Source organism: Bradyrhizobium sp. (genome assembly GCF_030646015.1).
Lineage (GTDB): Bacteria > Pseudomonadota > Alphaproteobacteria > Rhizobiales > Xanthobacteraceae > Bradyrhizobium.
Map to the genome: position 1 here is coordinate 1 of NZ_JAUSLT010000005.1, position 43,724 is coordinate 43,724.

Sequence of the window (43,724 nt, forward strand, 5' to 3'; positions counted from 1 at the left end):
CATCCGGCACTCCGCGCGCTCTTCCGGCGTCGATCCGATCAGCGCCGGCGCGGGATTCTTCTCTTCGAGGTATTCGCAGATCGCGGTGATCTCCGACAGATAGCTGCCGTCGTCGAGCTCGAGCGTCGGCATCTGGCCGTGGGGGTTGCGCTTCAGATGCTCGGCTTCGCGGTTTTCGCCCTTGCGCAGGTCGACGGTCTGCCGGGGTATGTCGATGCCCTTTTCCGCCATGAACATGCGGACGATGTGCGGGTTCGGTCCGATCGAGTCGTAAAGTTTCACGATATGTTTCCCCAGGGGTTCATTGCAGCATTATGGTTGCTGCTTTTGAACAGGCCGCCGGGCCATTTGTCAAACCGGCACGTCAAGCCGGGAGCTCAGCCGTCGTCGAGCTTGTTGAGGTCGCGCACCGATTGCATGATCGGTTCGAAATTCGAGCGCGCGTCGAGCGCGTCGAACAGTTGCGCGGTGTCGGACAACAGGGTGTGGGAGCGTTGAATCGCGACGCGGACGTCGTCCTGCGGCGTATCCGACAGCCGGCCATGTCCGGACAGCAGTATTCTCGAGTTCAAACCCTTCAGCCGCTCCAGCGACTGGATGTAGTCGGCGATGCTGCCGGATCCGAACACGCCGCCCATCACGCCGCCGGGCATCAGCGTGTCGGCGGCGAACAGCAATCCCTGGTCCTGCTCGAACAGGCTGATGCAGGCCGAGGTGTGGCCGGGCGTATACATCACGTTGAGGCGGAAATTGCCGAGGTCGATCAGATTGCCTTCCTCCAGCCAGAGATCGACATTGATCGGCTCCGGCGGCTCGTTGAACATCTTGCGCAGCATCGAGAAATCGTCGCGCAGCATGATCTTGTTGGCGGCCAGCCGGTGCGCGGCGATCAGGGTGCGGCCGCCGAAATGCCAGGCGGCGCCGATGTGATCGAGATGCTCGTGGCTGAGGATCACCATGTCGATCGACTCGGGCGGGCAACCGACATGGCAGAGGCATTCCAGCAGCGCCGGATAATTGGAGGAGAGCCCGACATCGATCAGGATGGTCCGGCTCCTGCCGCGCACCAGATAGGCGTTGGCGGCGCGGTTCTTGAAACGGATCTGGTAGACATTCTCGGCGGCCTCGATCAGCGAGCAGACGTCGTTGTTCAGTAGAATCGGGAACGGGCTCGGCTTGCGCTCGCTCATGGAGCGGCCGCCCTGAAATTGACGGCGTTGGAAGCCCGCAGGCGTTTACTGAGCGCATCCATCACCATCAGCGCGAAGGCCGGCTGCTGGCTGACCAGATAGACGAAGCGGGCGTGATTGATCCGCATCACCCTGGTGTTCGGCGCGGCCGCAATCGCGGTGGCGGAGCGGGACGAGCCGTCAATCACCGCCATCTCTCCGAAGAATTCGCCCTTGCCGAGCGTCACGATGACGGTCTTGCCGGCACTGCCGACCTTGGCGATCTCGACCTTGCCGTCGAGCACGACGAACAACTCGCGCCCGGTCGAGCCCTCCTCGAAAATGACCTGATCCACATCGAATTCGTTGATGCATTTCTCGATGGTCATGGAGCCCCCGCCTTCTGGCTGGTCGCTGTCGATATGTTAGTCCTGAAACCGGACGGCGCAAACGAGACATCGGGACGCTCCGGGGCGATGCCGCAGAGCAACATGAACGGGTGGCGTCAAACCCGGGCGGAGCGAGTTCCTAAAATTTTGGTAAGGGCTCAGCCGGGTAACGATTTCGCAACGAATGAAAGTTACCAAATGGTGAACCTTTACTGGAGAATTCGAACGTGAGCGAACAGCAGGCCGAGCCGACCAGCAGCGAATCCGGATCCGTCAGCGCCGGGCCGGCCGTTTCCAACTCATCCGACGCGGCAAGCCAGCCGGTGTCGGCACAGGAAGCCCCGAAAGCCGTGGCCGAGGTCGAATCTCCCGATCTGGTCCCTGCACAGGGCGATGCTCCCAAGGACGCCATCAAGGCGGCCGCAGCCAAGGTTGACGCTCCCAAGGTTGACGCCGCCGATACCGCCAAGGCCGACGCGCCGCGCGCGCCGGGCAAGATCCTGATCATGTCGTCCGGCGACCGCGCCTGGGATCACCAGGGCGTCGGGCCCGACGTGGAGTCCGAGCAGGCGCAGGGCATGTTCGGCAAGCGGCGGCTGTCTGCGCTGGCGGCCGTTGTGGCGCTGGCGGCGATAGCGGGCGCGCTCGGCGGCGCTCTGGCGACCGCGGGCGTGATGCATTTTGCCGGCGGAGGTTCGGCAACATCGAACAATCTCGTTCTCGAAGCTTCCGTGGCCCGGATCGACGCCGACATCCTGGCGCTGAAGGCCAGTGTCGAGCAGACCTCCAAGGTCGGTATCGTCAGGGACAACAAGGCCAGCGACCGTCTCGACAAGATCGAGAAGGCGCAGGCCGAGCCCGCCGCCAAACTCGCCAGGCTCACCGAAGCCGTCGAGAAGCTCAAGGCCGCACAGGCGGCTCCGGTGCCGGTCGCGGCGGCTCCTGCGGCGGCAAAGGATGTCACCGGCTCGATCTCGCCTCCGGCAACGGCGGCGGTCGCCGCACCGGTTCCGCTGCCTGTAGCAAAACCCGAAGTGGCGCGGTTGCCGACGGTCGAGGGCTGGGTGTTGCGCGAGGTCGCCCATGGCGGTGCGCTGATCGAGGGACGCCAGGGAATCTATGAAGTGTATGCCGGCGACCCAGTCCCCGGCCTCGGCCGCGTCGACGCCATCCGCAAGCAGGACGGCCGCTGGGTGGTCGTGACCAGCAAGGGCCTCGTCGTCGCGCGGTAGGATCAGGCGCAGACGGTCTGTTACCTCGCCCCGCTTGCGGGGTGAGGTGGACAAACTCTGCGAGACACACGCTCCTCTGTTCGGCTATTTTCCTGACCACAAAACCTTGCCCGCAGAATGCCTGGAATGAGGGCGCTGATGCGGGGTTTGTCAGGATATGGACCGCGCGTTGCAATTTGTTTTCATCATCCTTGTTTTGTTATGCGGCACCGGACCCGCGCGCGCCGCCGAAGGCCCGGCGCTGGAGCGTGGTGCGGCGATCACCGATCCGCTGGCGTTGCGCGAACTGGATCGCGGCCGGTTTGCCGTGGCGCGGGTCATGGTGCCGGAGAGATCCGTCGATATTCCCTTGACCTGCGGCCAGCTGTTCACCCTGCCGTCGATGGCGATGGTCCGCACGGCGCTCGATGCCGAGTTCGAACGGTACATCGTCAGGCACAAGGCTGGTCTGCCGAACGAGAGCATCGGCGTCGGAACCGGACATGACTTTCAATTGTTCGATCGCGCCGTGTTGTATTCAGACGACGCGCGCTTCGTGCTGGCCGGCATCGTCAACCGGATGGACCGCGCCTTTGCCTCGCCGGAGAGCTGCGGCGAAGTCAGATTGATCTACCGCCTGGCGCGGACGGGGCCAGCCGGCGAGGACGGCGCGCCGCGGCGCCTGCCGATGACGCTGAACATCGTGCTGAAGGCGAGGGGCGGCGGCATGACCGACGCCAAGGGCGCCGGGATCACCTGCGCCGGGATCGCCCGGCGTTGGCTGGATGCCGGCGAATCGACGCTCACCGGCGCCGATCTCGTAGCCCGGCTGCTTGCGCGCGACGGCCCGCTCGATCTGATCCGGCCTGAAAACATCGATCGCATCGAAACCAATCTGCAGATCGCGCATGCGCCGAAATCGGCGGTACGCGAATTTCGCACCGATTATCTCTTGAAGGTGTTTCGCTTCGATTCCACGGCGCGCGCCTTCGACGAAGCGCCGATGGAAAACCAGATCGATCGCGAGCGAATTCTGGCGAACGCTGATCTTGGGCGCGACTTCAAGGCCTGGCTGCTCGATCCCAGGCATCTCAATGAATTCGATCGCGGCACGGTCCTGATACCCGAGCGGTTCCTGGCCAGGGCGGCGATCGCCTCGACGCCGGTCGGCTTCGATCCCTCCGAACTGCAGCCGGAATACGGCCTGGTGCAGGGCGAGGGTGCGAACCCCGTGTTCAGCGAGAGCGAGATCGTTGCCGCGCTCAGGAAGGCCGCTGACGTCGGCGTGACGCCCGCCAACATCCGCTCGGTCGCCGGCTTCAGGCGCCGGCTGAACGATGTCACCTGTTCGGGCTGTCATCAGACGCGCGGCATCGGCGGTTTTCATTTCCCGGGTGTGGACTGGATGGCGGCCAAGCCTTCCAATTCGACCGTCGTTCCGGCGTCGCCGCATTTCTTCGGCGACCAGATCCGGCGCCGCGATATTCTCAACTCGATGAAATGGGGCAGCAGCCCGGATTATTCGCGCGGATTTTCCGAGCGCCCGCAATTGCGCACCAGGTCGGAATTTTTGGCGGAGCTCAAGGGCACCGGCCATTACGACGGCTGGGGCGCGCATTGTTACCAGCCAAGCGCGAAGGCCGCCGACGACGATCCGAGTTTTCGTAACTGGACCTGCGCCGCGGGGCTCGCCTGCGAGGCCGCCGGCAAGACCTCGCGGATCGGCATGTGTTTCGTCAAGAGCCGCTAGCACAACGCGATTTATCGACGCCCGTTGAAAGTGATCTGGCCGGTCCGTTGCTCGACGTGATCTAGGCCGACTGTCCGGGCGCGACATGATCGCTCTCGGTGCCTACCAATGGAAGGCCGCACCGTGGCCCTGAGGGCGATAACGCTGCCATCGTCGCAACCTGTAACGATGACAGGTGACGGAAAGCAGTACGCTCCATCAACGCCGAAGCTCCTGGATGACAATGGAATGACCGTTTCATGACGTGAAGCCTGCGCTGGCTGGCTTTCTGATCGAGTCCATTGAGATTGATCAAAGCGTCAATGGCGCCATTGGTACAATTTTGATCAACACTCTTAACTGGACCGAGAGCATGACAATGTCGTTGAGCGAGGCTCCCGAAATCGGGAAAATTCCCACCGCCGAACCCTCGGGGAAATCTGCTGGGGTATTCGATCAGCTAGCCAAAGTCATCCGGTCAAAGCCAGACCAGGAACTGGTCGAAGAGAAAATCAGCGTTCGACATCTCAATTTCTACTATCAGGATGGCAATCGCGCACTCAAAGACGTGTCGGTGCCGATCTATGCCAACCGCGTGACCGCATTCATTGGCCCCTCCGGCTGCGGCAAGTCGACCCTGCTGCGCGTCTTCAATCGCATCTACAGCCTCTATCCCGGTCAGCACGCCGACGGCGAAGTATTGTTCGATGGCGAGGACATTCTGTCCGGGAAGCAGGACGTTGCGATTCTGAGAACCCGAATTGGTATGGTCTTTCAGAAACCAACGCCGTTTCCGATGTCCATCTACGACAACATCGCCTTTGGCATTGGGCTCAATCGAAGTCTCGCCAAGGTGCAAATGGATACAGAGGTTGAGATTGCATTGCGGCGCGTGGCGCTTTGGGATGAGGTGAAGGATAGCCTCCTGAAAAGTGGACTGGAACTCTCAGGCGGTCAGCAGCAACGCCTCAGCATTGCCCGCGCCATCGGAATTCGGCCAGAAGTCCTTCTTCTCGACGAGCCTTGCGCCTCCATCGATCCGATTTCTTCGGCAAAAATCGAGCAGACAATCGATGAACTCAAGAACGACCATACGATTATCATCGTAACTCATAACCTTCAGCAAGCCGCGCGGGTTTCAGATTATGCGGGCTTCATGTATCTGGGCGAAATGGGTGAATTTGGCACCGTGCGCCAGATATTCGTGACACCGGGCGATCCGCGCACGCAGCGGTTTATCACCGGCCGGTTTGGCTGAAGGATGTCGCTTTATGCGGCATGCGGTGAAGAACATTGACACGGAACTGCAACATATTTCATGTAACAATGAGCGCAGGCACCGCTCATTGACTATGGCATGCCGGGTGGGATAGCGGCGCGAAACGTGACCATAGAAGAACAAATAAGATACCTCACGAGCAGGCTGGTCGCTCGCAGTGACGCCGAACTGGTGCCGGAGGTGTGCGGGCTGTTGAACATCTTTGATGATGGCAACTATCGCGAGAGAATGAGTGACGCCGTAAGGTGGGTCGAAATCTATGTCGATCCGAAAAAGGCGGAAACCTACGGCGGACAAGACGTCGTGTTGGAGTTCCTGGTTCAAGAACTCGGTACGGCGGCTGATTTGGCCGGAATGTTGCAGGGCAATCCGCCATAGGCGTTCCCGCACGCCCGGATTTGAAGAACTGCGGCCGATACGGCCCCGCCGCGCCAATAAGCCAAGTATCGCCTTGTTTTCGGCGGGCGTGGATTGCCATTCATTCGTCCCGCGACGTTGGGCTGAGCGATCGGGTTGATTTGGCTCAATGCGCCGCCCCCTAAGTTGAGCAGAATGTTGCTATGAGAATATCGAACCTGATCTGCATATCCTGCAAGGCATCATATGAAGTGGCCGAGGCCACGACCGTGAGAGGAACGCCAGGCAGCGTCCAATGTATTGGCTGCGGCGCGACCTTGGCATCTTGGCGAGAACCGAAGGCAGTCGTCTTTCGACTCGTATTGCCACCGGAACAGAAATATTTTCACGTTCCAGTCCCGCCGTCTCCGGCTGTTCCTCCTCTCGCCTGACCCCGGCAGAATCCGACGGACCGCGCCGTTGATGGCTCGTCGGTAATCACGCGATGCGCCGTCGCGTATTCCGCGGGCTGCCATCGCACGATGGCCGGCGCTAGTTCTCCTCGGCCAAGTCGCGATCGAGATCGGCACCTGGTGAGCCGGTTGCCGTATCCTCTTGAGGCTGATCGATGTGCATTCCGATCATCCCTGTCAGATGAGGCTTGACCGCTTCAAGGCCGTCGTCCTGCTCCCGCGCCGCATCTTGATCAGCCGGCACGTCGGCATCGCTGTGTGCCGGTTTCTTTCCGTTCTGGTTGTTGGACATTCCGTCTTCCCTTGCTCTCGAACATTGTTCAGGCAAACGCGAACCGCGAAGTAACAGGGCTCGCCAGAAAAACCTTAGTCCGGTTTGCGCCTGCCGGATTTGACCGGAATCAAATGCACGGCACTAGGCCGACTGGCAGACGGTCGGCGATATCAAGGTCAGCGCATGGGCGATCGCGGTCGCGGTCATCATCGGTCTCGCCGCGATCGGCTGGGGGCTGCTGCAGAACAGGTAGCTCACGCGTAATGCTGCAGTCGCTTGCCGGGCAACAGATCATACGCCGACCGCCAGCCCGGCAGGTCTGCGATTCGATCGAGCCAGGCTTTTATGGCGGGGTGGCTCGCCGCGAAATCATATCCGGTTTCGTCGGCGGGATAGTGCAGATAGGCCATCATCGAAAAATCGGCCACGGTGACGCGCTTGCCGATGGCGAAGTCATTGTGCTGCAAATGGGTCTCGGGAATGCCGAGGAAATCGTCGAGCCGCTTGCGGAAATATTTCAGAACCTGCGGATCGGCTGACGGCGTGAAGGTCCGCATGAACCGGTAGCTCGCCATGTAGCCGGTGAGTTTGTGATTGTCCCAGAACAGCCAGCGCAGCAGTTCGAATTTCTCCTGCTCCGTCCCGGCGCCAAACTTGCCATATTGTTCGGCGAGTTGCAGCAGCAGCGGCGCGGTCTGGGTCAGCCGCTCGCCGTCAACTTCCAGCACCGGGATCTCGCCCATCGGGTTGACGTCGCGCCGCCACTGCGGCGTGCGCGTGACGCCGCCGCCGAAATCGGTCCAGACCGGCACAAAACTCTGGCCGCACAGCGTGAGCATCAGCGCCAGCTTGCTGCTGTTTCCCGATTCCGGAAAATAATGCAGCCGATAGACGGGCATCGGCGTTCAGGCCACCGCGCCGGACGCCCGCAGCTTCTGGATCGCTGCCTCGTCGTAGCCTGCGTTGCGCAAGATCTCGTCGCTGTGCTCGCCGATCCCGGGCGGCTTGCGCGGCCGGACTTTCTTGGCGCCGTCGACCCAGATCGGGCTGTTGATGGTCAGCATGGTGTCGTTCTCGAACGGCACCAGCACCTCGTTCTCCAGCATCTGCTTGTCATTGGGAATGTCGTCGAGGATGCCGACCACGCCGAACACCAGGCCGTTGCCGTCGAGGATCTGCCGCCATTCGGCGAGGGGTTTGGTCGCAAAGGTCTCATCGAAAATCCTGATCAGTTCGATCGACCGCGCATGGCGTCCGGCCTTGGTGGCGAAGCGCTCATCGGTGACGAGATCTTCGCGGCCGATGCAGCGCGCCAGCGCCGGCCACTGCTTCTCCTCGTTGAGCAAAGAGAGAATGATCCAGCGGCCGTCCTTGCACTGGTAATGGTTGGTGACTGCGTTCAGCGCATGCTCGCGCGTCCGCCGCTCCAGAAATTTGGCGCCGCACAGCTTGGCCTGCGCCAGCACCGAGGCGGCCCAGATACCGTTGGCCATCAGGTTGGAGGAGACATGTGAGCCCTTGCCGGTGCGCTCGCGCTTGTACAGCGCGGTGACGATCGCGCCGTAAAACGCCATCGCGCAGGGGTGGTCGCCCATGCCGGCGATCGAGCGGGCCGGCGTGGTGTTCTCATCGGCGCGCACCAGGTCCATCAGGCCGGAGCGGGCCCAATAGGCGTTGCTGTCAAAGCCGGGCTTGTTGGCCTCCTCGCCCTTTTCGCCGTAGCCGGTGAACGAGGCATAGATCAGCCGCTCGTTGAGCGGAGCCAACTGAGCGAAGGTCAATGCGAGGCGCTCGCGCACCGCCGGTGGGAAATTGGTGATGAAGACGTCGGCCTCAGTCACCAGCCGATGCAGCACCGCCTGACCCTCCGGCCTGGAGAGGTCGAGCGCCAGGCTCTTCTTGTTGCGGGCCTCCAGCATCCACGAGTAATTGTGCTGGCTGGCGGGGTATCCCGGCAGGTTCGGCAGGTTCCGATAGGGATCACCGAGGCCCGGCGGCTCGATCTTGATCACGTCGGCGCCGAAATCCGACAGCACGGTAGCAGCCGCAGGCGCCGCGATGAAACTCGCGCAGTCCAGAACCTTGAGGCCGTCAAAAATGCCTTTTTCCATAGTGCCGCCGCTCCCGTGATTCTTGTTGGTTTTGTCCGTGTGCTGGAATTATGCGTGAGAACCGGAGGTCATTTGACCCATGTTGGGCAGACGATGCAACGGGACATTCTTACCCTCCCCTGGAGGGGAAGGGTCGTCTCGCATCGTGCGAAGCACGATACGAGGCGGGGTGGGGTGATCTCTTAACGCGGGGAATTTTCGAGGTGAGAGACTGTCACCCCACCCCGCCGCTCCTTTCATTCGCGTCGACCCTCCCCCTCCAGGGGAGGGTAAGCAAGCGCGAACGTCTTTGATTCGCTATCCGACAGCAGCGCCGCATTGCCGCCGGCCGCCGCGGTATTCACGGTCACGGTCTGTTCGGTCGCGAATCGGGCCAGATAATGCGGCCCGCCAGCCTTGGGGCCGGTGCCGGACAGGCCATGGCCGCCGAACGGCTGCACCCCGACCACGGCGCCGATCATGTTGCGGTTGACGTAGATGTTGCCGACGGAGAGCTGCTCGATCACGGCCTCGACCGTATCGTCGATGCGCGAGTGGATGCCGAGCGTCAGCCCGTAGCCGGAGCGTTCGATCGACTGCAGCACGCGATCGATTCCGTCCGCGGGATAGCGCACCACGTGGAGGACCGGCCCGAATATCTCCTCGGTCAATTGATCCGCGTTCGCGAGTTCAAAAATATGCGGCGCAACGTAATTGCCGCCGGGAGCGACACCCGCGAAATGCACGCGTGCCTCTTTTTCCATGCGTGCGACATGCGTGTCCAGCCGCTGCTTCGCTTCGGCGTCGATCACCGGCCCGACATGGGTGGAAAGGTCGCAGGGATCGCCGATCCGGAGTTCGCGGGCGGCGCCGGCGATCATCTCGATCATGCGGTCGGCGACATCGTCCTGTATGAACAGCAGGCGCAGCGCCGAGCAGCGCTGGCCGGCCGAGCGGAACGCCGAGGTCACGACGTCGTCGGCAACCTGTTCGGGCAGCGCGGTGGCGTCCACGATCATCGCGTTGATGCCGCCGGTCTCCGCGATCAGCGGCACGATCGGGCCGTCCTTGGCGGCCAGCGTCCGGTTGATCGACCGCGCCACCTCGGTCGAGCCGGTGAAGACCACGCCGGCGACATCAGCATGCGCGACCAGCGCAGCGCCGATGCTGCCGTCGCCGGGCGCCAGCTGCAGCGCCGACGTGGGGACGCCGGCTTGATGCAGCAAGCGCACGGCCTCCGCCGCGATCAGCGGCGTCTGTTCGGCGGGTTTTGCCACCACCGCATTGCCGGCCATCAGCGCCGCCGCAACCTGTCCCAAAAAGATCGCCAGCGGAAAATTCCACGGCGAGATCGCGATGAAGACGCCGCGGCCACGCAGCCGCAGCACATTGCTCTCGCCGGTCGGCCCGGGCAGCGGCTCGCTTTCACCAAACAGTTTGCGGCCTTCCGCGGCATAGTAGCGGCAGAAATCGACGGCCTCGCGGACTTCGGACAGCGCATCGTCGAGGGTCTTGCCGCCCTCGCGTTGCAGCAGCGCGATGAAATGCGCGCGCCGCTGCTCCAGCACGTTGGCGGCCTGTTCGAGCATTGTCGCGCGCCGCTGCGCCGGCGTCCGGCTCCAGGCCTTGAACCCCTCGCGCGCCGCTGATATCGCCGCATTGGCATCTTCAGGCGTCGCATCGGCGATGCTTCCTGCTGCCGGAGTAGTTTCCGCGGCGATCGCCGAAACCAGCTCACCCAGCGCCGCTCGATCGCCGAATTCGATGCCATGAGAATTCTGGCGTTGCGGCTGATAGAGGTCGGCTGGCAGGCGAATATTCGGATGCCGCGCGTTGGCGGCAGCGCCGACGATATCCGCCGGGCGCCGCAGCAGTGTGGCCACCGGCACGGTATCGTCGGCGGCAACCGCCACGAACGAGGAATTGGCGCCGTTCTCCAGCAGGCGCCGCACCAGATACGCCAGCAGATCGCGGTGGCTGCCGACCGGCGCGTAGGTACGGCAGCCAATGTCGGGACGATCCTCGCTCAACTGCGCGTACAGCGCCTCGCCCATGCCATGCAGGCGCTGAAACTCGAACCCGCGTGTCCCGTCCGCAAGCTCGAGCACGGTTGCGACCGTCAGCGCATTGTGGGTGGCGAACTGCGGAAAAATGCGCCGCCGCAGCGCCAGCAATTGGTGCGCGCAGGCGACGTAGTTCAGGTCGGTCATCGCCTTGCGGGTAAACACCGGATAGTCATCGAGGCCGCGTTCCTGCGCGCGCTTGATCTCGGTGTCCCAGTAGGCGCCCTTCACCAGACGCAGCATCATCCGCCGGTTCAGCGCGCCTGCCAGTTCGTCGCTGTAGCCGATCACGGCTTCCGCGCGCTTCTGATAGGCCTGGATCGCCAGGCCGAATCCGTCCCAGCCCTTGAACGATGCGTCGCTGAATACTGCCGCGATCACCTCCAGCGACAATTCGAGCCGGTCGGCTTCCTCGGCATCGACAGTGAAATTCAGGTCATGGTTGCTGGCGCGGCGCGCCAGGTCGATCAGCCGCGGCACCAGTTCGCCCATCACCCGCTGCCGGCTCACCGCTTCGAAGCGCGGATGCAGCGCCGAGAGTTTGACGGAGATGCCGGGCCGCCCGGGCAGGGGCCGGTCATCCGCGGCGCGGCCGATCGCCTCGATCGCACTGGCGTAGGAATTGAAATAGCGCTCGGCGTCGGCAGCGGTGCGCGCGCCTTCGCCGAGCATGTCGAAGGAATAGCGGGTGGCGTCAGCCGAATTCGCCCGCTCGAGGGCTGCTTCGATGGTCTCGCCCAGAACAAAATGGCTGCCCATCAGCCGCATCGCCTGCCGCGTGGCGGCGCGCACCGCGGGCACGCCGAGCCGTTTTGCCAGCCGGCCGATGGTACCTTGCGGGGTTTCGCCGGGCTGGATCACGCGCGCCGACATCCCGAGTGCCCAGGCGGAGGCGTTGACGAGGAAGGCGCTGGATTTGGTCTCGTGATGGAGGAAATCGCCCTGGCCGAGCTTGTCCTCGATGAACTGGTCGGCGGTGCGGGCATCCGGCACGCGCAGCAGGGCTTCCGCCAGCACCATCAGCGCCAGGCCCTCCTTGGTGGAGAGCGCGAATTCGCGCAGCATGTCCTCGACGCCGCCGAGCCGGTCATCATTGGTTCTGATGGCGCCGATCAGGCGCGTTGCGGTGCGGTCGATCCGAGCGTCCTGCTCCGCGCGCAGTCCCGCGGCGGCGAGAAGCCGGGCCGCGATGGCGCCGTCGTCGGCGGCATAAGGCGCTTCGAAGGGCGGGAAAAGTGGTGATTCGGATGCCATGACGTACCCTGGGGAACCAGCATCTTCTATCATGCCGCCGAGCTTGGCACCGCGAAACCGCTGCGATAGGTTCCACGCGATTTCTCGGTTTGAGTTGTGGCGGCCGATGGCACTGACGGGCAGGCGGCAACGATCTGGGAGGCGGAGCAGAACCCTGTGGTTTTGCGGCTTTGCTGCGCTTCTGGCAGGTTCGTCGATTGCCGTTCCGCTGTCTGCGCTCGCGGCCCAACTCAGCGCACCGATCGCCGAACTCTACAGCACGGTGTCGATCTTTCCCCCGACCGCGAAATCCATGACGGTCTGCTACGGCTTCGTGTGTCGCCGCCGGGCGATTCTCGATTTCACGCCGGGCGACCGCAACGCGCTGACGCAGATCATGGCGGCGGGCCGCACCTCGGCTGCGGCGGAACGGGCGGCAGTGCAGAAAGCGGTGGTCTGGTTCGATCGCCGCATGGGGCCGATCATCGGCACCAGCAGGCGCGTCGCCAAGGCGGATTTCCGCCACCGCGACGACGGGCATAATTACGACTGCTGGGATACCACCCGCAACACCACCAGCCTGCTGCTGGTGCTGCAGCAATGGGGCCTGCTGAAATATCACGGGGTGGGCGACCCGCATTACCGGGGCAATGCGCTTGTGCTGCAGACGCCGCACAACACCGCTGTGCTGGTCGAGCGCGCCACCAGGGTCGAATGGGTCGTGGACATGTGGACACGCGGCTACGCGCAGCCACCGGATGTCATGACGGTTCAAAAATGGGTGAAGGAAGATTGAGGATCAAACCAGCGCGTTCTGCGCCGGTTCATTGCGCGCAAGAGCGATGCCCGCTCCTGCCCATTGCACTCTGTTTTTTTGAGATGTTCTTGGAAGTCCCACTCCCGGATCAGATCCGAGAGTGCGCTGTTGCGGACCGCGCGCCCAGCCTTAAACCTTGAGGTTCTCGGCCGAGGTCTTGCCGCGATTGGCAACCTCTTCGTATTCGACCGTCTGTCCTTCGTTGAGCGAGGAAAGGCCAGCTTTCTCGACCGCCGAAATATGAACGAAAACGTCTTTGCCGCCACTCGAAGGCTGGATGAAACCAAAACCCTTGGTCGCGTTGAACCACTTCACAGTACCTTTAGCCATCACGTCGTCTCCGCGGGATCAAAACAATTAACGAGCTGCCGGTCCCCGCACACCGGCCTGCCCGAAAACACAGGATACGCCGGATAACGCAAGCTTGATAGCGCAAACGACAGCTCGATTTCGGCGGAAAACGATCGATATCGTGGCGCATTGGCGTTTTTTGCCCATTTTGGCGATCATTTGATCCGGAGAAATGCCGAGCGTTTCAAATTTTGCCGGCCTGACGGCGTTGCGCTGAAACCCGCCAAAGCAGAAACCCCGGCCGCTGGAGGCGACCGGGGTTCCGGATCGAAACCGAAGTTCCGATTACCACGCGCAGACGTTCACGACGCGGAAGCGAAAGCCGTACGGGGTCCAGACGCGTCGGGCCTGGTAGCAGCTGTCGCCGCCGTAGCCGCCGCCGACCACGAAGCCAAGGCCAAGGTGGTGATGACCGTGGAGATGGTGGTGGTGGTGGGGAAGCCAGAGCGGGCTGGCGGAGGCCGCGGTAGAAGCCAGCGCCGCAGCGCCGAGGGAAGCCGCGGCAACAAGTGCGAGAGTCAGTTTGCGAAACATAGTCGTTCTCCTTGATGTGCGCCGTAGCGCGTGTTGATCGTTTCAGTCTCAGGCATCGCACATCAGTCGCGCCCCTCAGGAGCGGGGTTCGAGAAAACAGCATGTGGTTCGGCGACAATTTCCTGAATGATTATTCAGGTGTGAAAAACATCACACAGCGACGTCGTGCGGCAATTGCACGGCGACGGCATTCAAATCATTAACCAACGCGGACAATGCGCTCGCGTGCTCGACGGAGCGAACGATCATCGCCTCGGCGCGCCCGCGGATCGTGACTTCCTGTTGCGGCAAACTGTCTTCCGCAAGGCCGGCGGTGATGCGAACTTCTTCCGACACCACGACCTCGCAGGCGAGGCTCTTGGTCATGTCCTGCAGACGTGCTGCGACATTGACGGCGTCGCCGAGCGCGGTGAACACCATGTGATCGCGATAACCGATGTCGCCGATGATTACCTCGCCGCCATGAATGCCGACGCCGAAACGGATCGGCTCGCGCAAATCATGGCTGAGGAATTGATTCAATTCGTCGATATTGGCCGATATCATGCCGGCTGCCTGCAGCGCCTGGCGGCAGGCGGTTTGCGGATCCGAGGCGAGCCCGAACAGCGCCAGCTGTCCGTCGCCGACGAACTGGTTTGGTTGACCGCCGCATTCGAGCACGGCCTGCGACACCGCGCCGAGGAAACGGTTGACGATGAAGACGGTGTCGAACGGCAGCCGCTTCTCCGCGAGCTTGGTCGAACCGCGCATGTCGACGAACAGGCTGACGAGATAGCGTTCCTCGCCGATGCGGGAAGGACTCGAAGTCCGCAAGGTCGCCGCCGTAGTCTGCGGCAGGAAGATCTGGAAGAACGACAGGTCGGCCTCCGGCCGGAGCTGGCAGGCGAGGCGGATCGCCGGATCGGCGCCGGCCCCGACGCGGTTGAGCACGAACGCCTCGCGCATCGAGGGCTCCGGCAGCGCCGCGCAGTCGCCGATGACGCGAATACGGCAGGTCGAGCAGCGGGCGCGGCCGCCGCACACGCTGGCATGCGGGACATTGTTGCGCAGGCTCGCCTCCAGCACGCTGAGGCCCTTCGGCACCCGAACCGTCTTGCCATTGCCGTAGGACAGGTTGACCATCCCGGCCCGGCGCTCGTGGAGGGCGCGCACGCCTCTGGCCAGCAGCACAAATCCGAGCAGGCCGAGATAGCCGATCAGGAAGTAATTCTCGATGCGCTGCAGGACGGCTTGTTCGGCTGCTGTGCCGACCTGCTGTCGCGAGAGATTTTCCGCCCGCCACTCCTTGCTGTCGCTATCGACGACGCTTCGTCCGCCCTGATAGAGCCCGAGCATCGCCAGCGCCGGAATCAGCACCGCCGCCGCGAGCAGGAACGGCGCCGCGTTCTTGTAGAACGCCTTCATGCGCAGCCAGAAGTAAAGACCGATGCAGCCATGGACCCAGGCAATGGTCATGACCGCGAGCATCAGCCAGATCTTGTACGGCCATACCACCCAGTACGCGAAAAACACCTGCGGATAGAGCTTCTCGTGTCCGAACAACGCCTGGCCGAGCCGGACGCCGGCGATGTGGGTGATGATCAGCGCCGGAATGCTGAGGCCGAGTACGAGCTGCAGCGGCTCGATCGCCTTCCAGCGAAATTGCCGGCGGTCGTAAAGCGCCCAGAGACCGAGGCCGGCATGAATCAGCGCGGCGGCGTAAAACACGATCGCGACCGGGAGAAATTGCCAGAACAGGGTGTGGTAGTAGACCCCGCCGGCCAGCGCCTCCATCGAGACATTACCGAGCGCGTGGTTGAGAAAATGGCTGACCAGATAGGCGAACAGCACCAGTCCGCAGCCGAGCCGGACCTGCCGGATGCTGATGCCGCGGAGGAATTTCGGGAGCTGTTGCTGCGATATTGAGGCCATGCGGTCCGATCTGAATGCCCTGAGGTTCTGCCGATGTTAGTTTGGGAACGGCTCGGACGCCATGGGGGGTTAAGGCCAAGGGCGTCAAGGCCCAAATGGGAGTTAAGGCCGGGCCCGCCGCAAGTTGACACCCCCATCGGAGTCGGGGAGAAAGCGCCGTGACGAACCCCCAGCCCATGCAAGGCAGTGCAACGCCTGCCAGGATTGCCTCGCGGCAATGGCTCGTGGTTGCCGCCCTGATCGCGGCGCTGACGGCCATGCGGTTGATCTATGCGGGCGTGATCGATCTGCGCACCGACGAGGCCTATTACTGGACCTGGTCGAAGGAGAGCGCGCTGTCCTTCCTCGATCATCCGCCGATGATCGCCTGGTTCATCCGGTTCGGTACCGCAATCTTCGGCGACACCAATCTGGGCGTCCGGTTCGCCGGCATCGTGGCGATGCTGGTCACGCAGCTGTTGCTCGCCGATATCGTGCGGCGCGTGACGCATGACGCGCGGGCGGTCGTGATCGCCGTGCTGATGCCGGAGGCCGCGCTGTACTACGGGCTGCTGATGGCAAAGGTCTCGCCCGACGTGGCGCTGATCCCGTTTGCGGTCGCGATGGTGTGGGCGCTGGTGCGGCTTCACGAGAGCAACGACGCGCGCTGGTGGCTGGCCGCCGGCGCCTTCGCCGGACTGGCGCTGCTGTCGAAATTCACCGCGATCATGCTGCTTCCCGCGGTCGCGGCCTTCATGCTGGTGCCGAAGTGGCGCGGCCGCTGGCTGGCCAGTCCGTATCCCTGGGCAGCCGCGCTGATTGCGATCGTCGTGTTCCTGCCGGTTCTGATCTGGAATTCGCAGCACGACTGGGCGTCGTTCCGGTTCCAGCTGGTGCGCGCCACCGCGACCCACGAATTGTCGTTTCGTACCGTCGGAGACTATATCGGGCTGCAGTTCGGGCTGGTCGGTTTCATCCTGCTGCCGGTGGTGTTGTCGGGCGTGGCTCTGACGGCGTGGCGAGGCTACCGCCGCGGTGACGCGGTGGCCATTCTGCTGTCGACCGCCGTGATCGTCCCCTTCGGCTATTTCTTCTTGAAATCGCTGTCCTTGAGGGTCGGCGATACCTGGCCGATGTTCATCTGGCCGGCCGGATTTGCCGCCACGGCCATCAACATCTCGATGCTGTCGCGCGAAGGGTGGCCGGCATGGATCGTGCAATCCACGATCCGCTGGGCCAGGATAGCGATCGCTTCCGGGATCGTCTTCGTCGTTGCGGTCTTTCTCTATTACGTCGTCGCTCCCTGGAATTTTATCGGCCGGGCCGATCCGATCGGCGGCGAGGCCGGCTATCAGCAGGTGGTGGCGCGGGCGGAGGCCCAGCTGCAACAGACCGGCGCCACCTGGATCGCCACCACGGACTATCGCACCTACGCCATGCTGCGCTGGTTCTTCGGCGATCGCGTGCCGGTCATCCAGATCAACGAGCGCGGCAGGTTCGAAGGTTTTCGCGATCCCGGCATGGATGCGATCCGGGGCCGCACCGGCCTCTATGTCGGGCGCGAGCCCGACCATATCAGCCCGGTATGGAGGTCGACGACCGCGATCAGGCAGCCGCTCGAACGGGTCGAGCGCAGCTGGCGCGGAATTGTGATGGATACCTATGCGCTGGAAAAACTGACCGGCTGGACACCGGAGCTTTCGCCGGAGAAGGATTCGCCGCTCTATCGCCCGCGCACGCTGGCGCTTATCCCTCCCCCCGCGCAGCGGTGGGGAGGGTGGCACATCGTGAGCGCAGCGAACGATGTGACGGGTGGGGGGTGCTTCAGCGCGTTCAACTCGCAGATGGTTTGCTGAGGCAGCCCCCCACCCGACCGGCCTTCGGCCGGCCACCCTCCCCACCGCAAGCGCGGGGGGAGGGATAAGAGCTGGCCGACATCCATTGTCAAAACGCAGTTACTCCTCGCCGTCGCGCTTGCGCAGCAGGTCCTTGGCGAGGTCAGCGAGTGCTGGGCGCGGCAGGGCGTTGAACGGCAATGGGCGGGTGAGGTCGATTGCGGCAAGCCCGAGCCGCGCGGTGAGCAGCCCGTTCAGGACGCCTTCGCCGAGCCGCTGCGACAGCTTTGCTGCGATGCCATGGCCGAGCACCTGCTGGATCAGGCTGTCGCCCACCGCCATGCCGCCTGTGATGGCGAGATGGGCGATGACTTGGCGCATCAGCCTGAACATGCCGAGCGCGCCCGGCCGCGCGCCGTAGAGCCGCGCCAGCTGCCGGATCAGCCGCAGCGCCGCCACGAACACGAACAACACGTCGATCACGGCGCGCGGGCTGACGGCGGTAACGACGGAGACGCGCTGCGCCGCCTGCGAGACCAGCCGGCGCGCCTCCTGATCGAGCGGCGTCATCAATTCGCGCTCGGCGAGGCGAACCATGTCGGCGCCGTCGATGATGTCGTCGGCATGGCCCTGCAATGCGGCGCGCGCCCGCGCCAGATGCGGGTTCTGGTGCGCGAGGCCGAGCAGATCCTGCACGACGGCGCGGCTCTCGGTGCGATCGTCGCTGGCGAGTACGGCGCTGGCGCGCAGGTGCAGTTTTTCGATGGTCGCAAGGCGTGCCAGACCCAGCGCCTCGCGGGTGACAATGACAACGAGTGCCAGCGCAGCGACGGCCGCAAAAGCCAATCCAATATAGCCAAAACTCTCGCTGCGCGCGAACAGGTCCTCGATCAGGCGGGTGACGCCAAGGCCGAGGCCGAGCGTGACCAACCCACCCAGCGCGCTCCAGAACATCGTGCCCCAGCGGAAGCCGCGTTGTACGGGGATGAGCGGCGCCTCGACCAGGACCGGCAGCAGGGCGGCATCGGCTTCAGGCCTGACGTGAATCGTGCCCTTCGACGGGCGGCTGGAATCATCCGGATCCATCACGATGACGCCGGGGTCGTCGAGCTTGAAGGTCGCCGGCCGCCGGTGAGGAGGGCGCTCGCTCATTGCAGTCTGTCTCCGATCAGGAACTGGAGGGCGCGGTCAAGGCGGATATGAGGCAGCGCGGGCGCGTCGCTGCCGTCGCGTTCGAGCAAGGGCGGGCGGAAGCGCAGGAAGCGGAAATCGCTCTTCTCGGCCGAGGCGCTGGAGAGGCCGCGAAACGCGGCGTCGCCGTTGAACAGGTCTTCCGGATCGGCCGGCAGGTCGCCCGGAAAGGTCGCGACCTCGGTGTTGCCGTCGAAGGCCTCGCCATTCGCCATCTCGCCGGCGGCGGGCGTCCCCAGGATCGAGGGCAGCTTGTCGCGGCCGCGTGCGACCTGCGCCTCGCGGGTGGCGCGGACCGCGGCCAGTGCGACGACGTCGATCATGGCGCCGGTGTCCTCGGCCCGTGCGGCCGCCCTGCCGACGATACGCCGCAGCACGGCCTCGAGCCGATCATGGCTGGAATGATGCAGATGATCGGCCTTGGTCGCTGCAAACAGGATGCGGTCGATCCGCGGCCGGAACAGGGTGCTCAGGAACGTGCTGCGCCCGATCCTGAAGCAATCCAGGATTCCCGCCAGTGCCGCTTCGAGGTCGACCAGCGCTTCCGGCCCGGCATTGAATGCCGAGAACGCATCGACCAGCACGATCTGGCGATCGAGCCGCGAGAAGTGATCGCGGAAGAACGGGCGGACCACCACGTCCTTGTAGGCCTCGTAGCGCCGCACCATCATCGCCCACAGTGAACCCTCGGGCGCCGCGCCGTCGATCGGCACGTCGAGCGGTGCAAAGGTCAGCGCCGGGGTGTCAGCGAGATTGCCGGGCATCAGGAAGCGGCCGGGCGGCAGCAGGCTCATGGCAAAACGTTCGTCGCGGCAGGCGCGCAGATAATCGGTAAACAGCCTGGCTGCCGTCAGCGCCGCCTGTTCGTCAGCCCGCGCTTCCGCAACCAACGCGCCGAGATGGGCGTGCCATGGCGCCGCGAGCGTGGCGCGCAGCGGCTCCCGGGACAGCGCGAGGCTTTCCGCCGACCATTGCTCGAAACTCTTGCCGAGCAGCGGCAGGTCGAGCAGCCATTCGCCGGGATAGTCGACGATATCCAGCGTCAGGGTACGGTCCGCGCCGTTCTGGCGCTGGTAGTCGATCACCAGCCTGAGTTCGCTGATATCGACCGTCGAATTCGGCCAGTGCCGCTGCTCGACCAGGGTTCGGACATGATTTTCATAGGCAAAGCGCGGCACCGCATCGTCGGGCTGCGGCTCCAGCCTGGCGCGGGCGATCCGCCCGGTGGCGAACGGCTCGAAGATCGGAAAGCGGCCGCCGCGGGTGAGGCCGTGAATCAGCGCCGTGATGAACACCGTCTTGCCGGCGCGCGACAGCCCGGTGACCCCAAGCCGGACCGTCGGATTGAAAAACTGGTCGCCATAGTCCTTCAGGGCCCGCGCCGACAGCCGCGCTTCCTCGACGATATCTTGAAAACTGGGGGCCATGCGGGAGGGGACAACTCGGTTTGGCGGGGATAATTCGCGGGAAAGCTATCCGAAAAGTGGCGATTGGCGGGGCAAAATCAAGTTTCATACTAAAGACGCGATCCGGGTGGAGAAGCCCGGTTCGTTGACCTCCCCGGAGGTATGTCTTAACGCTTCGCTAGCACAGCCTGCCGGGCCGCCATGACCATCTTCAGACTGAAACAACTCGCCTCGACCTCCGTCCATGCGGCCGGCGCCATGCTCTGGAACTACGACCGGGCCGAACTGATCGCCGACGGCGTGGTGCACGGCATCGGCGTGTTCTGCGGCCTGGTCGCGGCCATCGTGCTGATCGTGCTGGCGGCCATTTACGCGACCGGCATCGAAGTGGCTGCCGTTTCGGTTTATGCCGCGGGCCTGCTGGCCATGCTGGTGCTGTCGGCGACCTACAATCTGTGGCCGGTCTCGCGCGCCAAATGGGTGCTGCGCCGCTTCGATCATTCGGCGATCTATCTGCTGATCGCGGCGACCTACACGCCGATCTTCCTGCAGTTGAAGGACAACGTCTTCGCCATCGCGCTGTTGATCGGCGTCTGGTGCGTGGCGATTGCCGGGATCGTGATCAAGCTGGTGCTGCCGGGCCGCTTCGACCGGCTGTCGGTCGGCCTTTACCTCGCGATGGGCTGGAGTGGCTTCATGGTCTGGGACACCGTGGTGGCGTCGCTGCCGACGATGGCCCTGTGGTTTATCGCGCTCGGCGGCTTGCTCTACAGTTTCGGCGTGATCTTTCATGCGTGGCAACGGTTGCGTTTCCAGAACGCGATCTGGCATGGCTTCGTGCTGTCGGGCGCCGCCTGCCATTACACCGCCGTGCTCGATCTAGTCTTGACCTGAATTTTTGACAAACAATCGGAGCGTGGCGATGCAGGTGGCGGGTAAAGTCGTGGTTGTCACCGGAGGCGCCAACGGCATCGGCCGGGCGCTGTGTGAAGCCTTCCATCGCGCCGGTGCGGCCAAGGTCGTGGTCGCCGATCTCGATCTGGCCAATGCGGAGGCCGTCGCGGCCTCGGTCGGCGGCGCGGCGTTCAAATGCGATGTCGGGCAGGAGCAGGACATCCGCCACCTCATCGAGGAGACCGAGCAGAAGTTTGGGCCGATCGCGCTGTTCTGCTCCAACGCCGGCATCGGCGGCGGTTTTGACCCGATGTCGGTCAATGCCGGCGGCAGCTCGGACGAGCCGTGGGCGCGAAGCTGGGCCATTCACGTCATGGCGCATGTCTATGCGGCGCGGCACCTGATCCCGCGCATGAAGGCGCGCGGCGGCGGCTATTTCCTCAATACGATTTCCGCCGCGGGGCTTTTGTCCCAGGTCGGCAGCCCGGCCTATTCCACGACCAAACATGCAGCCGTGGGCTTTGCCGAGAACCTCGCGATCTCGCACAAGGCCGACGGCATCAAGGTGTCGATCCTGTGCCCGCAGGGCGTCGATACCAACATGCTGCGCTCGATCCCGAAAGGCCCGCAATCCGGTGACGGCGATCTGACGCCGGAACAGGTCGCGCTGGACGTGCTGGCCGGCCTCGGGCAGGAAACCTTTGTGATTTTGCCGCACCCGCAGGTGCTGGGCTACATGCGCAAGAAGACCGAAAATTACGATCGCTGGATCGCGGGCATGGCGAAGATCCAGGCGAAGATGCGGGAAGCTTACGGGAAGTCGTAACATCTCGCGGGCGAGAAGCCTGGCAATACTCTCACAACGTCATTGCGAGCGCAGCGAAGCAATCCATAAAGCGGCAAAAAAGGAAGAGTGGATTGCTTCGTCGCATCCGCCTTCGCCCGAAGGCGGGCTTCGGCGGACAAAAGCGCTCCACGCAATGACGTTGTTAGATCGTCACGTTGATGCGATGCACCTTCGTCAGTTCTTCTTCGCATAAAGCAGCGGCACCGCCGAATCCACCATCACCTCGATCAGGCTGACGCCATCATGCGCGAGACCGCGCTGCAGCGCCGGCGCCAGGGCGGCCGATGTGCTGACCCGTATTGCGTCGCAACCCATGCCCTCAGCGATCTTCACAAAGTCGATGCCGGGCAGATCGAGGCCGGGCACGTTGCGCACCTGCATCACCTGGCTGAACGAGCGCATCGCGCCGTAGCCCAGATTATTGATGACCACGACGGTCAGCGGCAGCTTGCGTTGTGCCGCTGTCCACAGCGCCTGGATCGAATACATCGCCGAGCCGTCGCCGATCAGGCAGACGGTTCTCACACCGGGACGGGCGAGCGCCATGCCGACGGCGGCGGGCAGGCCAAAGCCAAGACCGCCGCTCGCCATGGTGCAAAAACTGTCCTGGCCGCGCATCGGCATGAATTTCTGCATCGCCGGACGGTGTGACGGGGCTTCCTCCACCAGCACGGCGTCATCGGGCATCGCCGACGACAGCGCGTGCAGCAGGTATTCGACCGGTATCGGATCGCCCGCGCTCGGCGCCGGCGGTAACACGCGGCCCGCCGGAATCGCACGCTTTGTCTCGGGCAGCAATTCGAGCAGCATCGCCAGCGCCGGCCTCATGGTCGCGACGATGCTGGTGCCGAAGGGCGTTACCGCCGCCGCATCGGAATCGTCGGTGATCTGGAAGATCGTGGTAGCGCCGTCGAAGATCGAGGCATGGCCTTCGACATGGAAGGTAAAGACCGGCGCGCCGATCACGAGCACCAGATCATGATCGCGCAGCGCGTCGGACAACTGGCCCGGCGACGCATGCAGGAAGCCTGCGAGTTGCGGATGCCGCTCCGGGAAACTGCAGCGCGCCGAAAACGGACTGATCCAGACCGATGCCCTGGTCTTTTCCGCGACGCGCACCATCAGGTCGACGGCTTCGGCGCGGTCGACGCCGGGACCGACGACGAGGGCAGGGCGCTTGCTGGCGGAGAGCGCCGCGGCAAGTGCCTGCATCGCGTTGACGTCGGGACCGAGTTCGCGGCTGACGCTGCGGGCCTCAATGGGCTGGGTTGGATGGGTCCAGTCGTCGATCGGCACCGAGACGAAGGTGGGACCACAGGGCGGCTGCATCGCCACGTAATAGGCGCGCGCGATCGCGGCGGGGACGTCTTCGGCCCGCGCCGGCTCGACCGAATATTTGACATAGGGACGCGGAAATTCGGAGGCGCGCTCGGCATAGAGAAATGGTTGCAGCGGCAGGATGCTGCGCGCCTGCTGCCCGGCGGTGATCACCAGCGGGGTCTGGTTGCGATGGGCGGTGAAGATGTTGCCGAGCGCATGCCCGACCCCGGCGCCAGAATGCAGATTGACAAAACCGGCATTGCGGGTGGCCTGCGCGTAGCCGTCGGCCATGCCGATCACGGATGCTTCCTGCAAGCCCAGCACGTAGTCGATATCGTCAGGCCAGTCCGCGAGAAACGGCAATTCGGTCGAGCCGGGATTGCCGAACACTTTTTTGATGCCGAAAGATCGCAATAGATCGAGCGTGGCGTGCTTGACGGTGACGGATGCCGATGTGGTTTTGGCTGGCTTGCGGGACAATGTGGTGTCCTTAAATTAGGAATAACGCGAAATGCCTCAACGTCATTGCGAGGAGCGCTCTTGTCCGCCGAAGCCCGCCTTCGGGCGAAGGCGGATGCGACGAAGCAATCCATACTTCCTATACCGATACATGGATTGCTTCGCTTCGCTCGCAATGACGTGCTTCACCACGTCGCCGTCCCCTTCATGGTCGGCTGTCCCTGCGAATTCGCGGTCCACAATTCCATGCCGGCGCCGGTCTCGTTGGCGTTGACCGAGAACTCGCTGCCTTCGAACAGCGGCTGCACGCCGCGATAGCTGAATTTCTTTGGCGCGGTGCCGCCGTGAAGCTTTGCCGCGAGTTCGACGATGAAGGCCGCCTGCATCGGACCATGGAATACGAGGCCCGGATAACCCTCGACCCTGGTGACGTAATCGCGGTCGTAGTGAATGCGGTGGCCGTTGAAAGTCAGCGCCGAATAGCGAAACAGCAGCACGGGATCGGCCATGTGGCTTTCGCGATGCTTTGCAACGGGCGGCGGCGGGGGCGCCTTGGCGGGCGCCGCCGGCTGCGTCGTCGACATGTCGCGATAGACGATGTCCTGCCGTTCGCGGATCGCGGTGCCGCGCGGCGTCGTGATCAGGTGCTCGACCGAGACGAAGCACAGCACGCCGGTGCTGCCGGTCTTCATCGTGACATCCGATATCCGCGAGGTCCGCTTGGCCTCGTCGCCAACGCGCAGCGGCTCGAAAAATTCCAGTTCGCCGCCGGCCCACATCCGGCGCGGCAACGGCACCGGCGGCAGGAAGCCGCCGCGAGTGGGATGACCGTCCGGGCCGAGTTCCGACATCGGAAACACCGGCTGCGCCAGGCACCAATGCACCGTCCATGGCGCGGCATCGCCGTTCCCGGGCTCGCCGATATCCTGGAACAGGGTGGCGCGCAGGCCCTTTACGAGTTGCGCGGTGACGATGTCGGAAGCCTCCGTGGTCTTTCCGATCCAGCCACGCAAATGATCGAGATCGAGTTTTTCCGTCATCACGATTTGGCCCGGAGGTGAGGAGCTTTGGCGGTCGAAGGGGTGTCGCCGATGCCCGGCACCGCGCCGTAGTGGCGCGGCTCGCCGATGAAGATCGCGGCGGGCGCGGCATAGGTCACCTTGCCATTCGGCGTATCGACCTCGATGCGGCGCAGATGCGGATGCACGGCGAGATCGGCCATGGTGTTGACCTCGGCAAAAGCAATGTCGGAGTTGGCCAGGCGCTTCAAAAGATCGACGCGTGACATCCTGGCAAAACTGTCGCCGACCGCCTGATCGGTGAGCTGTCGATTGCGGACGCGCTCGACCATGCTGGCGAAGCGGGGATCGTTCGGCAGATCAGGCTGATCCAGCACCTCGGCGCAGAGCTTCTTCCATTCGCGCTCGCTCTGGATCGAGATCAGGATTCCCTTGCCGTCCTTCGACTGGAAGACCCCGTAGGGCGCGATCGAGGGATGCGCCAGCGCCATCCGTTTCGGCGGATTGCCGGCCTCCGAATTGAGCAGCGGCACCGCCAGCCAGTCGGCCATCACGTCGAACATTGAAATGCGGATGTCGGCGCCCGTGCCCGTGCGTCCGCGCGCGATCAGGGCTTCGAGAATGGCGGCATGCGCGGTGGCGCCGGTGGCGATGTCGACCACGGAAATGCCGACCCGCGACGGTCCCTCCGGGCCGCCGGTGATCGATGCCAGTCCGCTCTCGGCCTGGATCAGCAGATCATAGGCCTTGCGATCGGCGTAGGGGCCATCGTCGCCATAGCCGGAAATGGTGCAGCAGATCAGTTTTGGGTATTCTTTTCGCAGACGTTCCAGCGAGAAGCCGAGCTTGTCCATCGAGCCCGGTTTCAGATTCTGCAGCAGCACGTCGGCGCCGGCGATCAGCGCTTCCAGGCTGGCGCGTCCCTCTTTGGTCGCGAGATCGATTACAGCAGAATCCTTGCCGCGGTTGAGCCATACAAAATAGCTGCTCTGTCCCTTGGCCGCGGCATCGTAGCCGCGGGCAAAATCGCCTTCCGGCCGTTCCACCTTGATGACATGGGCGCCGGCATCCGCCAGCCGCGAACTGCAGAACGGGGCGGCGACCGCCTGTTCGACGGCAATGACGGTCAGTCCCTCAAGCGGCAGCATGTTTTGACTTCTCAATAGGAGCGGGGCATGCCGAGCACGTGTTCGGCGACATAGGACAGAATGAGATTGGTCGAGATCGGCGCCACCTGATAGAGCCGGGTCTCACGAAACTTGCGTTCGACGTCGTATTCCTCGGCGAAGGCAAAACCGCCAAACGTCTGCACGCAGGCGTTGGCCGCTTCCCAGGAGGCATCGGCCGCCAGCATCTTGGCCATGTTGGCCTCGGCGCCGCAATCGAGCCCGGCTTCGTATTTGCGGGTCGCTTCCTTCACCATCAGTTCGGCGGCGCGCATCGCCGCATAGGATTTGGCGATTGGAAACTGGATGCCCTGGTTCTGGCCGATCGGGCGGCCGAACACGACGCGCTCACGTGCATAGGCGGTGGCCTTGGCGATGAACCATTTGGCGTCGCCGATGCATTCCGACGCGATCAGGATGCGCTCGGCATTCATGCCGGACAGGATGTAACGAAACCCCTTGCCTTCCTCGCCGATCAGGTTTTCGGCCGGCACCCGCAGGTCGGTGAAGAACACTTCCGTGGTGGCGTGGTTCATCATGGTGCGGATCGGGCTGATGGTGAGCCCGTTGCCTTTTGCCGCTTTCATGTCGACGATGAACACCGAGAGGCCGTCGGTGCGCTTCTTGGCCTCATCCTTCGGCGTGGTGCGCGCCAAGAGGATCATCAGGTCGGAATATTCGGCCCGGCTGGTCCAGATCTTCTGGCCGTTGACGATGTAATCGCCATTGCCGTCGCGTTTGGCAAAGGTCTTCAGGGACGAGGTGTCGGTGCCGCTGGTCGGCTCGGTGACGCCGAAGGCCTGCAGCCGCAGCTCGCCGGTGGCGACCTTCGGCAGGTACCTGGCCTTCTGCTCGTCGCTGCCGTGCCGCAGCAGGGTGCCCATGGTGTACATCTGGGCATGGCAGCCGCCGCCGTTGCAGCCGGCGCGCTGGATTTCCTCGAGGATCGCAGCCGCGGCCGACAGCTTCAGGCCGGCGCCGCCATATTCCTCGGGAATCAGCACCGAGAGATAGCCGGCCTCGGTCAGCGCATCGACGAAGGCGGAGGGGTAGGCCATCTCGCGGTCGAGCTTGCGCCAGTATTCGCCGGGAAACTGGGCGCATAGCTTGGCGACGGCATCGCGGATGTCGGCAAATTCGTCTGGTGGCTCGGTGGCGGTCATCTGAACTCGGCTGGTGGGAATCGAGGGCGCGTAGCAGCCCGCGGCGCGGTTAAAACCCTGCGCCGTGGATAGGCTGGTCGGAGCCGGCGATCAAGGCCGGCAAATTCATGCGGGTATGCGTACCGGCAGCGACTCGATGCCCCTGACGAAGCTGGAATAGACCCGCTTCGGCTCGCCGACCACCTCGATCCTGTCGAAGCGCTTCAGCATCTCCTCCCACACGATCTTGAGCTGCAGTTCGGCGAGCCGCATGCCGACGCAGCGGTGGATGCCGAAGCCGAACGACAGGTGGGTGCGGGGCCGGGCGCGATCGATGATGAATTCGTTGGGATTGTCGATACCCTCCTCGTCGCGGTTGCCGGAGACGTACCACATCACGACGCGGTCGCCCTTCCTGATGTGCTTACCGCCGATCTCGGTATCGACCAGCGCGGTACGCCGCATATGGGCCAGCGGGGTCTGCCAGCGGATCACTTCCGGCACCATGCTGTCGATCAGCGCCGGATTGTCGCGCAGCTTCTGATACTGCTCGGGGTGCTCGTGCAATGCCAGCACCGAGCCGCTCATGGTGTTGCGGGTGGTGTCGTTGCCGCCGACGATCAACAGGACGATGTTGCCCATCAGATTGTCGGGGTCCATGTGCCTGGTGGCGTCGCTGTGCGCCATCATCGAGAGCAGGTCGTTGCGCGGCTCGGAGTTGACGCGCTCGTTCCAGAGATTGGCGAAGTACGCCCGGCATTCGTCCATTTCCTGGCGGCGCTGCTCCGGCGAACTCACCACACCGCTCTTCGGCAGCGCCGTAGCGACATCCGACCAGCGCGTCAGCTTGCGACGTTCCTCGAACGGAAAATCAAACAGCGTTGCCAGCATCTGCGTGGTCAGCTCGATCGAGACCCGCTCGACGAAATTGAAGGTCTCGTTGCGCGGCAGATTGTCCAGCACCTTGATGCTGCGCGCGCGAATGAGCTTGGCGAGTTCGTCCAGATGCGTCGGCGTGAACATCGGCGACACCGTCTTGCGTTGCGCCGAATGCCTGGGCTGGTCCATCGCGATGAAGCTCGGCCAGTCATAGCCGACCGGCGCGTCGCGGATATTGATGCCGCCGAATGCCGCGTCCGACGAGAGAATGCCGTGGTTGGTGTCGACATGCATGATGTCGTTGTACTTGGTGACCGACCAATAGGGTTCGATCGGCGAGTTGGTGCAGTAATGCACCGGCTCTTCCTTGCGCAGCCGCTCGAACCAGGGCCACAGCGTATCGTTCTGGAACAGCCGCGGCGCGCCCGGGTGAAAATCCTTCAGTGGCGTGGAATAGGCTTCTTCGCGCGCCAGGCGTTGAAGCTCGGCCTTGTCGGCTCTCACTGCTGTCTGGATGTTCATCGTGACCGATCCCAAATGGATGTCGAAGTGTCAGGGGTAATGCGCACCGGCAGGGTTTCGTAGCCTTTGACGAAGCTGGAATACACCCGCTTGGGCTCGCCGACCACCTCAATATTGTCGAAGCGCTTGAGGATTTCCTCCCAGATGATCTTCAATTGCAGCTCGGCCAGCCGGATCCCGACGCAGCGGTGAATCCCGAAGCCGAAGGAGATGTGGGTACGCGGTCGCGCCCGGTCGATCATGAACTCGTAGGGACGGTCGATCACCTCGTCGTCGCGGTTGCCCGAGACGTACCACATCACGACCTTGTCGCCTTTCCTGATCTGCTGGCCGCGGAACTCGAAGTCGTCGAGCGCGGTCCGGCGCATATGCGCCAGCGGCGTCTGCCAGCGGATCACTTCCGGCACGAAGCTGTCGATCAGTTCGGGATTGGCGCGCAGCTTGCTGTACTGTTCCGGATTCTTGCTCAAGGCATAGATGCTGCCCGACAGAGTGTTGCGGGTGGTGTCGTTGCCGCCGACGATCAGGAGGATCAAATTGCCGAGGAAGTTCTTCGGATCCATGTCGCGCGTGGCGTCGCTATGCGCCATCATCGACAGCAGGTCGCTCTTCGGCGGCTGGTTGACGCGCTCCTTCCAGAGCCTTGCAAAATAGGTCGCGCATTCCAGCAGTTCGACCTGGCGGTCTTCTTCGGTGGCGACCAGGCCGTCGGGGCCGGGAAGCGTGGTGGCGATGTCGGACCACCGCGTCAGTTTGCGGCGGTCCTCCCAAGGAAAGTCGAACAGCACGGCGAGCATCTGCGTGGTCAGTTCGACCGAGACCTTGTCGACCCAGTCGAACACCTCGTTCCTGGGCAGGTTGTCGAGGCATTCGGCCGACCGCTTGCGGATGTTGATCGCGAGCTGGTCGAGATGCGTCGGCGTAAACATCGGCGCCACGGTCTTGCGCTGCGCCGAGTGGCGCGGCTGGTCCATGGCGATAAAGCTCTCGCGCCGAAAATCAGGCGGAACGTCGCGGATGGTGATGCCACCGAGCGAAGCCGCCGACGAGAACACCGAATGATTGGTCTCGATGTCCATGATGTCGTTGTATTTGGTCACCGACCAGTACGGCCCGAACATGCTGTCCTTGCAGTAATGCACCGGGGCTTCCCTGCGCAGCCGGTCGAAATACGGCCAGAAGGAATCGGTCCTGAACAATTCGGGCTGGCTGACGTCGATATCGTCGAGCGGCATGGACCAGGCCTTGTCGGCGGCGGCCTTCTGATGGGAATCCACGGCAAGATCGATGGTTCCGTGCATCGGACGTCTCCTCGTTTCCCCTCCGTGGTTAATTTCCGGAGGGCGTCATTTGGGGCGAATTACAGCCCGTCGCGCGCTGCATGGCAAGGGCGAGTTTGGCGCCTTCGGCCGCATGAAAGCACCGACCCGGCCAGGCCCTCTTCCCGGCGCTTTAGGCCCGTGACAAGCTCATCCGCAAAGAATAAGGCTGTGCACAACAAGCCGTCATTGACCTGGAGGCCGCCGGACCATGATTCCCAACGCGCAACGGATGTTCAACTTCGATCTCGGCGAAACCGCGGATGCGATTCGCGAAACCGTTCAGTCTTTCTCCAGCAAGGAGGTCGCGCCGCGCGCCGCCGAGATCGACAAGAGCAACGAATTTCCGCGTGACCTGTGGCCAAAAATCGGCGCGCTCGGCCTCCACGGGATCACCGTCGAGGAGGAATATGGCGGAAGCGGGCTCGGCTATCTCGAGCACTGCATCGCAGTCGAGGAAATCTCGCGGGCGTCGGCTGCGGTCGGCCTGTCCTATGGCGCGCATTCGAACCTCTGCGTCAACCAGATCCGCCGCAACGGCAATGAGGCGCAGAAGCGGAAATATCTGCCGAAACTGATCTCGGGCGAGCATGTCGGCTCATTGGCGATGTCGGAGCCGGGCGCCGGCTCCGACGTGGTGTCGATGGCGACGCGCGCCGAGAAAAAGGGCGACCGCTTCGTCATCAACGGCAGCAAGATGTGGATCACCAACGGTCCGGTCGCCGACACGCTGGTGGTCTATGCCAAGACCGACGCCGCGGCGGGTTCGCGCGGTATCACCGCCTTCATCATCGAAAAGGGCATGAAGGGATTTTCCACCGCGCAGAAACTCGACAAGCTCGGCATGCGCGGCTCCGACACCTGCGAACTGGTGTTCGACAATTGCGAAGTGCCGGAGGAGAACGTGCTCAGCGAGGTCGGACGCGGCGTCACCGTGCTGATGTCCGGCCTCGATTACGAGCGCGCGGTGCTGGCGGCGGGCCCGATCGGCATCATGCAGGCCTGCATGGATGTGGTGTTGCCCTACATTCACGAGCGCAAGCAGTTCGGCCAGCCGATCGGCACCTTCCAGCTGGTGCAGGGCAAGATCGCCGACATGTACACCACGATGAACGCCTCGCGCGCCTACGTCTATGCGGTGGCGAAGGCCTGCGACCGGGGCGAGACGACGCGAGAGGACGCCGCCGGCGCGATCCTCTACGCCGCGGAGAAGGCGACGCAATGCGCGCTCGACGCCATCCAGCTGCTCGGCGGCAACGGCTACATCAACGACTATCCGACCGGCCGGCTGCTGCGGGACGCCAAGCTCTACGAGATCGGCGCCGGCACCAGCGAAATCCGCCGCATGCTGATCGGACGGGAGCTGTTCGAAAAATCGGCGTAGAGGTCTGGTGAAGGCCTATCAGCCGTCATCGCGAGCCAACGGGTCGCGCGAACGCGCGCCCGATGACAGGCTCAGCGAAGCAATCCATTCTTCCTTCTTGGGGCGAGATGGATTGCTTCGCTACGCTCGCAATGACGGTAGCTACTCCGCCAGACTGTTCACCTTCTTCACCCAAATGCGCACATCGACGAGCACTGCGGGCAGCACTTCCTTGACCTCCGCGACCGTCATGCCGGCCTTGATGCGCGGGTCGTAGAGCATGTTGAGGATGTACTGATCGTAGATGTCGAAGAATCCCATCGACACATTGTCGTTGAACATGGTCCAGGGCACGCTCATTGTATCGTTGATCGGTCCGAGCGACTGCAGCAGCTCCTCATAGGCGCAATCGAAGAAGGTGAACTCGCCATTGTCGACGGTCAGGATCACGTCGGAGCGCTCGATCTCGAATTTCTCGTTCTTGCGAAAGCCGGACAGGCATTGCGGATCGAGCGAACCGCGGATCTCGCGGGCCCGCGCGCTGCCGTAGAATTTCGTGATGGTGCGATTGAGGTCGCGATCACGCACCAGCTTGACGATGACGTTGGCCTCCTCGCCGCCCTCGGCCATGGCGATGTCGAGGTGCTGGACCCGCAGCGCGATGTCCGTGACGATCTTCGCCAGTTGCGCCTTGCGATCCGTGCGGTTGCCGTCTGCGAGCACCCGCACGGGTACCTGATATTTCCGGATGCGGTCGACGCGGCCGGCGAGATGATATTCGGCGCCGAACGCGGTCTTGAGGAAACCGTCGATGATCTCGCCGTCGGTGAAGGTCTTCTTTTCCGTGCGTTGCCGCGATGCGATCGCCGGAATTTCAGCCACCGCAAACGCCGGCCATACCACGGCATCGTACGCGACCGCAGCCAGAGCGATCGCCAACATTCGCCGGTGGAGAGATCGGTTCATGGCAACGACGCTGCCGCAATCGGGACGTGCACGCAATGCACGATCGCGTTGACGTGGTATTCCGGCGGCGAGTTTCCCCGCCGCCGCAGCGCCTAGTTTTTCACGATCACCGGGGTGCCGACGGAGACGCGGCTATAGAGATCGGTGACGTCTTCATTGGTCATGCGGAAGCAGCCCGAGGATACCGCCTGGCCGATCGTTTCCGGCTCGTTCGATCCATGGATGCGATAGAGCGTCGAGCCCAGATACATCGCCCGTGCGCCCAGCGGATTGTCGACGCCGCCGACCATGTGGCGCGGCAGATCGGGCCGCCGCCTCAGCATCTGCGCGGGCGGCGTCCAGCTCGGCCATTCCTTCTTCGCGGTGATGCGGTGGGTACCCGACCAGCGGAAGCCGTCGCGGCCGACGCCGATGCCGTAAGCCAGCGCCTGGCCGTTGCCCGTAACAAGATAAAGCCGCCTCTCGGCGGTGTTGATGTAGATCGTGCCGGGGGCGTACTGGCCCGAAAAATTGACCGTCTGTCGTCGGATCGGGCTCGAGCCGCCGCCCATCCTGAAATTGGGTCCGCCGCCCATGATATCGCGCGTGTCGTCGAACAGGCCCTGGGCCCCGGCGTGACCGGCGCCGGCCAGCAATGTCACCGCCGCAAGCAGCAAAGTAAAAGCCCTGATCATAATCTTCCTCTTCGGCAAAATCGGTTTCGCTCCGAGTCAGGCCATAACTGGGGCGATTTCGCAAGCAACGAGCCTGTGAGCGCCTGAATTTCGCAGGTTTCCGTTACCGAAATAACACCGCGGCGTCAGGCGATGGCTGCAATGTCCGTGGACCCTTTGACGAAACACGCTGGGAATGATTGATCTTCAAGCAGATACTCAAGAAACGAAGCGAACGGGAGCAGATCGAATGAATGGTGCGGAAAGCCTGGTGCGGACGCTGGTCGCGGGTGGCGTGGACGTCTGCTTCGCCAATCCCGGCACCTCGGAGATGCATTTTGTCGCAGCCCTCGACCGGGTCGAGGGCATGCGCTGCGTACTCGGCCTGTTCGAGGGCGTGGTGACAGGCGCGGCCGACGGCTATTTCCGCATGAAGGGCTCGCCGGCTTCGACGCTGCTGCATCTCGGACCCGGCCTCGCCAATGGCCTCGCCAATCTGCACAACGCCAAGAAGGCCAATTCCGGCGTCGTCAATATCGTCGGCCAGCATGCGACCTACCACATCGAATATAATGCGCCGCTGACCTCGGATATCGAAGGCCTGGCGCGGCCGATGTCGTCCTGGGTGCGCACCTCGCCGGACGCGAAATCGGTCGCCCGTGACGGCGCCGCCGCCATTGCCGCAGCCAGGGGCGCGATGGGCGCGCCGCCGCAGATCGCGACGCTGATCCTGCCCGCCGACACCGCCTGGAACGAGGCCGACGGCGTGGCGCAGGTGCCGGTGGAGCCGCAGCGCCAGAGCTACTCCCCTGGGGCCGTCGAGCACGCGGCCCGGGTGCTGCGCGGCGGCGAGCAGACCTTGCTGTTGATCACAGGCAGTGCCGTCACCGAGAAGGGGCTGGCGCTGGCGGCGCAAATCGCCGGCAAGACCGGCTGCAAGGTGATGGGCCCGCTGGCCAGTCCGAGGATGGCGCGCGGGCGCGGGCGGTTTTCGATCGAGCGCGTGCCTTACGTGATCGAACTGGCGCAAGCGGCGCTGAAGGGTTTTCGCCACATCGTGCTGGTCGAGGCCAACGATCCCGTGGCGTTCTTCGCCTATCCGAACAAGCCGAGCCTGCTGAAGCCCGAGGGTTGCGAGGTCCATCGCATGACCGAAAGCGGCGAGAACTCGGTGGCGGCCCTGGAGGCGCTGGCCTCGGCGCTGGGGGCCAAGCCGGCGGATGTGAAGCCGCAGGCCACGGTCGAATTGATAAAACCGACCGGCGCCTTGAACCATATGTCGATCGCCCAGGCGATCGCGCTGGCGGTTCCGGAAAACGCGATCATGGTCGACGAATCCGTCACGACCGGGCGTGGGTTCTTCCCGCTGACGGCGGGCGCCGCCCCGCACGACTGGATCCAGAATCTGGGCGGCTCCATTGGATATTCGACGCCGGTGGCGACCGGGGCCGCGATCGCCTGCCCGGACCGCAAGGTGATCTGCATGGTCGGCGACGGCAGCGCGATGTACACGCTGCAATCGCTGTGGACCCAGGCCCGCGAGGGCCTCAATGTTCTGACCATCGTGTTCGCCAACCGGATCTACCAGATCCTGCGCGGCGAGTTCGACGGCGTCGGCGCCGGCGAGCCGGGCCAGCGCGCCCTGGACATGCTGAAGATCGACCGCCCCGCGCTCGACTGGGTCGCGCTCGCCAAGGGCATGGGCGTTCCCGGCCGCGCCGTCACCACGGCGGACGAGTTCAACAAGGCGTTGGCGGAAGGCATCGCCGAGCAGGGGCCGCGGCTGATCGAAGTGCAGATCTAGAGGGCGGCCTGCTATCCGCTCGTGCGAACAACAAGATCGTCATCGCGAGCGCAGCGAAGCAATCCATAGAATGGGCATATTGTTCATGGATTGCTTCGTCGCTACGCTCCTTGCAATGACGGAATGTTCATTTCGGAGGCCACATGCAGACCGAGCTGAACAAGGTTGTAACGGCGCTGCAGGAATTTTATGCCCGCGAGACCTTCCTGTTCGAGAAGGATCTCGGCGAGCGTACGCTGACGCACCGGCTGGCGGTCTATCTCGAAAAGCAGTTTTCGGGATGGGAGGTCGATTGCGATTACAACCGGCTCGGCGAACGCAGGCTGCGGCTGCCGCACGGCGCGATCGTCTCGACCGACGATGAACTCGGAAAGTCGGTTTACCCCGATATCGTCGTGCATCAGCGCGAGATCCCCAACAACCTGCTCGCGATCGAAGTTCGGAAGACCTCCAATCACCAGCCGTCGGAACACGACCGGCACAAGCTGCAGGCATTGACCGATCCGCATCTGTGGTTCGCCTACGCGATCGGGGTGTATCTCGTGCTGGGCAAGAAGAGTGTCGTCTCCGATGTCTATGTCGGCGGCGTGATCGACCAGGCGCGGTCGGTGTGGCTCGCGGGGCGGTTGAAGGATGCCGGGTTGGCGTGAGCGCGGAAGCGGTTGCCGGGAAGTGCTAGCGATGTCTTCCGGGCGCCGTGCTGGTGGATGTTCCCGCACTTCCATGGTCAATCGGCGATGCGGGTTGCCGCAACGAACGGATCCGGCCAAGACCTCCTTGTCGTTCAGGGCGACCTTGCCTCTCAGGGCGACCTTGTCTCTCATGAAGTCCTTGTCCCTTCCGGGCGGCTTCCTTCTTCATGATCGCGACGTATCGGTCGGTCTGGTTGGCAATCATCTTCCAGCTGCGGGTCAGGCTGGTCAGGATGGTGGCTTCGGCCCCGCTTTGCGACAGCAGCATCAGACGATGGCATTCGTCAGCCTGGGTTCGGCACCGGTCTGCATGGTCCATGTTTCCGCCCTTGCTCTAGTCGATTGCAGAAGTGTCTATTTTCAGCGGGCAGGCCCTGTCTGCCCGCAGTCGGTCATACGACGAAACTTGGATGCTGCCCCGCGTCAGCTCGATGCGCCAACGACGCGCCTCGGTTCCTGCTTGTTCATTGGTCGTTGCTTGTGTGTTCGGATGGTGAAAGCGGAACTCGGCGCATGCCCGTCAGCGCGTCGCATGGTGCGCCCCAGATCGCATTTTCTTTGTCAGGAACGACGGAGTCGCTGGGACGTTGTGTCGATGTTCCCAAGGAAAGGAAAAAACATGACCAATCAAAACCAGCCCGGCCAGCAAGGCCAGACGCCGGGTCAGAAACCCGGCCAGCAGCAAGGCGGCGGTCAGAAGCCCGGACAGCAGAGCCAGGCTCCCGGCAAGGGCGGCAGCAATCCCAAGGAGCCGCACGATCAGCGCAGCGATAGCGACACGTAACTCGCAGAAAAGCGGCCCGCTTCGGCGGGCCGCTTTTATTCGCGAGCCGCTCAACAGCCCCGGCGACTTGGCGGGGCTTTTCATCGTGTGCGAACGAGATTGCGACGGTGGGCGACGTGATGTTCGTCGGCACGGTCGGCGAGGAAGAACTCGGCAAGCGTCAAGCGGCCGCTTGATTTGGCTGGCGGGACTGGACGGCGTGACCAAGCCGGCGCTACAGGTGCGGCAAGGAAAGTAGCCGTACGGCCGCGTCGTCCCGGCAAGAGCCCTCGCACATGACGCATTCCTGCAAGGTCCGACCCATCCGGGCGATCCTGTTCGACAAGGACGGCACCCTCGTCGACTTCCAGCGCACCTTCGGTCCGGCGGTCCACGAGGTCATGCAGCATCTCGCGGGCGGCGATCGCGCCGCCTGGGATCGCCTGGTGGCGGTGAGCCGTTTTGTCGAAGCCGACCGGCGCTTCATGCCGGACTCTCCGCTGATCGCCGAGCCCACCGGCGTCTATGGCGCGCTGTGGGCTGCGGCGCTCGGGCGGCCTGCGAGTGCCGCGTTCCTTGCCGAGATCGACCGGCTGCTGGGCGATGCGACCACCCGGCATCTGGCAGCGATCGGCGATCCCAGGGCGCTGCTGACGGGGCTCGCCGCCCGGGGCTATCGCCTCGGATTGCTCACCAATGACGCCGAAATGACCGCACGCGCTCACTTGCGCAAGCTCAAACTGGATAACGTTCTGGAGTTCGTTGCGGGGTATGATTCCGGCTTCGGCGCCAAGCCGGACGCCGGGCCGGTTCTCGCCTTCGCGCAGGCGGTTGGCGTGCCTGTTTCGGAAACCGCCGTCGTCGGCGATTCGGTGCTCGACCTCGCCGCCGCCCGCGCCGCGGGCGCTATCGCCATAGGCGTCCTGACCGGCCCCGCGTCATCTGCGATGCTGGCGCCGCATGCCGATGTGCTGCTCGACTCGCCGGCCGAATTGCCCGCGTGGCTCGACCGTCGTTGAACATCATTCGAACGACGGGTGCGCAGGGCGAAGCGCGGCTGATGCGCCGCTCGCGACATCGTTGAGGGTCGCGACAACGATGCTGTGGTCCGACAGGCCGTCCGGGGGGAAAACGGAGATCCTGACGTCCAGCGCGATGGACGAGCAGAAAAAATCGATCGGTGGCCGGCCAAACTCCTCGGCGAAAGTCCCCCGGTCGCTCGAATGGAAATAGGGCAACGCCTCCTTGATCGCCACGAGATCGCTGCTCGACGGGCCTGCGTTGAAATCACCGCACAGGATCACCGGCCCCTGCGTTGCCAGCGGTCGCAGCATGCCGGCGACTTTTCCGGCTTGCGATCGCCGCATGGCGGACAATTCCCAATCGCCGGCGGTGGCGAGATGGGTATTGCCGATGAACACCGGCCGCTCCAGCGGCAGCGCCGCGACCTGCAGGATGCGGGGCTCATTCTCTACATGGACGACCGAACCGGTGCCCGGCGGACCCAGCTGGAACATGGCCGTTCGCGACAACGGGATTCGGGATGCGATCGCGAGTCCGAAATATTGTCCCGTTCCGTGGTACACCTCTGCGGGCATCAGGGCGGGCGCGAAATGCCAGCAATAGCCGGATGCGCTTCCTTGCCCGTGACCGAACAGCACCGGCAGGCCGACCGCCGGATCGATCGCCACCTCCTGCAACGCACATACATCGACGTCCAGTTCCGCAAGCTTTGCCGCCACCGCATCGTAGTTCCTGTTCGACGCAATATTCCAGGTGGCTATTCGGAGGGTCTTCCTGCTCACGGCGGCTCCACGTTGGCTGACAGGCGACGGCCTGCTGAGTGCGGGTGAAGTCACGCTGCGCGAGCGGACCCTGTTCCCGGCCCCACCACAGGCCAGCACGCGGGCGCAGGGCGCAAGAGCCAGACGCGGCACGCCCACGCAAATTTTCGCCGGATGGCTGGGTGCTCAATGATCCGATCCCGCTGCACCTGCCGTGCTGCAGCGCGACAGACGTCTTGGCGCCGCGGTCGGGCAGGGATGCGTCGCTGGTCCGGGAACCCGCGGCTGCCGCCGCGGTTATCGTGGGAACGGTTGTTTCCGTTTGAACCTTGGGCCGCTGGCGCAGACTTAACCACCAGAGGCCAACCCCAGGAGGCGTTGATGACCCACTGGCACGATACAATGGTGGACAGGCCGGAGACCGATGGTGCGGTTTACGCGACGGGCTGGACGATTTCCGGTCTGGCCGTGCTCGGCACCGTCATCGCGGTCTGGATTCTCGGAATTTGATAGCGACGACGTGCTTGCGCTGAGCCCCGCTCCGGGGTCGCGTCCGATCGGACGCCCGCTATCTCTGCACCATCCGCTTGCCGCCGGTTGCGAGCATCCCCAGCCTGCGGCCGGTCAAGAGGCCGAGAACCACCAGCAGGCACCAGACCGGAATCAGGAACAGGGTCAGGATGCCGGCTTCGTCCGGCTCGGTCTGCAGCAGCCATTTGACCACGCCAACCGGCGCAAACAGCCCGATCGCGCCTCCGGTCAGGCTGATAATCCAGACGATCAGCTTCTGAGGGGTCATCGGCACAATCCGGCAATCGGTTCGCGCAAACTGGTCGGCATTCAGGCAAGCAAGCGGGTCATGGTGGACGCACAAGGGATCGAACCTTGGACCTCTCCCGTGTGAAGGGAACGCTCTCCCGCTGAGCTATGCGTCCGGGATTGTCGTGTAGAATCAAAGGCCAGCAAACCGGCGTCGGATCGAAACAATCACGCCGTCAGAGCCCGCGATTTACGAAGGGCGGGGTACCGGTGTCAAGCTAATCGGTCGAATCCGAGCGGGAATGATCAGCCCGGCTGGCGGGCGCGGGAGGCGTGGGACTGCAGCGCCCGGATCCGCTCGGCCAGCGTGCCGCCGCCTTCGGAGACGCCGGTATTGGTGCTGGCGCCATTGGCGGGCTTTGCGGCCCTCGGCGGCGGCGCCGGTTCCGCGGCCAGCATGGCCTCGATCGGCGAATTCGGACCCTCCAGCTGCATCGCGAGTTTTGCCACCTCGGCGGCGATATCGTTGATGCGCTCGCGAAGCAGCGCATTTTCCATCCGCTCGGTCGCCCATGAACTCTCGGCCTGCTGCTGGATCGCGTTGATGTCGCGCTGCAGCTTGGCGCGTTCGTCGCGTGCGACACGAAGCTGTTCCTCGACCGCGGCTTTCTCGGCCTTCAGCTTTTCCAGCGCCGGCCCCCTGCCGCTGTTGGCGGCGGCGAGTTCGACCTGCAGCGCCGACGCGGTGGCCTCGGCGGTTTCCTTGGCCTGGCGCAGCTGGTTGTTCTCGAAATCGCGCTCGGCCAGCAGCTTGCCCTGGGTGGCTAGCCGCGCTTCCAGATCGTTGACGCGGTTGCCGAGCATTTCGGCTTCCTTGACCTGCAGGATCAGCTGGCGGTCGAGATCGGTGACTCGCTGGCTCAGATTTTCGACCCGGCTGCGCGCCTCGAGGAGTTCGCGCGTCGCCTTCTCGAAATCGCTGCGTTCCTGTTCGAGCCGGATTTGCGTGGCGGAAAAATCCTGTTCGGCTTCGCCGACGCGGCTTCGGAGCGCGTCGACCTGGGCGCGCACCGTCACCAGCTCGACCTGACGGGTGTCGGCCGTCATCGAACGGTCCGACAATTCGGCGTTGAGTTTTACAAGCTCGAGCTGCTTGTCCTTGAGCGCCTGCTCGGCGTCGCGCAGCGACTCGGTCTTGGCGGTGAATTCCTCTTCGGTCGCGCGCAGCTGTTCCTTGACCGCCTTTTCGCGCGCCTCGAGCGAAAAGATCGTGGCGTTCTTTTCGCCAAGCTCGAGCTTCATGCGGTTGATCGCATCGGATTTCTTGCCGAGTTCGGCGAGCTGGCTGGTGGTCTTGTTCTTGAGCTGGTCGACGCTCATCTCGAGCCGCCGCGCCGACATCGCGAATTCCGCGCGCAGCTGGTCCTTGTCGGCCTGGATCTCGGCCATCGACAGCGGCGTCGCCGCCTCCAGCCGCCGGGTCGTCAGCCGCACCGCGCGGTTATGAACCAGCGGCACGATCATCAGCCCGAACAGCATCGAGACCAGAAAACCGATCGCCAGATACATGATCGGTTCGATCATGAGGGTACCCCTGCGAGAAAAAAACCGAGAAAAACGATTTCTCACAATGCCATGGGGCACAGGGTAAACGCCAGCCTAATGCCGCGTTAACGTGAATCCGTAACCAGAATGGCCGATGCCCTGTTATGTGGGCGTCAGAACGGGTTCCATGTCGCCCGCGGGGTATATTTCAGATAGCCGATATTGGCGCCAAGCCGCAGGCCGATACCGGAGCGGATCGGCACCAGCACGATGTTGTTGGCAGTCAGCGCGGTCATGCCGAAGCCGCCGATGATGTAGGCGGAGCCGTCGATACCGCCAAAGCGCTGATAGATCGCGTTGGTCGCAGGCAGGTTGTAGACCAGCGTCATGGTGCGCGCGCCGTCGCCGCCCCAGTCGAAGCCGACCGACGGTCCCTGCCAGTAGACCTTCAGATCGCCGGCGTTCTTGGTATAGAGCGTGCCTTCGCCGTATCTCAGGCCCGCGACGAAGGCGCCCGAGCCTTCCTCGCCGAGAACATAGCCGTTCGGCAGGCCCCATTGGCTCACCGCGCGCTCGATCACGGAAGCAAGCCCGCGCGAGACGTTGCCGAAGAACTTGTGGCCGGCGTTGACCAGTTCGTCCGGCCCATAGGTGCTGGGCGTGGGCTGCCGCCGCGGCGGCGGCAATTGCGGCGGCGGCGCCTGCTGTGGCTGCGGCTGCGGTGGTGGCAGCTGCTGCGCGGAAGCGGGCACGGTCCAGCACATCAGCGCGGCGAGCGTCACCGCGGCAAGGCGTGATGCGAAAATCATAAAAGAACCCCTGGGTATCGAATCCCGGCCGCCGCCTTAACCTGATGCCAACAGGCACGGCTTTAGGTTGCGTCCAGTGTCCCCCGACTCGGATGTTATCGGCACCAACTATGACGGCAGAACGGCAGGAAAGAAATGGCAGCGGCCCCGGAACGGGCCTTCGCCCCGGAATAGCCTTGATCGGCTTGCTGGCCGTCCTGGCCGGCCTTCCTTCGGCGGCCGTGGCCCAGACCACCGAGCGGGTGATCGTGAACCGTTACAGCGGTCTCGCCATCGAGGGATATGACCCCGTCGCCTATTTCGTCGACGCCCGTGCCGAACCCGGCCGGCCGGAGTTCGAGGCGTCGCAGGCCGGAGCGGTCTGGCGTTTCCGCAACGAAGGCAATCGCGCTTCGTTCGTCGCCCATCCCGAGATCTACGGCCCTCAGTTCGGCGGCTACGATCCGGTCGATCTGGCCCGCGGCATCACCTATGGCGGCACCCCCCGGTTATGGCTGGTGGTGGGGCAGCGGCTTTATCTGTTCGGCCGGGAGCAACACCGGGACGCCTTTGCCGCCGATCCGGCGGGCATCCTGCGCGAGGCCAGGGCGCGCTGGCCGGCGCTGGAACGGGGTCTGGCGCGGTAGGGCGGTCTCTCTTCACCTCTCCCATTTGGAGAGAGAGGTCGAATTGCGAAGCAATTCGGGTGAGGGGTTTGTTCTATCGTTGGCCCTTAACCCCTCACCCGGCGCTGCGCGCCGACCTCTCCCGATGAGAGAGGTGGAGTACGCCGCAACTCCATTGCCCTAAGTAGCCGCCATTGCCGCCGCCGGGTCGCCCCAGGCGATGAATTCCGGCACGATAAAGCCTTCCCGCCCGCTGCCGAATTGCAAGGCCGCGCCCCGGCTATCGGTGATCTTGCCGCCGGCCGCGGTGACGACGGCGTGTCCCGCGGCGACATCCCATTCGCTGGTCGGGGCGAGGCGGGGATAGATGTCTGCCCCGCCTTCCGCCACCCGGCCCAATTTCACCGCCGATCCCAGCATCTGGCGAACCGCGCCGGGCCTCGCCGCAATAAAGGCTTCCGTCCTGCTGTCGCCATGCGAGCGGCTGACGGCAACGATCCAGGGGGCGCCGGGCGCAGGATGCTTGCGGGTTCGGATCGGTTCGGCCGCTCCCAGCGACTTGTCGTCCACGGCCAGCCGCTCCGCCCCGCGCCCGACGATGCCACGCCAGATCAATCCGAGCGCCGGCGCGCCGATAATGCCGAGTAGCGGCGTACCGTTGCTCACCAGCGCGAGATTGACCGTGAATTCGTTGCGGCCGGCGACAAATTCCTTGGTGCCATCCAGCGGATCGATCAGGAAGAAACTGCCCTCATAGGGCGGTTTCGCCAGATGGACGCGTTCCTCCGACAGCGCCGGTATGTCAGGAGCCAGTCTTGCCAGGCCCTCGCCGATGATTCGGTCGGCGGTGAGATCCGCCTCCGTTACCGGCGATCCGTCGAGCTTGCCGTCGATCTTCATCGCGGGCCGGTTGACGGCGAGAATGGCGGCGCCGGCCCGGACCACCAGCTCGGTCAGGGGCCCCATCAGCGCGGCTGCGGCCTCGCGATCGATCGTCGGTCCTGACGAACGTGCCTCATTCATGGCGATTTCTCGGGCAATTTCTCGGGCGATTGCTCGATCGGTTTTTTTGGGCGGGTCTCATCTACAGTTCCGTCTTTCCAGCCGAGCCGCCTTGTGGTGGCAGCACGCGCGTCCGCAGTGTATCAAGCCAGCAAGCATGCGTGATTCGCCGTGTCCGCGTCTGTCACGGAATTCCCCAGGGAACACCTTATGTCTGGCACCACGACTCCCGGTCCCGCCCCCGACGCCCTCGAACTGGCGGCGCTGCTGTGTTCGCGGGTTTGCCATGATCTGATCAGTCCGGTCGGCGCCATCGTCAACGGGCTTGAGGTCCTCGACGACAATCCGAAGCCGGAAGATCGCGAATTTGCGCTCGATTTGATCCGCAAGAGCGCCAAGACCGCCTCCGCGCGGTTGCAGTTCTGTCGCCTGGCGTTCGGAGCGGCCGGATCGGCGGGCGCCCAGATCGACCTCGGCGATGCGCAGGCCATGGCGCGCGGTCACCTCGAGGACGCCAAGACCAAGATCACGTGGAATTTGCCGCGGGTGCTGCTGCCGAAGAACCGGGTCAAGCTGCTCCTGAACATGATGGTGATTGCGCAGCAGACCATCCCGCGTGGCGGGGTGCTGACGGTCGATCAGGTCGGCGAGGGCGAAGCTATGGGCTTTCGCGTCGCCGCCGCCGGGCTCAACGCCCGCATGCCGCAGAATATCGCGGACATGCTGAGTTCGGGGTCGGCCTCCAGCATCGATGCGCACGCGGTGCAGCCTTATTATACGCGGCTGCTGGCGCAGGCCTGCGGGTTGAACGTGGTGCTCGCCCCCGAGGGCGAAGCGGTGGTCGTGACCGCCTCCTGAGCGTCAGCACGTATTTCCGCCGACATGCCCTGCACGTGATTCGAGGGGGGCTGCCGGTTTGCGATCGGAATGTGCGCAGATATCAGGGCGCTGACGCGCAAACATGGTTAACCAACGGTTTACGCATGCCCCCGGCTTCAACGAAGCCGTCTTATCTCTTTGTTGAGCCCGTTCTTTTCCAATTGCTCAACCAATATTAAACGCTTTGCATAGAAGCTGGCCACGTTCCGAGAGGCGTGTCGAAATCGCGCGCCGATGCGTTCGAAGGCCTGTTTCATGGATGA

At 63.8% G+C, this 43,724-nt stretch carries 41 protein-coding genes and 1 tRNA gene; 16 read left to right on the forward strand and 26 right to left on the reverse strand.

Going from position 1 to position 43,724, the window contains the following annotated elements; translation table 11 throughout:
- The 3 genes from Q7T45_RS00375 to Q7T45_RS00385 form a co-directional block, all read right to left on the reverse strand.
- Nucleotides 1–282 (reverse strand): glutathione S-transferase N-terminal domain-containing protein (locus tag Q7T45_RS00375; protein WP_304865927.1); only part of this gene is annotated, 282 nt, incomplete at its 3' end.
- Nucleotides 283–377: 95 nt separating this feature from the next.
- A complete protein-coding gene (locus tag Q7T45_RS00380; RefSeq protein WP_304865929.1) occupies nt 378–1,190 on the reverse strand; it encodes an MBL fold metallo-hydrolase in 813 nt (270 codons plus the stop codon).
- Complete coding sequence (locus Q7T45_RS00385) at nt 1,187–1,558, reverse strand: Crp/Fnr family transcriptional regulator (RefSeq protein WP_304865931.1); 372 nt, start codon at nt 1,556–1,558, stop codon at nt 1,187–1,189. The genes Q7T45_RS00380 and Q7T45_RS00385 overlap by 4 nt, the downstream gene beginning before the upstream one ends.
- Nucleotides 1,559–1,785: 227 nt before the next feature.
- On the opposite strand from Q7T45_RS00385, the gene Q7T45_RS00390 reads away from it, so the two are divergent.
- The 4 genes from Q7T45_RS00390 (at nt 1,786) to Q7T45_RS00405 (ending at nt 6,155) form a co-directional block, all read left to right on the forward strand.
- Nucleotides 1,786–2,790: a hypothetical protein gene (locus Q7T45_RS00390; RefSeq protein ID WP_304865934.1), complete on the forward strand. Its 1,005-nt coding sequence runs from the start codon at nt 1,786–1,788 to the stop codon at nt 2,788–2,790.
- Nucleotides 2,791–2,947: 157 nt separating this feature from the next.
- Complete coding sequence (locus Q7T45_RS00395) at nt 2,948–4,519, forward strand: hypothetical protein (RefSeq protein ID WP_304865937.1); 1,572 nt, start codon at nt 2,948–2,950, stop codon at nt 4,517–4,519.
- 358 nt (nt 4,520–4,877) lie between these two features.
- A complete protein-coding gene (locus Q7T45_RS00400; protein WP_370691186.1) occupies nt 4,878–5,756 on the forward strand; it encodes a phosphate ABC transporter ATP-binding protein in 879 nt (292 codons plus the stop codon).
- A gap of 126 nt (nt 5,757–5,882) precedes the next feature.
- A complete protein-coding gene (locus Q7T45_RS00405; RefSeq protein ID WP_304865940.1) occupies nt 5,883–6,155 on the forward strand; it encodes a hypothetical protein in 273 nt (90 codons plus the stop codon).
- Between the two features lie 510 nt (nt 6,156–6,665).
- Here the strand turns inward: Q7T45_RS00405 and Q7T45_RS00410 are convergent.
- From Q7T45_RS00410 to putA, 4 genes are all read right to left on the reverse strand, one after another.
- Nucleotides 6,666–6,878 carry a hypothetical protein gene (locus Q7T45_RS00410; protein ID WP_304865943.1) on the reverse strand — a complete coding sequence of 71 codons (213 nt, stop codon included), beginning with the start codon at nt 6,876–6,878 and terminating at the stop codon, nt 6,666–6,668.
- A gap of 236 nt (nt 6,879–7,114) precedes the next feature.
- Nucleotides 7,115–7,759 carry a glutathione S-transferase family protein gene (locus tag Q7T45_RS00415; protein ID WP_304865946.1) on the reverse strand — a complete coding sequence of 215 codons (645 nt, stop codon included), beginning with the start codon at nt 7,757–7,759 and terminating at the stop codon, nt 7,115–7,117.
- A gap of 6 nt (nt 7,760–7,765) precedes the next feature.
- Nucleotides 7,766–8,971, reverse strand: a complete 1,206-nt coding sequence (locus Q7T45_RS00420) for a CaiB/BaiF CoA-transferase family protein (protein WP_304865948.1) — start codon at nt 8,969–8,971, stop codon at nt 7,766–7,768.
- A gap of 236 nt (nt 8,972–9,207) precedes the next feature.
- Complete coding sequence (gene putA / locus Q7T45_RS00425; protein WP_304865951.1) at nt 9,208–12,267, reverse strand: bifunctional proline dehydrogenase/L-glutamate gamma-semialdehyde dehydrogenase PutA; 3,060 nt, start codon at nt 12,265–12,267, stop codon at nt 9,208–9,210.
- A 106-nt stretch (nt 12,268–12,373) separates the two neighbouring features.
- Between putA and Q7T45_RS00430 the strand changes: the two genes are divergently transcribed.
- Nucleotides 12,374–13,042 (forward strand): hypothetical protein, encoded by a 669-nt coding sequence (locus tag Q7T45_RS00430; RefSeq protein WP_304866030.1) that lies wholly within the window; start codon nt 12,374–12,376, stop codon nt 13,040–13,042.
- Nucleotides 13,043–13,192: 150 nt separating this feature from the next.
- On the opposite strand, the gene Q7T45_RS00435 is transcribed toward Q7T45_RS00430, so the two are convergent.
- From Q7T45_RS00435 to Q7T45_RS00445, 3 genes are all read right to left on the reverse strand, one after another.
- Complete coding sequence (locus Q7T45_RS00435) at nt 13,193–13,393, reverse strand: cold-shock protein (RefSeq protein WP_029584170.1); 201 nt, start codon at nt 13,391–13,393, stop codon at nt 13,193–13,195.
- A 306-nt stretch (nt 13,394–13,699) separates the two neighbouring features.
- The gene (locus tag Q7T45_RS00440) at nt 13,700–13,948 is read right to left on the reverse strand and encodes a hypothetical protein (RefSeq protein ID WP_304865958.1); all 249 of its coding nucleotides are present in this window, start codon (nt 13,946–13,948) and stop codon (nt 13,700–13,702) included.
- A gap of 150 nt (nt 13,949–14,098) precedes the next feature.
- Nucleotides 14,099–15,859: an adenylate/guanylate cyclase domain-containing protein gene (locus Q7T45_RS00445; protein ID WP_304865961.1), complete on the reverse strand. Its 1,761-nt coding sequence runs from the start codon at nt 15,857–15,859 to the stop codon at nt 14,099–14,101.
- Nucleotides 15,860–16,035: 176 nt separating this feature from the next.
- On the opposite strand from Q7T45_RS00445, the gene Q7T45_RS00450 reads away from it, so the two are divergent.
- Nucleotides 16,036–17,694, forward strand: a complete 1,659-nt coding sequence (locus Q7T45_RS00450; protein ID WP_304866034.1) for a glycosyltransferase family 39 protein — start codon at nt 16,036–16,038, stop codon at nt 17,692–17,694.
- A gap of 99 nt (nt 17,695–17,793) precedes the next feature.
- Here Q7T45_RS00450 and Q7T45_RS00455 read toward each other — a convergent pair whose 3' ends face one another.
- A complete protein-coding gene (locus Q7T45_RS00455) occupies nt 17,794–18,825 on the reverse strand; it encodes a YcjF family protein (RefSeq protein WP_304865964.1) in 1,032 nt (343 codons plus the stop codon).
- Nucleotides 18,822–20,291 carry a YcjX family protein gene (locus Q7T45_RS00460; RefSeq protein ID WP_304865967.1) on the reverse strand — a complete coding sequence of 490 codons (1,470 nt, stop codon included), beginning with the start codon at nt 20,289–20,291 and terminating at the stop codon, nt 18,822–18,824. Before Q7T45_RS00460 ends, Q7T45_RS00455 begins: the two co-directional genes overlap by 4 nt.
- Before the next feature lie 180 nt (nt 20,292–20,471).
- Between Q7T45_RS00460 and Q7T45_RS00465 the strand changes: the two genes are divergently transcribed.
- Nucleotides 20,472–21,164 (forward strand): hemolysin III family protein, encoded by a 693-nt coding sequence (locus tag Q7T45_RS00465; protein WP_304865970.1) that lies wholly within the window; start codon nt 20,472–20,474, stop codon nt 21,162–21,164.
- 28 nt (nt 21,165–21,192) lie between these two features.
- A complete protein-coding gene (locus tag Q7T45_RS00470; protein WP_304865973.1) occupies nt 21,193–21,990 on the forward strand; it encodes an SDR family oxidoreductase in 798 nt (265 codons plus the stop codon).
- A gap of 195 nt (nt 21,991–22,185) precedes the next feature.
- Here Q7T45_RS00470 and mdlC read toward each other — a convergent pair whose 3' ends face one another.
- The 6 genes from mdlC to Q7T45_RS00500 all read right to left on the reverse strand — a co-directional run bounded on the left by mdlC (nt 22,186) and on the right by Q7T45_RS00500 (nt 29,819).
- Nucleotides 22,186–23,811: a benzoylformate decarboxylase gene (gene mdlC, locus Q7T45_RS00475; RefSeq protein ID WP_304865975.1), complete on the reverse strand. Its 1,626-nt coding sequence runs from the start codon at nt 23,809–23,811 to the stop codon at nt 22,186–22,188.
- Nucleotides 23,812–23,975: 164 nt separating this feature from the next.
- On the reverse strand, nt 23,976–24,830 hold the full coding sequence (locus tag Q7T45_RS00480; protein WP_304865978.1) for a MaoC family dehydratase N-terminal domain-containing protein: 855 nt from the start codon (nt 24,828–24,830) through the stop codon (nt 23,976–23,978).
- The gene (locus Q7T45_RS00485) at nt 24,830–25,957 is read right to left on the reverse strand and encodes a CaiB/BaiF CoA-transferase family protein (protein WP_304865981.1); all 1,128 of its coding nucleotides are present in this window, start codon (nt 25,955–25,957) and stop codon (nt 24,830–24,832) included. Before Q7T45_RS00485 ends, Q7T45_RS00480 begins: the two co-directional genes overlap by 1 nt.
- Before the next feature lie 11 nt (nt 25,958–25,968).
- On the reverse strand, nt 25,969–27,138 hold the full coding sequence (locus Q7T45_RS00490; protein ID WP_304865984.1) for an acyl-CoA dehydrogenase family protein: 1,170 nt from the start codon (nt 27,136–27,138) through the stop codon (nt 25,969–25,971).
- Between the two features lie 105 nt (nt 27,139–27,243).
- On the reverse strand, nt 27,244–28,518 hold the full coding sequence (locus Q7T45_RS00495) for a cytochrome P450 (protein WP_304865988.1): 1,275 nt from the start codon (nt 28,516–28,518) through the stop codon (nt 27,244–27,246).
- A complete protein-coding gene (locus Q7T45_RS00500; RefSeq protein ID WP_304865991.1) occupies nt 28,515–29,819 on the reverse strand; it encodes a cytochrome P450 in 1,305 nt (434 codons plus the stop codon). The genes Q7T45_RS00495 and Q7T45_RS00500 overlap by 4 nt, the downstream gene beginning before the upstream one ends.
- Before the next feature lie 229 nt (nt 29,820–30,048).
- On the opposite strand from Q7T45_RS00500, the gene Q7T45_RS00505 reads away from it, so the two are divergent.
- Nucleotides 30,049–31,221, forward strand: a complete 1,173-nt coding sequence (locus Q7T45_RS00505; RefSeq protein WP_304865994.1) for an isovaleryl-CoA dehydrogenase — start codon at nt 30,049–30,051, stop codon at nt 31,219–31,221.
- 141 nt (nt 31,222–31,362) lie between these two features.
- On the opposite strand, the gene Q7T45_RS00510 is transcribed toward Q7T45_RS00505, so the two are convergent.
- Nucleotides 31,363–32,142: a DUF2927 domain-containing protein gene (locus tag Q7T45_RS00510; RefSeq protein ID WP_304865996.1), complete on the reverse strand. Its 780-nt coding sequence runs from the start codon at nt 32,140–32,142 to the stop codon at nt 31,363–31,365.
- 116 nt (nt 32,143–32,258) lie between these two features.
- Nucleotides 32,259–32,840 carry a L,D-transpeptidase gene (locus tag Q7T45_RS00515; protein ID WP_304865998.1) on the reverse strand — a complete coding sequence of 194 codons (582 nt, stop codon included), beginning with the start codon at nt 32,838–32,840 and terminating at the stop codon, nt 32,259–32,261.
- A gap of 229 nt (nt 32,841–33,069) precedes the next feature.
- Here Q7T45_RS00515 and Q7T45_RS00520 point away from each other — a divergent pair, with 229 nt between their 5' ends.
- The 4 genes from Q7T45_RS00520 (at nt 33,070) to Q7T45_RS00535 (ending at nt 37,097) form a co-directional block, all read left to right on the forward strand.
- A complete protein-coding gene (locus tag Q7T45_RS00520) occupies nt 33,070–34,623 on the forward strand; it encodes an acetolactate synthase large subunit (protein WP_304866000.1) in 1,554 nt (517 codons plus the stop codon).
- Between the two features lie 143 nt (nt 34,624–34,766).
- On the forward strand, nt 34,767–35,273 hold the full coding sequence (locus tag Q7T45_RS00525; RefSeq protein ID WP_304866002.1) for a hypothetical protein: 507 nt from the start codon (nt 34,767–34,769) through the stop codon (nt 35,271–35,273).
- 661 nt (nt 35,274–35,934) lie between these two features.
- A complete protein-coding gene (locus Q7T45_RS00530; protein WP_304866004.1) occupies nt 35,935–36,099 on the forward strand; it encodes a hypothetical protein in 165 nt (54 codons plus the stop codon).
- Between the two features lie 275 nt (nt 36,100–36,374).
- Nucleotides 36,375–37,097: an HAD family hydrolase gene (locus Q7T45_RS00535; protein ID WP_304866007.1), complete on the forward strand. Its 723-nt coding sequence runs from the start codon at nt 36,375–36,377 to the stop codon at nt 37,095–37,097.
- A 3-nt stretch (nt 37,098–37,100) separates the two neighbouring features.
- Here the strand turns inward: Q7T45_RS00535 and Q7T45_RS00540 are convergent, their stop codons facing one another.
- Nucleotides 37,101–38,021 carry an endonuclease/exonuclease/phosphatase family protein gene (locus tag Q7T45_RS00540; protein ID WP_304866010.1) on the reverse strand — a complete coding sequence of 307 codons (921 nt, stop codon included), beginning with the start codon at nt 38,019–38,021 and terminating at the stop codon, nt 37,101–37,103.
- Nucleotides 38,022–38,243: 222 nt separating this feature from the next.
- On the opposite strand from Q7T45_RS00540, the gene Q7T45_RS00545 reads away from it, so the two are divergent.
- The gene (locus Q7T45_RS00545; RefSeq protein WP_304742721.1) at nt 38,244–38,372 is read left to right on the forward strand and encodes a hypothetical protein; all 129 of its coding nucleotides are present in this window, start codon (nt 38,244–38,246) and stop codon (nt 38,370–38,372) included.
- Nucleotides 38,373–38,430: 58 nt separating this feature from the next.
- Here Q7T45_RS00545 and Q7T45_RS00550 read toward each other — a convergent pair whose 3' ends face one another.
- The 4 genes from Q7T45_RS00550 to Q7T45_RS00565 form a co-directional block, all read right to left on the reverse strand.
- On the reverse strand, nt 38,431–38,661 hold the full coding sequence (locus Q7T45_RS00550) for a hypothetical protein (protein WP_304742720.1): 231 nt from the start codon (nt 38,659–38,661) through the stop codon (nt 38,431–38,433).
- Between the two features lie 61 nt (nt 38,662–38,722).
- Nucleotides 38,723–38,797 (reverse strand) — tRNA-Val (locus tag Q7T45_RS00555).
- 130 nt (nt 38,798–38,927) lie between these two features.
- Complete coding sequence (locus Q7T45_RS00560) at nt 38,928–40,205, reverse strand: hypothetical protein (RefSeq protein WP_304866014.1); 1,278 nt, start codon at nt 40,203–40,205, stop codon at nt 38,928–38,930.
- A 134-nt stretch (nt 40,206–40,339) separates the two neighbouring features.
- On the reverse strand, nt 40,340–40,975 hold the full coding sequence (locus Q7T45_RS00565; RefSeq protein WP_304866017.1) for a DUF1134 domain-containing protein: 636 nt from the start codon (nt 40,973–40,975) through the stop codon (nt 40,340–40,342).
- A 110-nt stretch (nt 40,976–41,085) separates the two neighbouring features.
- Here Q7T45_RS00565 and Q7T45_RS00570 point away from each other — a divergent pair, with 110 nt between their 5' ends.
- Nucleotides 41,086–41,601: a YHS domain-containing (seleno)protein gene (locus Q7T45_RS00570; protein ID WP_304866020.1), complete on the forward strand. Its 516-nt coding sequence runs from the start codon at nt 41,086–41,088 to the stop codon at nt 41,599–41,601.
- Between the two features lie 159 nt (nt 41,602–41,760).
- On the opposite strand, the gene Q7T45_RS00575 is transcribed toward Q7T45_RS00570, so the two are convergent.
- Nucleotides 41,761–42,603, reverse strand: a complete 843-nt coding sequence (locus Q7T45_RS00575) for a 3'(2'),5'-bisphosphate nucleotidase CysQ (protein ID WP_304866023.1) — start codon at nt 42,601–42,603, stop codon at nt 41,761–41,763.
- Between the two features lie 189 nt (nt 42,604–42,792).
- Between Q7T45_RS00575 and chpT the strand changes: the two genes are divergently transcribed.
- Nucleotides 42,793–43,440, forward strand: coding sequence for a histidine phosphotransferase ChpT (chpT, locus tag Q7T45_RS00580; RefSeq protein ID WP_304743092.1), 648 nt, complete (start codon nt 42,793–42,795; stop codon nt 43,438–43,440).
- Nucleotides 43,441–43,724 lie beyond the last annotated feature (284 nt).

Excerpts from the sequence above, each read along its gene's own strand:
- Q7T45_RS00495 (WP_304865988.1), bottom strand. The coding sequence starts at position 28,518 with ATGAACATCCAGACAGCAGTGAGAGCCGACAAGGCCGAGCTTCAACGC.
- Q7T45_RS00510 (WP_304865996.1), bottom strand. The coding sequence starts at position 32,142 with ATGTTGGCGATCGCTCTGGCTGCGGTCGCGTACGATGCCGTGGTATGG.
- Q7T45_RS00470 (WP_304865973.1), top strand. The coding sequence starts at position 21,193 with ATGCAGGTGGCGGGTAAAGTCGTGGTTGTCACCGGAGGCGCCAACGGC.
- Q7T45_RS00445 (WP_304865961.1), bottom strand. The coding sequence starts at position 15,859 with ATGGCCTCAATATCGCAGCAACAGCTCCCGAAATTCCTCCGCGGCATC.
- Q7T45_RS00505 (WP_304865994.1), top strand. The coding sequence starts at position 30,049 with ATGATTCCCAACGCGCAACGGATGTTCAACTTCGATCTCGGCGAAACC.
- Q7T45_RS00400 (WP_370691186.1), top strand. The coding sequence starts at position 4,878 with ATGTCGTTGAGCGAGGCTCCCGAAATCGGGAAAATTCCCACCGCCGAA.
- Q7T45_RS00410 (WP_304865943.1), bottom strand. The coding sequence starts at position 6,878 with ATGTCCAACAACCAGAACGGAAAGAAACCGGCACACAGCGATGCCGAC.
- Q7T45_RS00530 (WP_304866004.1), top strand. The coding sequence starts at position 35,935 with ATGACCAATCAAAACCAGCCCGGCCAGCAAGGCCAGACGCCGGGTCAG.
- Q7T45_RS00545 (WP_304742721.1), top strand. The coding sequence starts at position 38,244 with ATGACCCACTGGCACGATACAATGGTGGACAGGCCGGAGACCGATGGT.
- Q7T45_RS00500 (WP_304865991.1), bottom strand. The coding sequence starts at position 29,819 with ATGCACGGAACCATCGATCTTGCCGTGGATTCCCATCAGAAGGCCGCC.
- Q7T45_RS00465 (WP_304865970.1), top strand. The coding sequence starts at position 20,472 with ATGACCATCTTCAGACTGAAACAACTCGCCTCGACCTCCGTCCATGCG.
- Q7T45_RS00490 (WP_304865984.1), bottom strand. The coding sequence starts at position 27,138 with ATGACCGCCACCGAGCCACCAGACGAATTTGCCGACATCCGCGATGCC.
- Q7T45_RS00430 (WP_304866030.1), top strand. The coding sequence starts at position 12,374 with ATGGCACTGACGGGCAGGCGGCAACGATCTGGGAGGCGGAGCAGAACC.
- Q7T45_RS00385 (WP_304865931.1), bottom strand. The coding sequence starts at position 1,558 with ATGACCATCGAGAAATGCATCAACGAATTCGATGTGGATCAGGTCATT.
- Q7T45_RS00550 (WP_304742720.1), bottom strand. The coding sequence starts at position 38,661 with ATGACCCCTCAGAAGCTGATCGTCTGGATTATCAGCCTGACCGGAGGC.
- Q7T45_RS00415 (WP_304865946.1), bottom strand. The coding sequence starts at position 7,759 with ATGCCCGTCTATCGGCTGCATTATTTTCCGGAATCGGGAAACAGCAGC.
- Q7T45_RS00525 (WP_304866002.1), top strand. The coding sequence starts at position 34,767 with ATGCAGACCGAGCTGAACAAGGTTGTAACGGCGCTGCAGGAATTTTAT.
- Q7T45_RS00440 (WP_304865958.1), bottom strand. The coding sequence starts at position 13,948 with ATGTTTCGCAAACTGACTCTCGCACTTGTTGCCGCGGCTTCCCTCGGC.
- Q7T45_RS00575 (WP_304866023.1), bottom strand. The coding sequence starts at position 42,603 with ATGAATGAGGCACGTTCGTCAGGACCGACGATCGATCGCGAGGCCGCA.
- Q7T45_RS00565 (WP_304866017.1), bottom strand. The coding sequence starts at position 40,975 with ATGATTTTCGCATCACGCCTTGCCGCGGTGACGCTCGCCGCGCTGATG.
- Q7T45_RS00520 (WP_304866000.1), top strand. The coding sequence starts at position 33,070 with ATGAATGGTGCGGAAAGCCTGGTGCGGACGCTGGTCGCGGGTGGCGTG.
- Q7T45_RS00395 (WP_304865937.1), top strand. The coding sequence starts at position 2,948 with ATGGACCGCGCGTTGCAATTTGTTTTCATCATCCTTGTTTTGTTATGC.
- Q7T45_RS00515 (WP_304865998.1), bottom strand. The coding sequence starts at position 32,840 with ATGATCAGGGCTTTTACTTTGCTGCTTGCGGCGGTGACATTGCTGGCC.
- Q7T45_RS00450 (WP_304866034.1), top strand. The coding sequence starts at position 16,036 with ATGCAAGGCAGTGCAACGCCTGCCAGGATTGCCTCGCGGCAATGGCTC.
- Q7T45_RS00570 (WP_304866020.1), top strand. The coding sequence starts at position 41,086 with ATGACGGCAGAACGGCAGGAAAGAAATGGCAGCGGCCCCGGAACGGGC.
- putA (WP_304865951.1), bottom strand. The coding sequence starts at position 12,267 with ATGGCATCCGAATCACCACTTTTCCCGCCCTTCGAAGCGCCTTATGCC.
- Q7T45_RS00455 (WP_304865964.1), bottom strand. The coding sequence starts at position 18,825 with ATGAGCGAGCGCCCTCCTCACCGGCGGCCGGCGACCTTCAAGCTCGAC.
- Q7T45_RS00480 (WP_304865978.1), bottom strand. The coding sequence starts at position 24,830 with ATGACGGAAAAACTCGATCTCGATCATTTGCGTGGCTGGATCGGAAAG.
- chpT (WP_304743092.1), top strand. The coding sequence starts at position 42,793 with ATGTCTGGCACCACGACTCCCGGTCCCGCCCCCGACGCCCTCGAACTG.
- Q7T45_RS00380 (WP_304865929.1), bottom strand. The coding sequence starts at position 1,190 with ATGAGCGAGCGCAAGCCGAGCCCGTTCCCGATTCTACTGAACAACGAC.
- Q7T45_RS00460 (WP_304865967.1), bottom strand. The coding sequence starts at position 20,291 with ATGGCCCCCAGTTTTCAAGATATCGTCGAGGAAGCGCGGCTGTCGGCG.
- Q7T45_RS00435 (WP_029584170.1), bottom strand. The coding sequence starts at position 13,393 with ATGGCTAAAGGTACTGTGAAGTGGTTCAACGCGACCAAGGGTTTTGGT.
- Q7T45_RS00535 (WP_304866007.1), top strand. The coding sequence starts at position 36,375 with ATGACGCATTCCTGCAAGGTCCGACCCATCCGGGCGATCCTGTTCGAC.
- Q7T45_RS00420 (WP_304865948.1), bottom strand. The coding sequence starts at position 8,971 with ATGGAAAAAGGCATTTTTGACGGCCTCAAGGTTCTGGACTGCGCGAGT.
- Q7T45_RS00560 (WP_304866014.1), bottom strand. The coding sequence starts at position 40,205 with ATGATCGAACCGATCATGTATCTGGCGATCGGTTTTCTGGTCTCGATG.
- Q7T45_RS00485 (WP_304865981.1), bottom strand. The coding sequence starts at position 25,957 with ATGCTGCCGCTTGAGGGACTGACCGTCATTGCCGTCGAACAGGCGGTC.